Genomic DNA, 49,237 nt, shown 5'->3' with positions numbered 1-49,237 from the left:
CTAAAATCTTCTGAACCGGAGAGATATATTGTAAGGAAAACCCAGAAGGAATTTTAACATGAAACTGGTTAGGAGATTGAGATAACTGAATAGAAGGTTCAGAGGATGTTTTTGAGAGAAATTTAGGTTTATAATTTAAAGCATATAAAGCAACTTTAGCCGAAGAAAATCGAGCATCTACGGCAGGTTCAATTAAAGTTTCTAACCAGGTTTTAAAGGCTGGTTCTAGGATATCTCCATTAAATTTAATCTTAAAATTTTGTTGAGGTAATTCGGCGGGAGGAATTCCGGTTAAAAGATGAATTAATGTGGCTCCTAACGCATATAAATCTGAAGCGGGAACGGCTAAACCTCCAAATTGTTCAATGGGGGTATAACCAAAGGTTCCAACAACAGTAAAGGTAGATCCGGGGGTTCGCGGTTGAAGTTGAACTGCACCTAAATCAATTAAATAAATATGATGATCTTCTCCCCAAATTAAATTACTGGGTTTCAAATCTCGATGTAAAACTGGGGGATGAAGTTGATGTAAATAATTAAGAATTTCTAAGACTTCAAAAGCAATTTCATAAAGTTGTTTTTGACTAAAACGATGATGTTCGTCTAATTTTTGTTTTAAGGAAGACCCTGGAATATATTCTGTCGCTAAAGCAAACCAGACATTTTGATCATCAAGGGAAAAATAATCTCGATATTTAACTAAACGGGGATGATTTAATTGCTTTAAAATTTGAGCTTCCCGTTCTAATAATTTTAAATCTTCCCATTGCATTGAACCTCCCAACGCCAATAATTTTACAACCGCTTTATCCTTCAGGATTAAATCATCCGCTAACCAAGTTTGGCGAATGGGGTTTTCATTGAGTTGGCGTTTAAGTCGAAACCGATGGTTTAGAAGGGTTCCCGCAGTTAGCATTATCCTTAAAATAGATCATAAAGGTTAATTTGATATTGTATACCAGGGAATAGGAAACATAGATTAAATATTTCAGCAACGATGAATCTATGATTTAAGTTTTTCTCCTGTGGTGGTGACAGACTTGATCGCTGAGTCAACGTAAAGTTTCGTTACAACTCTTATTAAAATGTTTAAAATTTTTCCAAAATCGAATCAACCCTTTAACCTAGAAGTTTAAAGCAATATTACAAGAGAGAGCCAATGCAAGATCTGAAAAAGTATCGTATTCGATGCACACTCACCTATGGTGATATCTACAGCCAAATTATCGTTTGGCTCATTGTCATCTTTATCGCCTTAGCGACTTCATTAGCACTGTGGAGTACAGCCCGACAAATTTATGCTTTAGCAACGGTGGGCTTAATTGTTGTGCTGTCTTTACCTTTTTTACTCTTCGCATTTGTCACGACTTTATTTAACCATATCGAAATTTTATCCGTAGACCCATCCATTGAAGACGCACCCAACCGCGCGGAAATGCCAACTTCCCAAGCGGCGAAAGTTGCGAGTTAGAAATTAAAACTATCTAATGTTAAAACTTCCCTTGTTTTTGACGAGGGGGTTTTTTTATATTGCACTATGGAAGGATATACAGAATAATTAGAACTGTGCACGATGCTAGAACATGATGTGATTATTGTTGGGGGCGGGTTAGCTGGATGTCGGGCGGCGGTAGAAATTGCTCGCACGAACCCCAGCTTAAATATAGCCGTTGTCGCCAAAACTCACCCTATTCGTTCCCATTCCGTCGCCGCCCAGGGGGGTATCGCTGCTACATTAAAAAATATTGATGAAAGTGATAGTTGGGAAGCTCATGCTTTTGATACGGTTAAGGGTTCAGACTATCTGGCTGATCAAGATGCCGTTGAAATTTTAGCTCAAGAAGCCCCGGATGTAATTATTGATTTAGAACATTTAGGGGTATTATTTTCTCGTCTTCCTGATGGACGCATCGCCCAACGCGCCTTCGGAGGACATTCTCACAACCGCACCTGCTACGCCGCCGATAAGACAGGTCATGCGATTTTACACGAACTCGTCAATAACCTCAGACGTTATGGCGTTCAGATCTATGATGAATGGTACGTGATGCGGTTGATATTGGAAGACGGACAAGCCAAGGGTGTTGTCATGTTCCGTATTCATGACGGAGAGTTAACGGTTGTTCGCGCGAAGGCGGTGATGTTTGCAACGGGAGGCTATGGTCGGGCGTTTAATACCACGTCCAACGACTACGCCTCCACGGGGGACGGGTTGGCGATGTCGGCGATGGCGGGAGTGCCCCTGGAAGATATGGAGTTTGTGCAGTTTCATCCTACAGGTTTATATCCGGTGGGGGTGTTAATTTCGGAAGCGGTACGAGGGGAAGGCGCTTATTTAATTAATAGTAATGGGGAACGATTTATGGCGACTTATGCCCCAAGTCGCATGGAATTAGCACCCAGAGATATTACGTCTCGCGCGATTACTTTAGAAATTCGCGCAGGGCGAGGAATTAACCCGGATGGGAGTGCTGGGGGGCCTTATATTTATTTGGATTTACGACATTTAGGACGGGAAAAAATAATGAGTCGGATTCCTTTTTGTTGGGAAGAAGCTCATCGTTTATTAGGCATTGATGCGGTGGTTCAACCGATGCCTGTCCGTCCAACGGTTCACTATTCAATGGGGGGAATTCCGACTAATATTAATGGACAAGTTTTAAGCGGTATCGATAGTTTAGTGGATGGATTATTTGCGGCGGGAGAAGCGGCTTGTGTCTCGGTTCATGGAGCTAATCGTTTAGGGAGTAATTCGTTATTAGAATGTGTGGTTTATGGGAAAAGAACCGGGGCTGCGATCGCTGAATTTATCCAAAATCGGAAGTTACCGACGATTGATGAACAACGTTATTTAAAAGAAGCCCAAGAGCAATTACAAGCGTTATTAGATCAATCAGGAGATTACCGAATTGGGAAACTTCGTCAAGAATTCCAAGATGCAATGACGGAGCATTGTGGTGTGTTTAGAACGGATAGCGTTATGCGAGAAGGGTTAAGTAAAATTCAAGAATTACAGAATCGTTATCAACGGATTTATTTAGATGATAAAGGCAAATGTTGGAATACAGAATTAATTGAAGCCTTGGAATTAAGAAGTTTAATGATTGTGGGAAATATGATTTTAACTTCAGCGTTAAATCGTCAAGAAAGCCGAGGAGCTCACAGTCGAGAAGATTATCCTCAGCGCAATGATGAACAGTTCCTGAAACATACCTTAGCTTATTATTCACCTGCGGGTATTGATTTAGCATATCGTCCGGTTAAAATTACGATGTTTGAACCCCAGGAACGAAAATATTAAAAAAGTAGTGAGGCGTTCACGCCTCCTAGCCCTAAAGCGCTTACTACAATTGACATATAATAGAGAGCAAGCAAAAACTCTTAAAACCAAGTCTATGTTTACTTATATAGCAATCCTATTTGATTTAGGGTAGGGGCAATTCATGAATTGCCCCTACGGTAAGGGTTTTAGTCATAGAGGTTATTACAACCTATTTAGACTTGCTATAGCAAGGTACTGAATCAAGTTAAAAGCCTCACGCTTGTGGATCAATTGCGGTTATTAGAAGACTTGAAAAAGATGATTGAGTTACAAGAAGAAGTTGGAGAAGATGATGAATTAATTTCAGCAGAAGAAATAGCCCAGAGCGAAGTTGCTTGGCAAGATTACCGGGCTGGTCACGATCAGGGGATATCTTCCAAAGAACTTAAATTAAAGTTATTTGGAGAAAAAAAGGAAAACCAAGTATATGTTGTGACAGCAATTAATTCTAGGGGGGATGTTTACAAATAAGGGCGATCGCATTTTTGGGAAGAAAGGAGCGATCGCACTTTGGGAAGAAATGGGCGATCGCTTTCGATGAAAACAGTAGTTTAGAAATTTTAGAATTAGCAGAAAATGTTTTAGATGATTCAGTGGATCAAGAAGAAAACTCTGACCAAGAAAACAGTAGTTCAAAAATTTTAGAAGTTGCCGAAAAGCAACATATTAATACTACTCACCAGTCAGAGGAAGAAGAAATATCAAAGATATCACTAGAGGCAATTCTTAAAGAGGCATTACCAGTATTTTTGTCTTTGTTGGTAATATATATCTTGTATAAATATTTTTCCGCCTAGCCTCTAACTGATTTTTAGCCCTAAAGGGCTTACTACAATTGAGATATAATAGTAACAATATGGTAACTTAATATGACCACAGTTCAAAAAACAGTAGATATTAGTGTAACACAAATGAGCGTGCAAGAATTATTACATCTGGTTGATGAAGGGACAGAGATTTTACTGACAGATGGTAATAACCCTTTGGCTCGTCTAGTTCCTATTTCTCAACAAAATGTACCTCGAATAGCCGGACTACACGAGGGAGAAATATGGACAAGTAATGATTTTGATGCACCATTACCTGAAGAATTTTGGACAGCAGGTGGATGAAATTATTATTTGATACTCATACTTTTATTTGGTGGGATAGTCAGCCCAATCAACTATCACAAACAGCGTTGGCACTGTTGCAAGACAGATCAAGTATTTTGCTACTTAGTGTAGTCAGTATTTGGGAGATGCAAATTAAGTTACAGGTAGGTAAACTAACACTAAATCGAGCTTTAGTAGAAATTATTGAAAGTCAGAAAAAAATTAATCAAATAGAAGTGCTACCTGTGAAACAGGATCATGTTTTAGCATTGGATAGTTTGCCACTTATTCATAAAGATCCTTTTGATCGTTTGTTGGTTGCACAAGCGAATGTAGAAAATGCTGCCTTAGTTAGCGGCGATCCAATTGTTGCCCAATATTCAGTCAATATTATTTGGTAAGTAACTTAACCTGATCGCTTTTCCCTCCATCTTAAATTGCTATAATAACAATCAACCCAAAAATCTCAATATCAAGCAGAATGTCTACTTATAGCGAGGTACTGAGTCAGGTTCAAAATCTCACTCCTGACGAGCAACAACAACTTTTAAAAGTATTGTCAGTATTGATAAGCGATTGGATAATATAGAGTTGCATCCTGAATGTTGCTTCGCGTTTGGTGAGAACACGGTGAGATTCTTCGCTGTGCTCAGAATGACAATTAAGGGTCAACGCTTCGATTAATTTTTTAATTCTTCGGTAAAATCGACTCCTGCACCTCGACTATTTTCGCCATCAGAAACACCATCTCCATTGACATCAACTAAGCTAACTCCGGCTTGAAAATAACATTGTAGGGTAACACTGCCATTTTCTGAAACTAAAATATTAATATTACCTCCTTGAGTCGCGCATTCAAAACTCATGTTTTCGACGGTTTTAATGTTTCGGTTTAAAATCGCCTGAATTTCAGGATTATCACTGGAAATTTCGACCCCAAATTGTTGTTCATAACCCGGAAAGGGCAAAACCCCTAACGGTTTTCCAGTGCGTTCTCCATTCTCTATTGTGGGTTCCCAACAACTTAAATAAACGACTTTTGATTGATCAGAATGAGAATAAACAGATAATCCTAAAATTTCAGGAGGTAAACACTCCTGTTGATAATTTTGGGTTTTTTCGGGAAAATTAGATCCTAGGGTTTGCCATAAAGTTTCGCAGGATTCTGTTTCACAATTTCCGATAATTTTGATTGTTCGTTCTGCTAAGGTAGGTAAACTGAAGGTTAAGCTCATTCCGAAACTCAGTATTGATAAAGATAAAATGTTTAATCGGTTCAATCTTTTCATGATTAATAAAATATTAAAAAAAATAATAGGGAAGTTGATACTAACCCTATTTTATCAGATTTTTAATTTTATTTAGCAATGATTTAGATTAATTTCAGGATTCGCATTTGGGATAATAACCAATTTGCCATGGTTGCTCGTCGGGTCAGTCTTGGCTTGAGTTCTCCAATTTTATATCCTTTAAAACCCAAGGTTTCTTTTAACATTTGTTTATTTTCATCAGGAATAGAACGAGTTAATTTCATCGTTGCTGGACGACTTTCTATAAAATTCGGAGGTTGTGGATAGTCTTCTTTCCAGTAGGGGTCAACATGAGTTGTATCCCATTGTTGAGTGTCAGGATAATAGTGATATCCTAAATAATGCCAAACCAATTGGTTAACAAGATCATCCTCAATTTCTTCATTAATAATTGCCCAAATGGTATCAGTGGTTAAGGGTGGAAGTTCTAGGGAATCAGTCATTATGAAATGGTTTGATTTTGCAGGACAATAATGGTTGAAAGTCCCCACACTCAGCTTATAGCTTCTGGTGGGGACTTTCTGCTTCTGTGATCAATTATAGAGATGAAAGGGTTTAAGCAATACTTCCTGAACGTTTCCGTTTGAGGAATAATCCAGCTAAAACACCGGAAGTTAATAATCCCATAATAGTTCCCGGTTCAGGAACAGCCGCACTAATGGTTGTGGTGCCGCTGACTTCATTCGCTGTAACCACTAAAGGTTGTCCGGTGGGGCTATCTTTGGCTGAAATAAATAAGACACCTTCTGTACCGAGATCTCCCACAGCTAATAATTGTTCAGGAGTTGGAACAGGATTACCATCTTCATCCACACCTAACCAATCATCTTCCGTGAAGGGAACATTGAAATTCCGATTATTAGAATAGTTAACAAAGGAAGGATTTAAGGGGTTGGTAATATCATAAATCATGACTCCACTGATACGTTCTAAACCAATAAACGCATAGGTGCGACCATTAATTTTTCCAATAGTTACCCCTTCAGGTTCCGGCCCTTTGGCATCACTACGGCTATCAAAATTATTTTCTGTATTATCAGAGTTGAAATATTCTGGATATAAATCGGCGGTAATTTGTTCAAAATCATCACCACTATCAAAAACTAAGTTTCCGTTCTCATCCCAAATGGAAAAACTTCGACCCCCAAAGGTATAAAGCTTGTCAAAGTCTCCATCTCCGTCGGTATCTCCCATTTGATTGGTGACGATTAAACGACCTAGATTTTCATTTTTTTGCAGTTCTTTTGCATTGGGAAAGGCGGTTGGGTCAAGCACTAAATCTTTAACCCGGACTTCTTCACTAAATCCATCTTCATCAATACTTGAACCTTCATTGGCTGTGACTAAATAGGTTTTACCACCTACGGTATAGCTTTTCATTTCATCCGGCTGATACATTCCGTAGAGGTTGGAATAGTTGGTGATATTAATAGCATTATCTCTATCACTCGCATCTAAACCATTTCCTTTTAAGCTATAATCCTTAAATCCTAAGCCAACAATCTGGGTAAATTCTTCTTTTTCCAAATCTAATAAACCCATAGCATTATTTTCTTGGAACGTGACCCAAGCTTTTTTTCCATTCTTAGAAACGGTAATATATTCAGGTTCTAGGGACTGAGCAACTGTGATGCCTTCTGGCCCAAAAATTCGGACATTTTCGCCCAATTGATCATGTTTTGAACCTCCAACATTAAAGTCGCTTAAACCAATAAATTTCTGAGTTGGACTTTCGCCTAAAAATAGTTTTTCTAAGTCGATTAAACTAACTGAACCTTCCGGGTTAACCCCGGTTATATAGTTGGCTTCTCCTTCATTAGCGACTAATATTTTTGAACCATCTGGAGTAAAGGTTAAAGTATCGGGCAAAGCACCAACCTGTACCGAAGAGTTTTGTAAATTATTGTTAAATAAATTGCCATTAGCATCTAAAAAAACAATACTTCCAGGGCTTTGAGTATCTACATTTTTAACAGCTACAGCAAATAAGCTGTGATTTTTATATTGAGTCTGACTGACACTTAAAACTGTTCCAAAAGACGGATCAAACTGGGTAATATCAATACTGGTCTTGAGCAAAGGATTGGTTGGATCTTGGATATTGAGAATATCTATTGAATTGGTGCTTTGATTCGTAACAAACAAATTAGCTGATTTCGGATCAAAAGCCGAGATTAATGATGCTCCATCATCAAAAATTCCTGTTGAATAGGTTCCCAAGGGTTTTAATCCAATTGCCATGGCGGGAGTTGCCATTAAACCCAACAAAAAAGTTGAGGGAATGACTAAATTTATCAAGTGCTGTGTCTTGATGAAATTGATACTTTTACCCTGATTGTTTAACATAAAGCTACTATCTCCTAATATTTTTTTATGAATAACATTCATAAAACCCTACTTTTATGAGCGTTAAACTCTAAGATTGACCCCTAAAAAATGCTTATAAATCTGGATTTGAAAACAAAAAGAAGAAATCAAAGACCAAAATTTATAAGCTGTTTTGGCGATAATTCTGCGGACTTTACTGACTTAATTACATTTAGGTGAACACCTATTTTTGGCAACTAGGATGTATCCTAAACCTTGAGTCATAAGCATTGATGAGGGCTTTCTGAACATTCATTTTTTCCTAATATCGAGCATTCTTACATGGCTATCACAAAAATACAAGTTTTGAATCGAGAAAATACGGATATTTTTACCAAATCTTTAAAAAACTGTTCAAAAATTTGGATTATCTACCGTAAATTTTCGGAATGATGACTTTCTACTGATACAGACAATAGGTTCAGAGTTTGTTAAAATCACGAGTAAGCTGCAATCTTAGGGCAGATTTATACTCAAAGGACTCGTGATCACACCCAAAATTCATCAGCCTAGATTGTATTGATACAGGATTCAGCATCAAATCGGTGGCTTTTGGCATCTACCCCAGGGTCAAGTTTGATTGATTGAACTCCGGTACAATTGTCAGGTACTCAAACAATACAGATCACTTTTCTTTCTCAGGGATCTCCTTTGGAGAGTAATCGATCATGTTGAATAAAATGTTGGGAAACGTCTTGTTTCTGGGTTTTGTAACCTTAATGGTAGGTTGTACTCAGACTCCACCTACTCCCTCGGTGACAACAACCACACCGACCCCCACAAGCACAAAAGCCCTTGTGATTGGGGATGTCACAAACCAACCCGCAAAAAAAATTACACGCTATCAGCCTTTAGCGGACTATTTAGCAGCACGTTTATCTCAATTTGGCATTGGTGTGGGGGAAGTCAAGGTTGCACCCGATGTAGGAACGATGGCAGAATTTCTCAAGTCCGGTCAAGTGGATATCTATTTTGATAGTCCTTATCCAGCCATGATTGCAGTTAATCAATCCGGGGCTCAACCGATTTTACGACGTTGGAAAGGAGGCGATGCAATTTATCGCACCATTATTTTTACCCTAAAAGATAAAGGCATTGAACGCCTAGAAGACTTGCAGGGAAAAATGATTGCCTTTGATGATGTCAGTTCAACTTCTGGATTTGTTTTACCCTTTGTTTATCTTAAGGAAGCGGGGTTAAAACTCACAGAAAAAGATTCCACAACGGATGAGGTGGCGAGTGATGAAGTCGGATATGTTTTTAGTAAAGATGATCAGAATAATATTCAATGGGTGATTAGCGATAAAGTGGATGCCGCCGCCGTTGATCATCGAAGTTATTTAGATATTCCTGAAGAAAGCCGTCAGGCTATGGTGATTTTAGGGGAAACCGAAGAAGTGGCGCGGCACGTCGTTTTAGTTCGTTCAAGTTTGCCTCCTCAAGAGGTAGAAGCGCTCAAACAAATTATGGTCGATATGGATAAAACCCCCGAAGGAAAGGCTGTTTTAGAACAGTTTGAGGAAACGGCTAAGTTTGATACCTTCCCGACCCAAAACGACATTGCCAGAATGCAAAAGTTATATGAACAAGTTCAAAACAGGTGAGTTGGATGCTCCAATTCCGACACAAACGATTATCGCTCGCTACGAAGCTTTCGTTAGCAATGACCAGTTTAGTCATTCTGACGGTGGCGGGTGTCACTTGGCTTTCTCTTCATCGTCAGCAACAAACCTTTCGTCAAGAACTGGAGCAACAAGCGGAGCTTTTACTCAATACTTTAGCTGTGACTACCTCCGATCCCCTTTACAATTTAGATGCGGATTTTTTAGAAGAAATTATGCAGCAGTTAGGACGTAATAAAGTCTTAGTTGCAGGTCGAGTTTATGAACAAGAAGGACGGGTGGTGGCGGATGCTTATAGTAATTCAGTTCTGACTTATGGGATTAAACCTGATCCGTTAGGCAAAGAATTGATTAAGAGTGATCAACCGATTTTTTTGTGGGAAGCTGATCAATTATTAGCAGGTCGTGCGGTGGTTGTGGGTCATCAACGTTTGGGGGCTGTTAGTGTTGGGTTATCTACGGCCCCAGTTTATCAAAAAATGGAGGAAGTTCGCAGCCAAGGGATTATTGTTGCGTTGATTGCAGCAGGGGCAGGAACGGCTTTAGCATTGTTAATGAGTCGTTCAATTACGGAGCCTCTGGAACAAATGACTGCCGCCACCCAAGAATTAGCGGCTGGAGATTTGAATCGAAAAATTGAGATTAATAGTCAGGATGAATTAAAGGTTTTGGCGGATTCGTTTAATAGTATGACGGAGCAATTACAAGATTTAATTCAAAGTAAAGAACATTTAATTAGAAGTTTGGAATTAAGGGCTGAAGATTTACGCCTAAGTGAAGCGAAAAATCGGGCTTTATTGAATGCGATTCCTGATTTGATGTTTCGGTTTAATCGAGAGGGTGTGTTTTTAGATTTTAAAGCACCTAGAGGGGATCATTTTTTGCGTTCACTTGGTAAATTTATGAATCGAACGGTTTATGATTTACTACCAGATTATATTGCCCAGATTTATGTTCACTATGTGACGACTGCTTTAGAAACCCAAAACATACAGATTTTTGAGTATGAATGGTTTGTTCAGGGGAAACGCCGTCATTTTGAAGCTCGAATTGTGGTTAGTGGTCAAGAAGAAGTCTTAGCGATTGTCCGAGATATTACTGAGAATAAATTAGCCCAAATAGAATTACAGCACGCGATGGAAGTTGCAGAAGCTGCTAACCAAGCTAAAAGTGAATTTCTAGCACAAATGAGTCATGAATTACGAACGCCTTTAAATGCTATTATCGGTTACAGTGATTTATTGCAAGAAGATGTAAAAGATTTAGGATATGTAGATTTAATTCCCGATTTACAACAAATTAAAACATCAGGACTACACTTATTAACAATTATTCAGGATATTTTAGATATTTCTAAATTAGAATCCGGTGAAATGACAATCCATTTAGAAAGTTTTGATCTTTCTACGTTAATTAATGAAATTCAAGCAACAATTCAGCATTTGGTTCAGACCAATAATAATACTTTCATTGTGAAGGGTGCTAATTATCTAGGAACAATGGTTTGTGATCGAACTAAAGTCAAACAAATTTTATTAAACTTATTGAGTAATGCCTGTAAATTTACAGAGGCGGGAATGATTACCCTGACGATCTCTAATTCTTCTGTTCGGTATGTTTCTAGTCAACGTCATGTACTCTCTAATTCTGTTCACCAAGCTGTTGCAATTAAAGGGGAAGATTGGATTACATTTAGTGTTGCAGATACTGGAATTGGGATGACTTCTGAACAACTTGAAAAAGTATTTCAACCGTTTATGCAGGCTGATAATTCTACCACTCGTAAGTATGGGGGTACAGGATTAGGATTATCTATTACTCAACGTTTTTGTGAATTAATGGGAGGATATATTACGGCTTCCAGCGAAATCAACGTGGGTTCAACTTTTAGCTTTTGTTTACCTAGAGTTCTTGAAGAAGTTCCCCATAAACAGCAGATACAAGAACAAAAGCAGGAAACCCGATATCCCTAATCAAATATAAAGTAAGTTATAATAATTTCTATAAACTTTAATATTGATACAGCCAAAAGATGAAGGAAAAAAATTATATTTACTTACATGGTTTTGCCTCTAGTCCAGCTTCTAAAAAAGCTCAATATTTGCGCGATCGCTTTGCATCTGTGGGTATTAATTTAAACATCCCTGATTTGAATCAAGGAGATTTTTCACATTTAACGTTAACGCGACAATTAAAACAAATTGAATCAGAATTTGCAACTGTTTCCAAACCTATTATTGGGATTGGATCAAGTTTTGGAGGATTAACAGCAGCTTGGTTAGCCGAACAAAATTTATGCGTTGAACAATTAATTTTACTCGCTCCTGCTTTTAATTTTTTATCAGAATGGTTTCTCAAATTAGGAACAGAAACATTAAACCAATGGAAAGACCAAGGGAATTTATCTGTTTATCATTATGCAGAAAACCGAAATTTACCCTTGCATTATCAATTTTTTGAGGATTTATCCCAATATTCGGATCAACAGTTACAGCGTGAAATTCCAACCTTAATCATACATGGAATTGAGGATGAAATAATCCCGATTCAAGCCAGTAGAAATTATGCTGAACAAAGACCTTGGGTTAAACTGATTGAACTTGATAGTGATCATACGTTAGATAATGTTTTAGATGAAATTTGGCAGGAAATTCAGAGAGTTTTAAAAGAATGATTTAAATTGATTTTTAAGTTTTCGGATGTTTTTTTGAAAAGGGTTTTGACTCGGTTTAGATTGAGGCAAAGTATCAGGCTTAGGTTCGTGTAAATAGCGATAATGTTCCCAAATCTCCCAATAGGGGCATCCGGGTTCAATCCGAATTCCTGCCCAATGAAGGTATTGCAGGGGTTGATTGACTTTGGTATCAATTAATCGATAGCCATCCTGTTGAAAATGTTGGCTTCCCGCCCAATTTCCGGGGCCTTTATTTTCTCCTAAGACCAAATTAAATCGCCGTTTAACCCGCTTTAAAATCATATAATTAATGATGGGTTGGTCTGAGGTTTTTTGAGAAAAATCAAAATATTCTGGGTGGGCTGCACATTCAGCAAAGGTGTCATATAAATCCTGTTCTGAAAGTAGGTTTTTCTTAGAAGCCCACCACCCTCCATTAAACATACCTTTTAATTCTTCTGGACTAAATACCGTGTAAATTTTGGGTGTAAAAACATTGGTTAATCCGCCTGCGTGTTGATAATCGCAACAGAGAAAATCATACTCTGATAGAGAATCTAGCCTATCAATAATTTTCTCAAAAACTACAATATCTGTATCGATATATAAGAATTCATCAAACGGCCCAAACCAGCAGGCTTGCTTCCGAAATTGATTTGGACGGGCAAAGAATTTTTCTCCAAAAATCTGTTGAAGTTGAATTGAGAGTCGTTCAATAAAGTTTAAATCGTCATAAACTTGTACGCCATAATCTTGTTGTAAACGTTCAGCAACTTGATGATAATTGTTATCATAGGGAATCAAAACAACAGGGGTTTGGTTATCGTAAGTGCGGATACTATTGAGTAAGGCGATCGCTTGATCGGTAAATTTATCGTTAGCCGTAATATAAATCCCACGAGTCATAAAAATCTCCTCAATTTCATGAACAGGAAGCAGAAAAACAAGAAGCAACGATGCTGGAGGTAGGAAGCAAAAAAAGAGAAGGAAAATCGAGGGTTTTTACCTAATAATTTCCAGCACTGTTAATTTCTTCAGGTATCGTTTCTGCTTAACGACTTAAGTTGAATTTTCGCAAAATGCGCTTAACAAGACTGGGTTTAGAACTTACATTATAGGGAACACCTGGGGTGGTAAAGACGGGGCGTTTTTCAGGTTCATGTAGATAGCGATAATATAAAAACACATCTCGGTAGGGAAATTCAACGTTTTTACCTTTACAGACCGCTTCCATCACACTTGGCATAATTCCAATGTAATGAAAGTACGTTAAGCGATTACCTTTATCATAAAGAATATGATCTTTTTCTTTAAAATGACTAGAGGTAACGCTGTTCCCCGTTCTAATGCTGTTCGGTAAGTAATAGGCAAAGTTATAAATGGGGATTCCTGAACGCATGAACATATAATTCAAAACCGGTTGATCTCCTTTGGGATACAGAATTTCTAATTCTCCTCCCTCTTGCAAATTGGATAGTAACCATTGACATTTTTCTTGATCAAATAATCCTCTTTTCGTTGCATAGAACCCAGAACAAAAGATTTGAGAATCAATTAACTCTTGCGGAAAAACCTGGGTTAATTTAGAAGATTTAAGATTATAAATTCTCTCCGGTTCAAAATGCTGAAAATCATAAACAACACAATCATATTCATCTAATTTATTAAAAATAAAATCAAGCGGACTCATTAATAAAGTATCAGCATCCATGTAAACAAACCGTTCAAAAGGGCCATTAAAGCCACAAAAGCGACGATGAGCTCCATAAAGCCTATATTTTTTATTGGTACTGGCGGGACTGGCTCCAGCCATAAATTGATCCCAGTGATTAATAATTTCTTGATTATTATATAAACTGACATTTGGACGCCGGGCAATTTCCTCGCTTAATCGTTCTAACCGCTCATCAAAGGGAAACACACAAACGGGTGTGTCTGAGCCTGAATTTGCATCAATACTATTAAGTAATGCTACGATTTGATCGTAAACTACATCATTACCAAGGGTATAAATTCCCTGCATACTGATTCCTCTCTTTTTATCAATCTTTGAGATAATGCCCGTTGAGCCTTAAAAATTAATCAAATTAGAGGTTAAACGCTTCAGAAAACTCAGATAACCAATTCAATAAATTTAGTTTGTGTAAAATAATCTGTCGAGCTTCTGTGATCGCAGCTTTCGCTTCAAACCAAGCATCAGGGCTGCTAATAACCTCTTGAATATAGGATACTCCTTTTTCATCTAAACTGGGTAATCTTAAGAAACTGCCTGGAGGCAGTAAGTGATCGGCTGCTGGCCCGCCATAATAAATGGGAAGACACCAAGCCAGTAAAGAATCCCACAGTTTTTCCGTCACATACCAATTATTATCAGCATAATTCTCAATTGCTAAGTTGTAATAATAAGGAGCCATTCCGTACCATTTATTTTTTAATTCTCCCGATGCTGTGACCCAAGTGGGTAATCCCCGACCATAAAAATCAATTTCCCGATTTTGAGCTTGTAACGCTTTCAAAAAATCTAATCGTTTCCGATGATTAGCAGTGCGATTAACTCCCGATGTAATCCAACTACAAGCCTTGACTTTTTCAGGAGGATTCATTTCATTTAATTCGCGAAAGGCGTTGGAATGATACCAAATAGCCGGCATATAATTAGGTGTTGGGGCGAAGTCATCAGGGCCAGAAATATAACCGCAATATTGTTGGGCTGTTTCATAATTGCTTTTATTGATTTCCACGACTTCTTCTAAGGGAGGTTCGCGCAATAAATAAATTATCTGGTCTTTGGGAACGCCTCTAAACTTTTCTCGAATATCGGGTTCGGGGGGTTGAGGTTTAAGGGTTTGTTTTAAGCGTTCTTTCCACGTTAATTGTTTAACGGGTTTCCCAAAATCAAATTGATAAAGTAACAGAAAATCTGGCTGAGGATGATTGGCTTGAATCCTAATATTACCCCACTTGCCAAAACTATAAGGCGTTTGTTGCCAAAGCCAATCACCTTGGTTTAAGCCGGGATAGCTGGTCATCATGCCAACAATTTTTTCAGTCATAGTTTATTCTAATTGAATGATTGATACAGTAACAAGAGGGATACGCATCGGTTCTAAAATGTGAGCTAAAATTTTAGCAATCCGGTTTTCCCAAGACAACTGATGAGAAAATTCCAGATTTTCTGCATATCCCTTTGAACCGATAAAAATTTAGCAGGAGCATAACATAAATTCCTTCAGGATCAGTTGAATTTAATTTGAAAGTTTGCTATTTAAGCGAATTTTTACACTGTGTTCAATAAATTCTAGGCTATCTAGGATAAACGTTGCTGAACGATAGGACTCGTTCAGTAGTTCTTGCCGTTCTTCTGGATCATCGATTAACTCATCGGCTAATAATTGCAGGAAACCGATCATCGGGTTAAGGCGGCTGCGAACCTCATAGGAACTGCGAATAATGGCGCGATCGCGACTGGCTTCATCAGCAAATTGCAGGGTGTAAAGTTGAGTATATTTTCCACCTTTTGCCAGCAGTTGATCATGGGTTCCTACCTCCGCTAAACATCCTTGCTCTAAAACAGCAATTTGATCAGCTTTTTGAATGGTGGATAAACGGTGAGCGACAACAACCGTTGTGCGCTCATGACTGAGTTTATCAATGGCTTCTTGGACTAAACGTTCTGAAACCGTATCTAAGGCGCTGGTGGCTTCATCTAAAATCAGGATATCGGGATTTTGTAGGATAGCCCTAGCAATGGAAATGCGTTGACGTTGACCGCCTGAGAGTAAAACACCGCGATCGCCAATGGGGGTGAGAAACCCTTGGGGTAACTTAGTAATAAATTCTTCTGCATTGGCTTGTTGAGCCGCAAAAATAATTTCTTCATCGGTGGCATCAGGTTTAGCGTAGGCGATATTATCTCGAACAGAAGCGTTAAATAGAAACGTATCTTGGCTGACGATTCCCATTGATTGTCTTAGAGTTCTTATGTCAAAATCTCGCAAATCTTGACCATCAATTGCTATAGAACCTTGAGTTGGATCATAAAATCGGGGAAGAAGATCTGCCAAGGTGGATTTTCCCGCACCAGAACCCCCAACTAAAGCTAAAGTTTGGCCTCGTGGAATATACAGGTCAATATTCTGAAGGGCGATTTTGTCATGACCGGGATAGATAAAAGAAATATTATTAAAATGAATCCCTTCTTGAATTCCTGTAAAAGGAATAGAACCGGATTTCATAATCGGTTTATTATCCCGTTTTAAAAACCCGCCAATAATGTTAATTGCTGCCACCCGTTGCGCTAAGTTACTCCGAGCATTATTGAGTTGAGAAATCAGAGGTAAGGTACGGAATAGGATAAACAAATAGGTGAGTAAAATCGTTGATAAGGCAGTAATTTGATCTTGAGATAAAAAGAATTTTCCGATCACAATTAGCACTAACAGAACGAGCATATTCACCACTTCATTGATTGGGGCAATGGCGGCTGAAGCCATTTGAGCTTTATAATCTGCCTTTTCTCGTTCTCGAATTAACTTTTTAAGCTGTTCATATTCAGGGTTTTCATTAGCAGTGGCTTTGACTAAGCGAATTCCATTCAGAACTTCCATCTGCTTAATTGAATAATTTCGGGAGGCTTCTGACAGAAGATTACCTGATTGTTTAGCTTTCCCAATAATATATTGATTTAAAATAGTAACAACAAATAGCAATAAACCTGTTGCTAAGGTGAGTTGCCAAGAAATGGAGAGGAGAATGATCACAAACACAAAAATCGTGATCGAGGTGGTAAACATTCCAATATAAATCCCAATGGCACTGGAAGCCCTGGCAATTTCTCCCCCTAATTGGTTAATTAAATCCCCTACTTTTGTTTTTGCATAGAAATCTAAATCCACATCTAACATTAACTTTAATCCGGCTTCGCGCATATCGCAGGTTAAGGCACGACTTAGGGAACTGGAAACTATGCTACTCCAATAGGTTGTTAAGTTCTTTAAAACTAATGCTAATAAAATTGCTAAAGCCATTAATCCTAATCGATAGGATTCGGGAACATCCACAAAAGGAAGTAACATTTTTTGGATTAAAGGAGGAGCGCCTTTCATTTCCATTTCTTGACCTAGAAAATTTAAGACAACCGGAACAATTAAGGTGGTACTAACGCCACTAAAAATAGCTCCAGAAAATCCTAATAAGATTGTCAAGATAATCCTAGTCGGATATTGTCGTGCATATTGAACTAAATAGTTTTGATTAGGCATACTAAATTTTTATAATTAATCCCATCGTAGCTTGAACCTTTATTGTACATTCTTACATTTATCTCTGGGCTTGAATTCTAATGCAGTTTATCAATAATCTCCTGTAAAATAACAGCCATTGCATCAAGACTGTAGTTCTCAATACATCGCTGGCGGGCTTTCCAACCTTTCGCCTGCGCTTCTTCAAAATCATCAAAAATCCTCCCTAGGGTTTGAGCAATTTGTTCGGGTGAACTTGGCTCTACTAAATATCCAGTTTCGCCCAAAATTTGAGGAATATCTCCAACTTGAGTTGCTAGAATCGGTTTTGCCATTGCCATGCCATCAGTTAGCTTTAATGGAAATTGAGCTTGCGCTGCGGGAACATCTCGTTGAGGAACCACAACAACATGGGCTGCGGCAACCACTTCAGGCATCATTATAGCCGGAGTTTTTGGTAACTTAATGATCCACTCTCCCCATCTTTCCATTAGTTGTTGGTCATATTCATCATAGGGGCTTCCTCCCACAATTACTAATTTAATATCCTTTTGATTGAGTTGTTCTAAGGCAATCAAAACATCTTCTAATCCTTTATAGGGTCTAGGTGCTCCCGGAAACATTAAAACTCGATAGTCCTTCAATCCATACTGAAAACGACTGGCTTCTGAATCATAACGTTGGGGATCAAATAAGTAGGTATCTTTTCCATTGGGTAAATAAATCCCGCCAAAGCGTTGCTTTAAAAATTGGGTGTGAAGGGTGATACAATCGGCTTGAGAAACCAACCGTTCGATCCATTTTAAATAAAGGGGATAATCGGGTTGTCTTAAAGAGCCATCAGGTTTAAGCAGATCTCTTCCCAGTTGTTTGAGGGAAGGTTTATATTGGTACTGTTCTCCCCCATGCCAGCTTAATTCCCAATCATCAATATCTAAAATCACAGGACGATGGGTTTGCCATCTTTTGAATAAAGATAAAGCAAAGCTGGTGGGTTTGAGTTTATAAGCATAGATGATGTCCCCGGTAATCTGCTTCAACAGTTGTTGAGCCGATTTAAAAAATTGAGGATAATAGGTTTCTTTGATGATAGAAACAATCGGAATATCATCACTCAGGGTTAAGGTTTCATCTGCGGCTTGAGTGAAGCCGACTATTTCGATTTCACAGTTGATTTTTTTTAGGGCTTGAGCCAGTAAAAAGGGGCGAACAGCACCTCCCCACCTTCCGGCTCCGCTACTCGATAAATCACCAACAACGATTGAAACTTTCATAGTAAAACAGGCTATCCTTTTTTCATTGTGGAATTTAACAATTTCTACTCAAAAATTTTGCAAGAGAAAAAGTTAAGGGTTGCGTTGGGTATAAGCAGGAATTAAAAGTTGTGGTTTCTATCAATTTAGTCTTGATCCATTACTTAGGTTGATTTTTTATGAAAAAAGGTAAGAAATTAGTGTTTTTTGCAAAATCTTTATCCCTAGAAACTTTACTAATTGCAGCAATCTTCATTAGCATTTCTATTAGAGTGATTAACTTAGGGAGTCGCGAGTTTTGGTACGACGAAGTATTATCCCTGCTCTTATCGACCGGACAAAAAAGTGCTTATGTTACTCCGAAGGATGTCCCTGTTGTTTTAGCTAATTATACTCTACTCCTGAATTTACCACCGGAGTCTAGTTTTAGTGATCTTTTAAGAACTCTAGTCAGTTTGCTCAAAGGAATTGTTGCAGAACCTCATCCCTTCTTATTTTATCTGAGTCAGCATTTCTGGTTACGGTTATTTGGCAATAGCGAAATTGCCCAACGCAGTCTTAATCTGTTAGTTAGTTTATTCAGTATCGGGTGTGGTTATGGTTTAGGACGAACTTTATTAGGATATCGAGGCGGTTTATTATTTGCAGCCGCTTTAGCAACGAATCCTTTCTTTTTATTCCACTCTCTCAATGTCCGAATGTATGCTCCATTAGTGTTATGGACAATTTTAAGTGCTTGGGCTTTAATTCAGTTAATCGGTGTTGATAAAATTAAACCTCAAAACACTCCAATTGAACATAAAACGCCCCTAAAATTGAAACAACAACTGTTTTGGACAGGGGTATTAATTGTTGCTGTGGCGGCAGGATGTTTAACGTTTTATTTATTTGCTTATTGGGTGATCACTTTAGCCACTTTAGTCTTATATTTAGATCGACGTCACTGGTGGCAACACGCTTTACGTTTAGGAACTGGGGTATTAATTACGGTTCCTTGGGTGTTATGGGGAACTCGTCAACAATTGCGGAATGCTGACTTAGGACGGTTTAGCACTCCTGATGGTTTTTTTGCCACAATGATACAGCATTTACAAGATGTTGCTTATCTTTTAGGGGTGCAATTAGGGGTAGGAGATTGGATTACCAGTATTCCGGTTTGGGTTGCAGTAACTACGGGTATTTTCTGGATTATTGTTTTTACAATTGGCAGTATTCGTCTGTGGAAATTGGGAGAAAATCGACGCTTAGGAGTCGTGTTAATTTTAGGAATTTTCCCTCTGTTTTTAGCCTTAATAGCGGATATTGTTGGTAAAAAATTTACAATCGGCTTTGGTTGGGGAAGAAGTTTAATGATGATTCTTCCCGGTTGCTTATTATTGATAACGCTCTTGATTCAAGAAATCAAAAAAGAACCGTTATATCGTCTGACAGCAACGGGTTTAATTCTCATCTATTTAAGTATTAGTATAGGCGATTATAGTTTAAGACCTCGGCAAATGTTTCATCAAATTTCTGATATCATTGCCACTGAACCCACCACCCCTACCTTAATTGTTATGAATTCTCAAGCGTGGGGTCATGTGAACCGTTTAGCTTATTATATTTCTCCTCAATATCCTGTGTCTTTATTGGCTCAAGAATCTGCTAAACTTGCTCCGGCTTTGGAAAAATTGTTAACCTCTCAAACCTTACCCTATGGAAGAATTATTGAGTTAGAAGTTGCTGAACCTGTTTGGTCTGAACAAATGACTGATAATCAAAGACAAGAAATTCAAGCTTTGATGAATCAGAATTTTAGATTAAAAAAACAGGAGCCTCTATCAGGAACAATGGACATTGACCAATTTACAGTTAATTTATTTGTCAAAAACCAATGATCAACATGAATAAAAATAAAATTAATCAAATAACTTTTATTTTAACCGCTTTTTTATTAACCTATTTTTGTATTAAAACCATACAATTAGGATTAATGTTGTTTTAATTCCTATTACCTTTGTAATTTTTTCATTTGCAAGGTCACGCAAGGGTAGCATCAATTAATCAACTACAATAGGTGAATTAATTTTTATCAGATATATTAATTTATGGCAACATCTGCTCTTGCTAAACCCTATACTCGTCTGAGTGAACTGTTACCCACTCTAAAAGCCATCGCTATTTTCTGGATTGTACTTTATCACATTTGGGCTTATACCAAAGGATATCTTAAATTTTCAGAAATCACGGAGATTTTAACTGAAAATGGTGTGAAAGGACTGATAGAAGGATGCCTTAATTTCTTTTGTTTAATGGGAGAACAGGGGGTACATATTTTCCTAATTGCAAGTGGGTTTGGACTGGCGACTTCTTGGTGGAAAAATTACCAAAAAAATCAAAATAATCCTAATATTATAGCATTAATTCCCTTTTGGAAACGGCGATTATTCAGAATTTTTCCCCTGTATTGGATGGCTCATGGTTTAGCTTTATTGATCTATTGGATAAATCCTGAAAGGGTTCCCTTTGGTCAAGAAGTTTGGACTCAAGGAGGATTAACCATTACCTCAGCAATTTTTGCCAGTTTAACGACTTTGAGAAATTTTATCATGCCCTTTTATACCTTCTTAAATGGGGCTTGGTGGTATGTAGGATTAATCGTTCAACTTTATTTTGTTTTTCCATTTTTAATTCGCTGGGGGAAACGTTGGGGATGGCAAAATCTGTTAATCAGTTCAATCATTATTTCTTTACTTTATCGCGGATTAATTGTTTTTCTTCCCCTGAGTGATAGCGTCACAGATCGATTATTACGGGGAGCATTTTTTCCGTCTCGGTTATTTGAATTTATCTTAGGAATCGTTTTAGCGATCGCTTTATTAGAACAAAATTCTGTATCTAAGCATTTATTGAACTGGAGTCTAAATCTACTGTTTCAACGCCGATGGTTGGGAATTTTGATCATGATTTGGGGGTTAGGATTAGCTGGTGATTGGGTATCGGAGGAAACCTTAATAGTGTGGAGAATTCCCGCCGATTTTTTAATAGGAATAGGAGAATTTTTTGCGTTATTTCAAATCATTAATTATTTACCAAGCCTGAAACGATGGTTGAATCCCATTGGCGATACATCCTATGGAATTTACTTAATCCACATGAACTTAGAAATCTTTTTATGGGTTGCAATGGGTTTTATCTCGTTTTATTGGTTACGTTTATTGCTAGTAGTTGCGATCGCTTGTTTATTAGGAGGATTATTTGATCTAGCTGGAAATTGGATGATTAAACAGGGGTTAAAAAATACCCCTTTCTCTTCTTAAACAGAATCGCAAAACTCGCCATCATTTAACTTCCGTTACCCGCCAACTTAATTTTAAATTCAGCCAGAAATTCCAAAACGTGACAATTGCGATCGCAATAATTTTAGAGACATAAGCATTCATCCCAAATATATTAAACAGGAGATTGACAATTAAGACGTTTAAAATCAACCCCGATAAACAAATTAAGTTAAACTTCAAAAAGCGTTTAACTCGTTTTCCCATGCCTTTCTGATGGCTAGAAATATCTCCAAATGTCCATAGATCATTCCAGAGAAAATTATTGAAAATTGCCACTTCTGCGGATAAAATTGCACTGCGGGTTAAGGCTAAACCGAGAACAGTATAAAGGAGATAAAACACTCCCATATCGACAAAAACACCACTAAATCCTACAATTCCAAATCGTAAAAACCGCATTAATGGCCATCGAGCCAACCGTAATTTCACTAAATGTTGTAAATATTCAATATATTGTTTCCAAGTGACTTTACTTTCTCCTTCTAAGCGTTCTTGGAAAACATAACCGACTTCTCCTACCCAACGAATTTGACCTCGACCTAACACTTCAATCAGAATTTTATAACCCACCGGATCAAGGGTTTTCCCAGCAATTGCATCTCGTCTGACCATAAAATATCCACTCATCGGATCAGACACTCGACCGATGACACCGGGTAATATAATTAATCCTAAAACCTGCGCTCCTCTCGATAAAAACCGCCGAACAATACTCCAATCACTAACGCCTCCTCCTTCAACATGGCGACTCGCAACCGCTAAATCTGCACCCCGTTTTATTTCTCCTAAAAGTTGTAATAAACTTTCTGGAGGATGTTGTAAATCTGCATCAATAACCCCTAAAATTTCTCCTCTGGCGACTTGCCAACCTCGGATCACGGCTGTTGATAATCCCCGTTCTTCTTGACGTCGCATGACTCGCAGTTGAGGAAATTCTGGCATTAACTCCGCCGCCACCTTCCACGTTAAATCCGGGCTATCATCATCAACAATAATTAACTCATATTGATTGGGAATTGTTGCTTCTAATAACTGAGTTAACTGATGAACAATTTCCTTAACATTTTCGCTTTCCTTATAGGTGGGAATTACCAAAGATAATCGAATTGCAAACTCCCCTATTTCTGTCGGGATAGCAGCTTGTGAAGGAATCTGTAATGACCCTGTGGGAACTGGAAGAAGGCTACTGATTTCAGGCAAATTCATAGGGGGTTTGACCTCATTAATGATTAGTTTGATAGCATTGATGATGAATTAGCTTTCACAGGAAGACTTGATCATCACTCAGCTAATTCCTTGATGCTAATTATTCAGCTTGGGGTCTGTTTTCGCGGTTTCCTTAAACAAAAATTAAATATCATTAAATTTGAGCCGACCTGTTTGGACATAATCAAAAACTCGATTAATCTGTTGGCGTTCAAACTCATTAATCTCTTTATCGGATAAAATAGCAGAAGTTAATCTCAAATAGTCAACATGACTAAGTTGACCGGAATTAATAATCCGATCTGTCATTTGCAGAATTGAGATTTTAGACCGAGTTTGAATTGTCCAGAGCATTTGAATGATCACCTTTGTGATTGAAATATGGACTTAATTTTACGATAAGATTTGCTAAACGACTGACGTAAACCCGGAAAATATTAACGATTCTAACGTTTGATCAAATTGTCCTAGGAGATGTTTGTTTTATGCAAATTGAACGAATTCCAGCCCTCTCTGATAATTATATTTTTTTACTGCATGATCCCCATCGGAAAATAGCAGCCGTTGTTGACCCCGCAGAAGCTGATCCTGTTTTACACCATTTACAGACCTTAGATGCTGAATTAGTTGCAATTTTTAACACCCATCATCACGGAGATCATGTAGGAGGAAATACTAAATTAATCCAACACTATCCTAATCTTACGGTTTATGGTGGTGCAGAAGATCAAGGCAGAATTCCGGGTCAAACGGTATTTTTAAACGCGGGAGATCAGGTTCAATTTAGTGATCGAATTGGGGATGTCTTGTTTGTTCCGGGTCATACAAAAGCCCATATTGCCTATTATTTCCCGCCTCAAAATAGCGATGAACCGGGTGATTTATTTTGTGGGGATACTTTATTTGCTGGGGGATGTGGTCGTTTATTTGAAGGAACTCCTCAACAAATGGTGACTTCCCTAAATCAGTTCCGTAATTTACCTGAAACAACTAGAGTATGGTGTGCCCACGAATACACCCTGAATAATTTAAAATTTGCCTTAACGGTAGATGCTGACAACTTAGAATTACACAATCGTTTTCAAGATGTCAAGTTAGCTCGCAGTCAAAATCAACCGACCATTCCCTCAACAATTGGTTTAGAAAAACGCACTAACCCGTTTTTACGTTGGGATATTCCGAGTTTACAAACCGCAGTCAAAAGTCATGATCCGATCCAAACCTTTGCTCGTTTGCGAGGAATGAAAGACCAATTTTAAAGAACAGATTTTGTCGGGTGCGATAGGTCGAGTTAAGTCATCGGTTAATGCAAAAACGGATCATGGACTTGCGATCGCACCCGGATTTCGTTAATATAGAGTGTTTGGGTTAAAAAAAATATAGGAACTGATCATGGCGAAGCGTGTTCAAGTGGTTCTGACCAAAGATGTCAGTAAACTCGGAAAAAATGGGGATCTCGTAGAAGTGGCCCCTGGTTATGCTCGTAACTATTTACTACCTCAGAGTATCGCAGTTCGGGCAACCCCCGGCATTCTCAGACAGGTAGAACGTCGTCGGGAAGAAGAACGTCAACGGCAACTGGAACTTAAACAACAAGCGGAAGCTCAGAAAAAAGCCCTGGAAGCGGTGGGTGTGTTCAAAATTGCCAAACAAGTTGGGGAAGAAAACGCAATTTTTGGAACTGTTACAGAGAAGGAATTAGCAGAATTGATTCAACAAACCATCGGTCAAGAAGTTGATCGTAGAGAAATTACTCTCCCCAGTATCAGCAAATTAGGAACCTACAAAGCTCATATTAAGTTACATTCAGAAGTAACGGCTGATGTGGATGTTGAAGTGGTTTCCCTCTAAATTTTTATTGGATTCAATTTAACCAATCCTAACAGCTTTTCCCCTTAAGCCCGGACTTGAGTTCAGGGCTTATTTTTATTTTTGTCATTTTAAAGAATAATAGAGATTAGCAACCGTTAAATCTGGAACTTTAGATTGTTTTCGAGATCCAGAAACTTTTTCTCTTTGAAAGAATAATAGAGATTAGCAACGGTTAAATCAGGAACTTCTTTCCAGTTGGTTAAGGCTAATCCTTTAAAATTCAAAGCGATCGCTTTTTGGATAATATAAGATTCATACTCCGAGCGTAATTCGGGTTTAAGGATAAATTTAAGTTGATCTTTCAAAGCCACAAAATGGGATTGAGCTTTTAATTCTTGATACAGTTCAAAGGGGGAAGGTTTTTGTAAAGCATTAGATTTTTGGGCTTTATTTAAACTAACAATATCTGTTACATTAAAACTAGCTAATTTTTCCTGATCCTCAATCGATAAATTTTGTATGACTTTTAAATTGTTTTTCCAGAAATCAATTAAAATTATATCATGATTAATAATATAATTAATTCTAGGAAATATAAAATCAATCTCTTCTTCTGATTGGCAGGACTCTGTTAATTCCATGCAATCTTTGATAATCTTATCTTTTAGGTGATTTAGTTGAAAAATACAAGCATCAAAATCATTTTTTAAAATATCAACTAACGCTAAAGTTTGTTCAATCGCCCAAGCAGATTGTAATCGCTTCCATTTTTCTGAAATTAAAGGCGAAGAAATAAGCTCTTTATTGTTATAAATAGCCAAACAAATTTGTAAATTATTCCAAATAAAGTTTAATTTATCATTTCTATCTTTAGAATTTTGTGTGATTAAAGCCGATGGAAGCTGATTATGATGAACAGACTGAAAGATTCCATAAGCCTTAACAAACTCAACCCGGTGCATTTCTAGTTTAATTTCTTGACCGACTTGATTAATCGCTTTTAAAATTTCATCTCCTTGATGATTAATAATGGATTTTAACTCTGTAAAACCTGTTTGAAGCTCTAACAAAACTTGATCTAATTTTAAATTTGATTTACCAGTTTGCTGTAAATTTAGTGCTGAAAGTATTCCCTGTAAAGCCACACCGACTCCTAACGTTGCTGTTGCTGATTCTAATATACTTGCCTTTTCCTGTAAGCTCTCCATGCCTTTTTTAAGCTCGTCTAATTCTTGAGTCAGATGGTCAGATGCGACCTTACTTTGATAGTTTAGGGCGAATTTCACCCCCACTTTTGCAATAATTAATACAGTGCCCGCATAAGGAACAGCGGCGACAAAGGGAGATGCCACATCTAAAGCAAAACCGATAGACTTTAACAAAGTTGCTAAATCTTGAGATTCCATAACTAAGTTAACCTGAGTGCCAAAAGTGAGTATAATTAATTATATCAGTGATATCTGTTAAACCTTATCTCTGATCTGGCAAAAATTTTAGTTCAATCGCAGCTTAACGATAATGAATGAATCTCTTAATGCTTTTCTGGCCATTAATCAAGCTATTCAATTCATCCAAAACAATAAAGATGAATCTTCAGAATTAAAACAATCAGTAACAGATTTAAGTCAATCTGTTCAATCTTGTACTGAGGAAATGAGAAACTTTGCTCAGAAATTAGATAAATTATTAAAAAATTGTTATCAAGATTTAGATCAAGCTGAAGAAGTTTGGAATAGTAAAGCCAGAATTGTATCTATCCCCAAGGATGAAATTTGGGCACAGATCGCACAAATTAGCAATGTAGAGGTACGCATTCGTAATTTAAGGAAAAAATGTCAAACAGAAGTTGTTCAAGAAATGGAACAAGCATGGTCTAATCGAGTTATAGAACTAAAAAGACAGTGGTTTACTGAAAAGAATACCGGAAAATTAAAATCCGAATTAGGCTTATCAGATAAAGACGGTTTCATTAAAATTGTAGAAAGGGAATTAATGGAGCAAAACCGTAAAATTATTCTAGCAATTAAACATAATATAGAATTACTATCTGAAGATTTTTCTATTTTTAATATTCATAAATTAGACTCTCATGTTAGTTGTTTAGAAAGTAAATACAAGAATAAGTTGATGTCTAAAATAAATGATGAGATTGTTAGGATAAATTTATTTTTTAATGTAAAACATACCTTTCCTAATCCTTTAATTGATTTAATAAAACCTTCTTGGGAAGCCTTTCGCAAAGACTGTTTTTTAGTTGTTAAAATAGAAAAATTTGATGATTTTTCAAATACAGTTCTATTATTTACAGAAAGTAGCCTATTACCAAGGTTAAACAAGTGTTTCAATTTAGCTATATCTATTGTCAGATTTTATTTAACCTTTTATGATGATTTATTAGAGAAACAACATAGATATGAACAAGAAATCCCTGAAAAATGGCAATCGGAAAAACAATCGTTAGATCAACTTCGTTCACAATTAGATAAAGTTCAGACGGAAATCAATCATATTTTGAATTATATTTCCTAATCTTAAAATCCTACAAATAACCGAAAATCAATCCAATCGTAGGGGCAAAGTCTCCTCGCCCAAAATTGAATTTGTTACCAATAAAATTTGTTTTTTCCGTAAATCTTCATTAAGATTACTGAATATTAGGTTAGGGGTGATTTTATCCGTAAACCTTGGTTAAAATTATTCAATATTGGGTTAGGGGTGATTTTATCCGTAAACCTTGGTTAAAATTATTCAATATTGAGTTAGGGGTGATTTTATCCGTAAACCTTGGTTAAAATTATTCAATATTGAGTTAGGGCGAGGCGACCTCGCCCCTACGCAGATAGGTGATTATTGTTGTGTTATAAGTGCGTAGGGTGCTCCATCAACGCGCACGCACCAGATAGGATAGAATAGAAGGGAAAATTTTTTTTATTGAAATCCTTTTATTATTATAATGAATGAACCTCAATTTTCCAATATTAGCGATCGCATTCCCCCGCAAAATATAGAAGCAGAAGAAGCTATTTTAGGGGGAATTCTCCTCGATCCAGAAGCCATTAGTCGGGTAGCAGAATTATTACAACCAGAATCCTTTGCCCTGAAATCCCATCAAATTATTTATCGGGCAACTTTAACCCTTCATTTTCAAGGAAAACCCACCGATTTAATGACCGTTACCACTTGGTTAGCGGATCAAAAATTACTTGAACAAGTGGGGGGACAATTAAAATTAACTCAACTCGTAGATCGGACTGTTTCGGCTGTTAATATTGATCAATATGGTTTATTAGTCTTAGATAAAAAAATCCGTCGCAGTCTGATTAATGGGGCATATAATATTATAGAATTAGCTTATGATACCAGCCAAGATTTAGAAACGGTTCTCGATAAATCTGAACAACAAATCTTTAATATTTCTCAAGTTCGACCCCAACAGGATTTAGTATCAATTGGTGAAACCTTAATTGATACCTTCCAAGAAATAGAAGACCGTAATGAAGGGATTTCTTTACCGGGTATTCCCTGCGGATTTTATGATTTAGATGCGATGACAGGAGGTTTCCAACGGTCTGATTTAATTATTATTGCGGGTAGACCGTCAATGGGGAAATGTTTAAGTTTTGATAGTAAAATTGTTCTATCCGATGGCAGTGTTGTCACCATTCAAGAGATTTATAACCGTCAAAAAGCTCAAATTTTGACTTTAAAATCTGATTGGAAACTTAAAATTACTGAACCTTCAGATTTTATTGATGATGGAATTAAACCTGTCTTTAGAGTAACAACAAAATTAGGACGTTTTGTGGAATCAACCTTGACTCATCCGTTTTTAATGATTCAAGGATGGCGACCTTTAGCAGAACTTAAACCTGGAGATAAAATTGCTATTCCTCGTCAATTAAATTGTTTTGGAAATGAAAATTTACCAGAATATCAAGTTAAAATTTTAGGTTATTTATTAGGAGATGGTGGTTTAACGAATAGTAATGCTGTTTTAACTAATAATAATCCCAAAATTCAACAAGATTTTATTGAATCTGTTCTCAATTTCAATCTTAAAGTTAGAATTGATAACTCAAACCGAAGCCGTGCAGATTCTTTAAATGCTGTCAAAGACTTAAAATTGATCATTGAGAGCAGACAAATTTTTTCTGAAACGTTACAAAAAATTGCTCAATCTAAAGGAATATCAAGACTTGCAATTGCTCAAAGGCTAGGGGTTACTACATCTGCTGTAGATGCTTGGATGAATGGTAAGTCTGTTCCTAAATTAGAATTCTTTGAACAGTTATGCAATTTATTAAACGTTGATGCTGAGATTCTTGCTCCTGATGGGATAGAAACTATTCAAAAAAACAGTAAAAATTCATTAGTAATTTGGTTGCAAAAAATGGGTTTATGGGGAAAAAACTCCCATCAAAAAACGATTCCTGAAATTATTTTTAGATTAGAGCGATCGCAAATAGCTTTATTTCTTAATCGTCTGTTTGCAACAGATGGTTGGGCAACTCTTTTAGCTAGTGGTCAATGTCAACTCGGTTATGCCAGTGTTAGTGAAGAATTAGCCCGACAAGTTCAACATTTATTATTACGATTTGGTATTATTGCAACCTTGAAAAAGCGTTCTATTAAATATAAAGAAACGAGACGAACGGCTTGGCAACTGGATATTACCGATGCTTTATCTATCAAAACATTCATTTCAGAAATTGGGATTTTTAGTAAAGAAAAAACGTTATTAAAAATAGAACAAGCGTTAATGAATAAGCACTATCAAACCAATCGAGATTTAATCCCTGTAGAAATTTGGCAAGAAATTGCAACAGTTAAAGGCGATGAATCTTGGCAAAGTTTAGCAAAACGAGCAGGGATTTTAGGATATAGTAATATTCATGTAGGAAAACGACAATTATCCCGAGAAAGACTTTGGACTTTAGCAACTGTTTTAGAGGATTTACCTTTACAACAGTTAGCAACTAGCGAGATTTATTGGGATGAAATTGTTTCAATTGAATTCGTCGGGGAAAAACAGGTTTATGACTTAACGATTCCTGAAACCCATAACTTTGTTGCCAATGATATCTGTGTTCATAATACCAGTTTTGCCGTCGGTTTAGGACATAATATTGCCAAGGGTCATAAGTTACCGATTGCCATTTTTAGTTTAGAAATGTCCAAAGGACAATTAGTGCAAAGATTATTATCGAGTGAAGCCAAAATTGAAAGTAACCGTATTCGTTCAGGACGCATTAGTCAATCGGAATGGGAACCGTTAACAATGGCGATTAGTTCCTTAGCGGAATTGCCTATTTTTATTGATGATACCCCGAATATTACTGTTACCGAAATGCGTTCTAAAACTCGAAGATTACAAGCGGAAAATGGAGGTGCGTTAGGGTTAGTTTTAATTGATTATTTACAATTAATGGAAGGAGGAAGTGATAATCGAGTACAGGAATTATCAAGAATTACTCGGTCATTAAAAGGATTAGCGAGAGAATTAAGTGTACCTGTTATTGCTTTATCCCAGTTAAGTCGAAGCGTTGAATCTCGAACGAATAAACGCCCGATGTTATCGGATTTAAGGGAATCAGGATGTTTAACAGGTGATAGCTTAATCACATTAGCAGATACCGGATTACAAGTACCCATTAAAGAATTAGTAGGTCAATCTGGTTTTTCTGTTTGGGCTTTAAATGCAAAAACAATGAAGCTAGAAACAGCAATGGTTAGTCATGCTTTTTCTACAGGTATTAAACCTGTATTTACCTTAAAAACTCGACTAGGAAGAAAAATTAGGGCAACTGCTAATCACAAATTCCTAACAATTCAGGGTTGGAAAAGACTAGATGAATTAAGTTCTAAACAACATATATGTTTACCAAGACATCTATCTATTTCGGGTAAACAAACCATGACTTATTCTGAGGTGGCATTATTAGGACATTTAATAGGTGATGGTTGTACACTGCCACGTCATGCCATACAGTACACCACAAGGGAGATCGATTTAGCTGAGAATGTTGCATTTCTAACAAAAGAATTGTTTGGAGATGCCATTGTTCCTAGAATTTCCCCTGAACGGGGTTGGTATCAGGTTTATTTACCAGCAACACAAGGCTTAACTCATAGTGTTAGAAATCCAATAGCTAAATGGCTAGATTCTCTCGGAGTTTTTGGTTTAAGGTCTTACGAAAAGTTTTTGCCTCAAGACTTATTTTCACAGCCCCAAGAGTTAATAGCTTGCTTTCTGCGGCATCTTTGGTGTACAGATGGATGTATAAAATTGCTTGCAGGGAAAAAACCAAAACCTATTGCATATTATTCAAGCAGTAGTCAAAGACTAGCATTTGATGTTCAGACACTTTTATTAAGATTAGGTATTAATGCAAAACTTAAAATGATTTCTCAAACTGGTAAGGGCAGAAATCAGTATCATGTCACAATTACTGGTAAGCCTGACCTTGAGTTATTTATTCAAAAGATTGGAGCAGCAGGAGAATACAAATTAGGTTCATTACAAGAAATCTCTGAACATCTGGGAAATTGCATTCATAACCCTAACAGAGATGTAATCCCCAAAGAGGTTTGGAAAACTTATGTTGTACCTGCAATGCAAATTATTGGTATGACAACACGAGAAATACAATCTCGTCTAGGACAATCCTACTGTGGTTCTACACTGTACAAAGCAAATTTGAGTCGAGAAAGAGCCTTAAAAGTTGCCAATATTGTTCAATCAAATGAGCTACTTGCCCTTGCTAACAGTGATGTATATTGGGATGAAATTGTGGCAATCATACCCGATGGAGAAGAAGAAGTATTTGACTTAACAGTTCCAGGTCTGCATAATTTTGTCGCCAATAATATCATTGTTCACAATTCCATTGAACAAGATGCGGATTTAGTCATGATGATTTATCGAGATGACTATTATAATCCTGATACGCCAGACCGAGGAATTACAGAAATTATTATTGCTAAACATCGGAATGGCCCCACAGGAACCATTAAACTTTTATTTGACCCACAATTTACCAAATTCAGAAATTTAGCCAATCCTCGGTCTAGTTAATTTAACGTTAATTCTCCAAGTCTCAACCTCAATTTTAAGTATAATAATTGGAGTATCAAAAAAGACGTGCTGACTAATCAAGATGGAATTTATAAGCGGAATTTACCTGATTTTAGGAGTTGTGTTTGAAGTCATGGGGACAACCTCTATGAAGTTATCCCAAGGCTTTACTCGAATTTGGCCATCTATAGGAATCTTTATTTTCTATGGGCTTAGTTTTACTTGCTTAACAATAGCCCTCAAAAAAATTGAAGTTAGTCTGGCTTACTCAGTCTGGGCTGGATTAGGAACTGCTTTAATTGCTATGATTGGAATCGCGTTTTTTCGGGAGTCAATTACTTCGATTAAATTTATATCAATTGCATTAATTATCATCGGTGTAATCGGCTTAAATTCAGGAAAATAGATCAAAAACCGGGTTTCTGAATAAAACCTGGATTAACCCAGAAATCATCCTTAGAAACCCAGTGTATTTGTAACTTTTGAAGCTAAACGAATTACTTCACGCCCAACAATTCCACATCAAACACTAACGTTGCATTCGGAGGAATCACACCGCCAGCACCGCGAGCACCATAACCTAATTCCGGTGGAATAATTAACTTACGACGTCCGCCTACTTTCATACTCATAACGCCTTCATCCCAACCTTTAATCACCTGACCTACACCAATTTTAAATTGAAAAGGTTGTCCGCGATCGCGAGAACTATCAAACTTTTTACCATTTGTTAAAGTTCCCGTATAATGAACGCTAACCGTGTCTCCTTTCTTAGGAGATTCACCTGTTCCGACGGTCAAATCTTCATACTGTAAACCCGAGTCAGTTGTAATTACTTTTTCTTCTGAATTTGTCATGTTTTGAGCAATAATAATTTGATCATTGGACGCAATCTCTTGTACAAACAAAGGATTGCTAGAAGGTTTCATCGTTGAAGTCGAAGAAACTGTTTGTTGTACCGAAACCGGAGTGTTTTGATTAGCGGCTTTCGCCTGTTGGACGGCTGTTGTAATTTGAGCAACAACTAACACAACCGTACAAACAATAATCACCCCTAAGCTCATTAGAATTTCTCGCAAAATTCATCCTCCCGCGTATACCGATGTACCTTTAGGATTGTTTTCCTATAGAAAACCCAATCTTTAAGTTTGACATTATTTGGGAACTCTTTAGCGCCAAAGACGATTTTCTAAATCTCTAACCTGACGTTCGAGACGGTCGATGCGTCCCCGTAACTCATCAAGTTCCGACTGACGGGGAACTCCCACATCCTGCATTAAATTTCGGAATTGTCGCTGCATCAGGTCTTCTAAACTGGTATGATCTAACCTTAAACCTTGCATCATATCGTCTACAAAGCGTTTAGCTTGCTCTGTATTCATCGTCCCGTCTTTGACCCATTGATCCGTTGCTTCCTGCAATTTCTCAGCGACTAATGATGTTGTTCCGATCCCAATCATCAGTAGTTGTCGCAGCAAGTTATTTTGATTATCCATAGTTAAATGGCCTTATAAGGCTGCTAAAGTGCAAATATAAAGCTAGGCTTTATTTTCAAACTGACTCACATTTTCTATTTTGTGGCATTTTCCCCAAATTCGCAGATTCCATTTGTGCAGCTTTGAATCCTTACCATGTCTCACTGTCCCCGTTGTCACCAACTCGTTGACCCTCAAGCGGTTAACTGTCCCCATTGTCAATATCAGCTTAAAGCATTTGGACATCCGGGTATTCCTCTCTATCGTTCAACTGGGGAGGAATCTCTGTGTGAAACTTGTCTCTATCACGAAGATGATACTTGTAATTTCCCTCAACGTCCTTTTGCAAAAGAATGTACTCTCTATCACAATCGTTCTGAACCTTTAATTCTGAGTCCCATTAGACCCCAGCAAACCATATCGGTCATCATCAGAACTTGGGTTCAACAAAATATGGTTTGGGTTATTTTTTTGGGTTTAATAATTATTAGTGTGCTTTTGACTGTTTTATAATGAATCCTGATTCAGTGACTTTTTCTGACTAGAAGTGAGCTTGGATAACAGATGTAAATAATTTGTAAAGCTTTAAAAAAATTAAAAATGTATGATACAATCAATTAATAAAGGATTTCAAAGGTATCCAGTTTAAAAAGCATATGTTTAACTTTCGCTGGCAAGGAAAATCGCAAACTAAGTTTCTATACTTATTAATTGCTAGTATTGTTTTTCCTGTACTTGCCGTTAGTTCATTTAATATTATTAATTCTCGACAATATTTAATGGATTCCGTTATTCGTTCCATGAAAAATGAGGAGCATAATAGTGGGGAAACCCTCAATCTTTTTATGGAAAATTTTAAATCCGATATTTTATATTTAAGTGAAACTCCACCCATTCAAGGCATTGTTCGTGCCAGGGACAACAAAGGGATTGATCCTCAAGATAAATCAACCTATGCCAATTGGATAGATCGATTAACCATTATTTTTAAGTCTTTCCTGAGAAATCGACCCTATTATGATCAATTGAGATATTTGGATGAAGATGGCAATGAATTGTTGAGGGTTAATGTCGTCAATGGTCAAGTCAATGTTGTTCCTGCCCAAAATTTACGAAACCGAGTTTCTTTAGAATACTTTCAGAAAACTACCGCTTTAAAGTCCGGTCAAGTTTATGTATCTCCCATTAATTTGAATCGAGAAAACAATCAAATTGAAGTTCCTTATAAACCGATTATTCGCTATGCAACGCCGATTTATAATCAAGCGGGTGAAAACCGAGGCATTGTGATTGCTAATATTTTAATTGAACGCTTGTTTGAGCTTGCTGATAATGATAATTTAAACTCAGAATTAAAACAGCAATTTTTTGTTGTCAATGAAAATGGATATTATTTAAGACACCCAATTTCTGAAAAAGAATGGGGTTTTGAATTGAATCAAGATAATAATCTTAAAAATGATTATCCAGAAGTTGTTGTTCAGCAACTGTTATCAGGAGAAAATGGTTTAATTAGAGATGTTGCGAATTCAGTAATCAGTTATAATACCCTCTACCCGGATGCCACCAATCGTCAAAATCCCTTTGTTTTAATCTATGAAACGCCAAAATCTGTGGTTTTACAACCCATCAACCAGTTTATTACCATTGCAGTCATCGTGACCTTAGTGGTTGGCTCGGTTTTTATTGTGATTGGAATTGTTTTGTTAAAAAAATTAGTCAATTCGATTCTGGAAGTGGTGGGGGTCGTGACTTCCTTCTCAACCCAAATTTCGTCTACAATTAATGAACAAGAACGGCTGACCAATCAACAATTATCTTCCGTTCAAGAAACAACAGTAACGATGGATGAATTAAGTGCTTCTTCTCAACAATCGGCGCAACAAGCTGAAGGTGCTGTCTTTGGTGCAAAACAAGCCTTAATTCGTGTAGAACAAGGTACAACAGCCATTCAAAAAGCTTTACAAGAAATGGAAACTTTAAAAATTAAAGTAGAATCCATTGCTGAAAAAATTGTGCAGTTAAGCGAACAAACGCATCAAATTGGCAGTGTTTCAGATGTGGTCAGTGATTTATCCAATCAAACTAATATGTTAGCCTTAAATGCTGCGGTGGAAGCGGTACGTGCTGGAGAACATGGTAAAGGGTTTGCTGTGGTGGCGTCTGAAATTAGAAAACTCTCCGATGCCAGCCAAAAATCCAGCCAAAAAATTAATACTTTAGTTAATGATATTCAACGGATGATTCAAACAACCGTTGTGGTGACAGAAGAAGGAACCAAAAATGTTGAAGCAGGAGTTCATGTCGCACACCAAACGGCTCAAGTTTTCTCGGATGTTTCAAAATCAATGGAACAAATTGTTGAAAGCAGTCAACAAATTGCCTTAACTTCTAAACAACAAGCCGTCGCCATTCAACAAGTTAATGAAGCCATGAATAATCTCACACGGAGTGCCAATGAAACGGCTCTCGGTGTTAATCAAATTAAAAGTGGAAGTGCTAAACTCAGTGAAGCAACCCATAATTTAAAAGAAGTGTTATGACCTTTTTTCAAAGAGTGCTAACTCAAAACGGTTAAGCCTAATTGTTCCTGACAACGTTGAATATATAAGCAAGTCACGGTATCGTTAGGGTTATGCTGTAAAACCGTTTGGAAATATCCTAAAGCGGCTGCATAATCTTGGTTTTTCCAAGCTTCAATTCCTTGGTCAAATTGAGATAACACTAAAATTTCTGAGGTAGAAATCCGGGAAGAAAGAGTTCCTAAAAGTTCATAAATTTCAATCGCCTTTTGTTTTCCTCTCGGAATCACGCAATCAATCCAACGCCAATAAAATCCATCTGAACTTAAAGGATATTGAGTCATTAAGGAATCAGAAACCGTTTCTACCCAAGTTGTCGTTTGGTTCAAATGTTTTAAGGTAGATTGACTCACAATAATGGTACAACCATAAACTTTTGTCAGTCCTTCTAATCGAGAAGCCGTATTAACAACATCTCCAATGACGGTTGAATCCATGCGCTCTTCTGAACCTAATGTTCCAATCATTCCTAGTCCAGTATGAATTCCAATTCCAACTTTTATGGGATGTTGCTGACGATTAAACTCCTGTAAACTTTGCTTCATCATTAATGCCGCCTTGAGTGCATCTTGGCTTTGAAATTGCGGTCGGTCAAAAACAGCCATAATAGCATCCCCTAAATATTTATCAATAAAACCATAATTTGAGGTAATACAAACACTCATTTGATTAAAAAAAGCATTTAACCATTCAAAGGTTTCTTTAGGATTTTGGGATTCTGTAATCGCTGTAAAATCTCGAATATCACAAAACAAAATGGTGACTTCTTCTTCGGTCACATTTCCCAAGCGAATCGATTCAACTCCTTGAGGCGCAATGCGATTTAGAAATTGTTCAGGAACAAATAAACGAAATTTTTCCGATAAATATTCATTAATTTTCCAAGCCACCGAAAGTTGACGTTTTGTGGCTTCTTGAATCGTGCGTTTCATCAAAGTTTGGTTTGAGGTTTGGCGAATTTCCTGTAATTGCAGTAAATTATTGACTTTCGCTAATAATAATCGACTTTTAAAGGGTTTTGTAATATAATCATCCCCCATCGTTTCCATGCCTTTGAGTTTTGATTCTTCATCATTTAAAGCGGTTAAAAAAATGATGGGAATGGTTTTTAATGATTCCTGCTGTCGAAAATAATGGCACACCTCAAAACCATTCATTTCAGGCATCATCACATCTAACAAAACCAAATCAGGAACACAGTTTTGAGCAAACTGGATGGCTTCTATTCCCGATGTTGCGGAAAAGGTTTGATAACCGGCTGATTCCAGTAAGCTTTCCAACAACCGAAGATTCATCGGTTCGTCATCAACAAGAAGAATACAGGGTGAGACATTAGACATAAGATTAGTTTTGATCACAATTTAATAAGAACTCAAAAATTTAACCGATTGAACGGTTTTTTCTAATTTTAAAAATCGTTTTGAAAAACCCATAAAATCATCCGTTGCTAGAAAGATGAGAACATTAACGGATACCATCAACCCAGACTGTAAAATCTCTGTGTTTCTGTTCCTTGTTTCCGGCTATCAGCAACATTTTGAAGAGCACCCTAACTCTATCATTAGAATTTCATCCCTCATTGTATAGATTTTAACCTTCAACTTTCTGACGATTTGAGCAAAGATTTCACCACAGAAAGCATTAAGTCTAAATCCAAAGGTTTACTTAAATAAGCAGATGCACCCGCTTGTAAACACCGTTCTCGGTCGCCTGACATTGCCATTGCAGTTAAGGCAATAATCGGAACTGATTTCCACAGAGGATGGTCTTTGAGTTGACGCATCAGTTTGAACCCATCCACCTCTGGTAACTGCACATCCATTAAAATCAAATTGGGTAATGATTTTTCGGTAACGAGAGGAGAGTGAATAGCTTCTAACATGGTTTGACCATCACTCATTAATTCTATTCTATATCCTTCTAACTCTAAAAGTTCTGAAACTAATAATTGGTTAAAAGGTTGATCTTCTACCACTAAAATTCTAGGAATCAAGTTAGAATGAACTGTAGAAGGGTCAGAAGTATTAGAAGGTTCAGGTGAAGATAAAACCGACGATTGTCGATTCAGGCTTAATTCTTGACGCATTTCGGTTAAAGGCAACCAAACCCGAAATACACTGCCTAGATTGACGGTTGAACTCATGGAAACGGTGCCTCCATGTAATTCTGCCAGTCGTTTAACCAAGGCTAATCCTAATCCGGTTCCTTCATGACGTCGAGTTAAAGAAGCATCAACTTGTTGAAACGGACGAAATAGAAGATGCCAACGATGTTCAGGAATGCCAATTCCTGAGTCTTTCACTTCTAAACAAAGATAGGGTGTACTGGAATTTACCGGAGAACAATCCGGTCGATAATCTTGAGTAATTTGGCTACCATAAGCTAAAAATCCACTGAGTTTAATGCTGCCTGCTTCGGGGGTAAATTTAACGGCATTTGACAATAAGTTAATAATAATTTGTCGCACCCGTCGCTCATCTAAAAAGGCTTGATTAAATCGATAATCTAATTCTAAAGACATCGCTAAACGTTTTTTTTCAGCACGAGGCTGCATCATTTTTAAACATTCACTACAAAGGCGATGAACATCAACAATTGTTAAATCTAGTTCGGTTTTTCCCGCTTCAATTTTAGATAAATCCAGAATATCGTTAATCAGTTGTAAAAGATGTTGACCACTTTTTTCAATAAGTTGAATATGATCAAGTTGTCGTTCATTTAAAGTTCCTCCGATTTGACGTTTAAGTAAGTCAGAAAAGCCTAAAATACTATTGAGGGGGGTTCGCAGTTCATGGGACATCGAAGCTAAAAACTCCGATTTGAGTTGAGACGCTCGTTCTAAATCTTCGTTAATTTGACGTAGGCGAGCTTGAGCCTGGGCTCGTTCAATGGCGGCTCCCAAGGTTCGACAAGCCGCATCTAACATATCCCGTTGAGGATATTGTTGTAATCGCTCTAAATCACGGGATTCTAAGGTTAAAATCCCAATAATATTGCCATTGGTTGCTGGGATGGGGAAAATGCCTAACTGACCCACCCCTGGATGACGAAAGCTGGGAACGGATTGAGGATGTTGAGCATAGTTTTCGACAAACACAGGTTGACCCGTTTCTACCACATCCCATAATAACCCTTGACCATAGGGAATTCCCTGATCTAAAAGTTCCTGCATTGAGGCAATTACAGGTTCTCCATAGGTGGCAATAAATTGACCAGAAATCTGGTTCATAATTGTTCCGGCTTGGCGATTTTTCCCTTCTCCAGAAATCACTTTCACATCGCCAAAAGCTGCATTCATAATTGAAACTAAATAATTCAAGGCAAACTGAGCGACTTCTTGTAAATTATCGGAATCTTGTAATCGTTCATTTAACCCTAATAAAAATCTTAATCGCTTAACTTCTGTATTTAAGTCCTTTTGTGAGTGGCGATAGGAGGTAACATCTCGGAAGGTGAATAATCTGCATCCTTGGGGAGTTAATAAACTTTCAACTTCTAAATAGATTCCGTTACTTTGTTCAATACAAAAGGATAAATTAGGGATCTCGATTTGCTGCACACAGTCATGGAGTAACTGACATTGTTGTTGATTCCAATAGCCTTGAGTTGCTAGTTTTGAACAAAGGGTTTCTAAGGAAGGATTTTGACTCAGAAAATCCGCCGATAATCCCCAAATTGTCGCTAACTTTTGGTTGAATAACACTAAATGATGAGAAGCATTAAATAAAGCGATCGCATTATCAATCTGGTTCAGAATTAATTGTTGCTCTTCCCGCAATGGGTGGACATCCATTGCCAATGGGGGACAGTCGCTATTACTGATCTCTTCAATCATGGTGTTTCTCAGGAAAAGCCGGACTCAATTAGGGTTGATAACAATAATGTAACAAATCTTAACAATATTAGAGCCGAGGAGAGCCAAAGCAGATTTCAGTGGTGGCTTAACCATTCACTGTCAACGGCTAATAGTCAACGATCAAATCTATTTTCTCAGAAAATCCAAGGCACAATCGCAAAATTTTGTATTTTTTGATATAAAATCAAAACAATGTAAAGATTTGTTTAGAGTTACTGAAACCTACTTAGAGAGGATAGAACACAATGGCTTTTGAACTTCCGCCTTTACCCTATGCTCCCGATGCTTTAGAAGGAAGCAAAATGTCGGCGCAGACCTTTTCCTACCATCATGGTAAGCACCATGCGGCTTACGTTACAAACCTAAACAATCTGATCAAAGACACTGACCTGGCGGATAAATCCTTAGAAGAAATTATCAAAGCCACCGCCAATGACCCCGCCAAAGTCGGAATCTTCAATAATGCCGCCCAGGTGTGGAACCATTCTTTCTTCTGGAATTGTATGAAACCCGGTGGGGGTGGTGAACCCACAGGAGACTTAGCCAACAAAATTAATCAAGATTTTGGCGGCTTCGACAAATTTGTAGCTGAATTCAAAAACGCTGCTGCGACTCAATTTGGTAGTGGTTGGGCTTGGTTAGTGCTGGACAATGGCACACTGAAAGTCACAAAAACAGCTAATGCGGCTAACCCCATGGTGGATGGCGCGACTCCGTTATTAACCTTAGATGTTTGGGAACACGCGTATTATCTGGATTTCCAAAACGCTAGACCCGGTTATATTGACAACTTCCTGAGTAGCTTGGTGAATTGGGACTTTGTTGCTCAAAATTTAGCTTCTGCTCAATAGAAGTTAACCCGGAAATTAGGGAACCGGGAGAAATAATTTCCTCCCGGTTTCCTGTTTCCGATTCACAATTTTACATTGAAGTTATGAATAGCCAAGAACTCGCCCAATATATTGAAACCACAAATAGTATTTCTAAACCTTGGTTATTAGTACAATTACGGTTAAAAAAGCTCCAAGACCGTCGAGCCGAAATCTCCCACGAAGATTATATTCAAGAGTTAGCTGAACTTCATCAAGAGTTAATGAATTTGGGAGAATGGTGGTTAGGAATTGAAGATGAAGTGTTTGGGTGAACGTTAAAAAGAAATCAAAACCCCCTAAATCCTATTGTTTAGGGGGACTTTAAGCCAAACTTTCCCCTGGGTTATTTCCTAACAATATTTAGAAATATCTTCATGACATTCATCGGCTAAATAACACAACGCCCGGAAACGTAAACCTACAAATTGTTCATATAAAGGATTTAATTTACACATAGGGGGAATATGAACAATCTTACGCCCAAAAATGGCCAGATCTCGTTCAAAAGGACACTGGGGCGGAATCAATTTACAAACCGCATGGGCGACTTTAGAATCATGAATTTCTAACTCATCTAACCAATGTTTAACCGGAGAAAGAACATCCAGATGATGTCCAGAATGGGGGTGTTGCTCAAGACAAATTTCTGGTAATTGACCCGATTGAATTTTAGATAAATCTTGTAACGTTTTTCGTAAAGTATCTAACGCTTCAACTTTCAGATTTAACGCTTGACAGAATTGATGGAGTAAATCATCTTCACAAATCGAGTAAATTCCATCGGCTAACGCCACCATTACCGCCGTTCTCAGGAAGTTTTCCGCTAGTTTAGGATGGGTTCCTAAAACCGCCCCTAATTCTTCGGGTGAAATCGGTTCTAAACTATCAACATTCGTAACAGCGACTAATTCATTATGAATTAATGAATCAATTAATTCATGTTCTTCTTGGCCAAAACTTCCATCCGCCCAAGCTAAGGTTAATAGTCCCCGCATCCACGCCAGACTTTGTTCTGTGGTGTATGGAGTTTGAGATGTTCTAGTCATCAGTCTTCCTCTTCGCAAAATCTCCTAGATTTCAGTCCCTGTTATTTTCCGTTGGGTTCCTCGGAAACACAAGACTAAGCTTTTCTGCTTATTCCTATGTTAACTGCAACTCAAAGAAAACCAACTGATTCTAACCATGCAAAACCAACGCCCAGCAGTCGCTATGGCGTTGGTGGCTTCACACGATCACAAATTAGAGGAACGTGAAGGAGATCAGCTACTCCCTGTAAAGATAACTTCAGGAAATTTGGATTGGGCTTCGCTCATGGGGCGATTTCTGCCTTCTTCTTGCCAATAGTTGATCACTTCGGTGGCTTTATTGAGCAGACCAATTTGATCCTCTTGCGAAATCCAATGCTTGGATTCCATTTCCGTTTTCAATTGTTCCCAAGCATCGTTGCGAGGCCAGAAAAAGTAAGAGGTTAAAGGACTTGTACCTTTACCCACCACTTGATCCACTGCCAATGCAACATTTTCATCGAGCCAGAGAACTTTTAATACAAACCTTGACGACAATTACACCTCCAGGTCTACCCCAGGCTGAAGTAAAAATATTACAATCCTCTATAATACCTGATCTTGCCTCGAATCGTCTAATTTAATCTTGACATTTGCCTAGGTGTCGGGTTCGGGTGTAGCCTTGAGCTTGACAGAAGCTTAACGAATTCATGAAAACTGCTATTGTTGTTTTTGATATTGATGGAGTGATTCGGGATGTCGGGGGTTCCTATCGACGGGCGATCGCCGATACCGTCGAACACTTTACCGGGGGTGCTTACCGTCCTACCCTCATCGATATTGACCATCTCAAGTCTGAGGGAATTTGGAATAACGATTGGGAAGCGTCTCAAGAATTAGTTTATCGTTATTGGGAAGACCAAGGACAAACCCGAACGGAAGTTTCTCTCAATTATCAAGATCTAATTGATTTTTTTCAGTCCCGTTATCGAGGGTTAGATCCCAATCAATGGACAGGTTATATTACTTCAGAACCCTTACTGTGCACCCCTAACTATTTTAAAAATTTGACTAAAAATCAAATTCTTTGGGGTTTTTTTAGTGGAGCAATGCGAGATGAAGCCCTCTATGTTTTGCAGGGTAAACTAAATTTAGGTTCCCTGGTTCTAAGGGCGATGGAAGATGTTCCTGGGAAACCTGATCCTACAGGATTATTTGAAGTGATTGCAGAATTAGAAACGGAAGAAAATCAACCCATCCCTGTTTTATATGTTGGAGATACGGTGGCTGATTTGTACACTGTCACTAAAGCACAACAACTACAATCTGATCGTCTTTGGGTCGGTGTCGGAGTGCTTCCTCCCCATATTCAACAAGCGGATTTAGAACGTCGTCAAGCTTATCAGCAAAACTTAAAAAATGCAGGAGCAACAATTGTCTTAAATCAGTTAGAAGAATTAACGCCTCAAAAAATTAAGGAATTAATTTCTTAATCTGATGATTTCTAAAATTTAGCTTAACGTGCGGTGAAATTTAGTCTTAAAAATTGGTTTAATTTTTTCTCAAACAATCAACGCTCTAACCTTGTTTCTCAGGTGAATACTGAGACTCAATCTCAAGCTGAAAATCTGATTGACCCCGTAACGGGAAGACACGGTTTAGATGGTCTATATGAACAATTTGCTAAACCTCAAATTAAAGGACTTTTTGAACCGGATGCTCCTTCAATTTATATTAATCACCAAGCTGGACAAAAGGTTTTAGGAGATTATGTCATTGAGCAAGTTTTTGAAGACTCAAAAACTGGATTTTATGCTGAAGGTCGTGTTCCTTTTAACTCAAATCATCCTCCGGTGTTAGTGATTCGGGGTTATGGTTCTTGGTATCCATTTTATCGCGTTTTAGAAGATACACCTGATGTATTTATTGCCAGTTGGGAAGGACAGTTCAAATCAGCAGAAAAAACAGGTGCGATCGCTTGGTTAAAATACCATACCCAACAGGGACAAAAACCCGATGTGATTGGGGAAAGTTTAGGCGGAAAAGTTGCTCAACAAATTGTGATTAAATATTCAGATTATATTCGTTCAACGGTCACGTATAATTCATTAGGAATTTCACCGGAATTAGCAAAAAATAGTCAAATTAATCATATTTTTCACTATTTTACGTTAGGTGAACGTTATGCGTTTTGGGCTAATCGAGGCAGTTATCTACCGGGTTATTGTTTTCAAATTTCTAAACAAGGCATAAATTGGGTTTATAAACTCGAAAATAAAATGATTGCAAAAGCCAAACTTTCAGAAATCAAAACTCATGTTAAATCGCTCAATTTATTACAACTGTTTTGGGTATTTTTAGCCCAAATTATTTTACTTAAAAGACACAATGATATAATATTAAATTGTCGTTCTCCGGTTGTTAATCCAATAAATTGTAATCAATTACACAGCATTTAAGAGAGTCATGAGGCTGGCTGGTATATCTAAATTCCTTGAGTACCCCCTTTCTCTATCAACTTCCTGATGTTAAAATCCAATCAAGAAACTTAAATTGATTACAGTTAAACTTTACACCAAATAAGGTAAGGGTCATGGGTATCAGAACTGCTATTATTGCTGGCCTGTTTTCTTTGGTTCTGCCTGCCTTTGCTCCTGTGGCGTTAGCGACGGGTTCAGGACTAACAGAATCATGGCAGGAGGGCAACAATTCCGAGTTCACGTCCAGTGTAACTGACACTGAAAACGCAAGACAAGAACTTTTTTCTGAACCATTTTACCAAGTTGAAACTCAATCACCGCGCCGACGGGAACGGGTGCTATCCCCGGGAACGGAGGGCTCCCAGGTGACAGGATTACAACAACGGTTAAAAGCGCACGGGTTTAGTCCAGGGAAAATTGATAGTGTGTTTGGCCCTCGGACAACGGCTTCTGTACGCGAGTTTCAGGCATCTAAAGGATTAGATGTAACCGGGGTGGTAGACCGAAATACCTGGAAAGCGTTATCGGAAGACCCTCAACTGGCGAGTCCGGTTGAAGAGAATACCCTGCTGACCAAGGGTTCACGGGGAACCGATGTTCGCCTCCTGCAAGAACGGTTAGAGGCGAAAGGCTATAATCCTGGCCCGGTTGATGGGATTTTGGGTTCTCGTACCTTGGCGGCGTTACATGAATTTCAAACGGCTCAAGGGTTAGAAACGAGTAATCAAGTCAATGAAGCGACTTGGACAGCTTTAAATGGGAATTCATTCAGTCCAGAAACTTCCGCTAATTTGACAGAACAAAAAGCCATTTCTCCTGAAGAAAATTTGACTTCAGTTCAAGAAGAAAATCCAAATTCAGGTGATATTTCTGAAGAAGAAGTCTTCAATTTAGAAGGGTTCACCAATTAGAATCAAACTGAATAGTTATTCCATCATAGAGACGTACTCAGATCAACTGATCTTTCGGTGATATAAGATTGATTGGTACGTCTCTCTATTTTTTGATATGTGCTGATTATAACGTCCGAATTACACGACAAGGATTTCCGACCGCAACCACTCGTTCAGGGATATTATTAACCACGACACTCCCGGCACCAATGGTGGTATTATTGCCAATTTCTACCCCAGGACAAATAATAGCACCCCCTCCAATCCAAACATTATGACCGATTTTAATCGGTGCAGCTAATTCGTTTCCTGTTAAGCGAATTTCAGGCTCAACGGGATGATAAGCGGTGTAAATTTGAACATTAGGAGCGAATAAAACATTGTCGCCAATTTCTACCCAATTACAATCTAAAATCATACAATTATAATTCATATAAACATTATTTCCTAGTTTAATATAACATCCATAATCACAATAAAATGGGGGATTAATTTGTACATTATTTCCCATCTTACCGAATAATTCTAATAGAATTTCTTGACGATTTTCTAATTGTTCTTCTGTTGTATTATTATATAAACGAGTTTGTTTAGAAGCTCGTTGGCGTGCTAACATTAAATCAGGGTCATTGGCAAAATATAATTCACCCGCCAACATTTTTTCCCGTTCAGTTTGAGAGGTATTATTCATATTAATCTGCATTAATCCAACGTAAAACAGAGGTAATCGCGCGATTCATAAAACTATGGGGTTTCTCTTCCAGAATTTTGCATTGAGCTTGATCTTGTTCTAATTCTAACTTAGCAATTAATCGTTCTGTTTTTTGTTGACGAATAAAGTTTACTCAATCATCATGGGTGAGTTGATATCGATTTTTAGCAGAATCAGGGTATCCTTGCTAATCCTAGAGGATACCCTTTTAAATGTTCAACCTTTAGAAAGGCAGAACTCGACATTTTATTGAATTATAATAGGCATTTATTATGAGCCGATTCTAAGGTTTTTACATACTCTGAATCTTTGCCATAAAGTCCCGTTAAAATATTAACGGTTTCTTCGACTAAGATTAAAGAATTTACTGTATTAATCCAAGAAATATCTCCTTCGGGAAGAATCATACCATAAAATTCACAAGTTAGAGGTTCCTGGGGAACTAAAGCATAATCTTGAGTTGAAATCGAGGGATTTCTTAGCACTTCTCCTACTAATAATAATCCATCACTAGCAAAGGCATTCAGACGACCTTGCACCACATCTTCTACGGCATTTTTACGACCATCAACCCCAGGATATTCAACAACTTTTGCTAAAGAATAACGACTGCTAATAAACTGTTGAGTTAAAGAGTCAGGTAAAACCCCGATGGAAATATTTTCTAACGCTCCTGATGGTTTAATAAAGGGTTGATTATCCGGTCGAACTAATAAATGAACCCCTGTGGCTAAAAACCGATCCGAATAAGTAATACCCGGTTGAGGATTTCGCATAATTGTATTTGGCCCACATTCTAAATGCGCTTTTCCCTCTTTGACTAATTGTTCTCGATTTTCCAAAGTTGAGGGGATAAATTGTACCTCAATTGGTTGACTCAGTTGTAACTGATCTTGTAATCGTTTCCCTAATAATTCCATTAATTCAATACAATAGCCTTCCCATTTTCCATCGGCAGAAACGAATCCTAATGGCGGTGCATCTTGCCGAATTCCTGCTTTTAAAACTCCGGTTCTTTTAATATCTTCTAACACCGTTCCTGCTAAACTGGGTAACGGCAAAATTACCGATAAAATTAAACTCAATGCAATCGTGGCTAGTTTGGTTTTCATGTTACAATAGAAACCTAAAAACAAAGTCATCGAATCTAGCTTACCGCAAAAAGGATCAGTTAGCCGGAAGGGATCTAGCTGTTGTAAACCTTATTGAGTTGGCAAGGGACAAGGAACACGGTAATATTTTTTAATCCCAACAGAGTAGTAACAGAATATGGATTACGATTTAGTGATTATTGGTGCAGGAGTTGGTGGACATGGGGCTGCTATCCATGCCGTCGGTTGTGGCTTAAAAACCGCAATTGTTGAAGCGGCTGAAATGGGGGGAACCTGTGTAAACCGGGGCTGTATTCCCTCCAAAGCGTTATTAGCAGCATCAGGACGAGTTAGAGAATTACACGACACCCATCACTTAAAAAACTTAGGCATTCAGTTAGGACAAGTCAGTTTTGATCGTCAACAAATTGCCAGCCATGCCAACAATATTGTCACTAAAATTCGCGGTGACATGACTAATAGTTTAAAGCGCTTAGGCATTGATGTGATTCAAGGTTGGGGAAAGGTTTCAGGGGCGAATAAAGTCACCGTTGAAACCAGTAATGGCGAAAAAACAATTACCGCTAAAGATATTATTTTAGCCCCAGGTTCTGTACCCTTTGTTCCCCCTGGAATTACTGTTGATCACAAAACGGTTTTTACCAGCGATGAAGCGATTAAATTAGAATCCCTTCCTCAATGGATTGCCATTATTGGAAGCGGTTATATCGGATTAGAATTTTCTGATGTTTATACCGCTTTAGGTTGTGAAGTTACGATGATTGAAGCTTTGGATCAATTAATGCCAACCTTCGATCCTGATATCGCTAAATTAGCCCAACGAGTTTTAATTACGCCTCGTGATATTGAAACGAAAGTTGGTAAATTAGCTTTAAAAGTTACTCCGGGTTCTCCTGTGATTATTGAGTTAGCAGATACCAAAACTAAAGAAGTTGAAGAAGTCCTAGAAGTGGATGCTTGTTTAGTCGCAACCGGACGCATTCCTGTTAGTAAAAATTTAGGGTTAGAATCGGTTAATGTTGAACCCATTCGGGGCGGTTTTATTCCCACCAATGATCACTTAGAAGTCTTATCCGGTGGTGAACCTGTTCCCCATTTATGGGCGATTGGAGATGTCACAGGTAAAATGATGTTAGCCCATACTGCATCCGCCCAAGGAATTGCCGTTGTGGAAACGATTTGTGGGCGTTCTCGTCAAGTCGATTATCGCAGTATTCCCGCCGCCGCGTTTACCCATCCTGAAATTAGTTATGTCGGTTTAACCGAACCCGCCGCTAAAGAATTAGGAGAAAAAGAAGGGTTTGAAATTGCTTCAGTGAAAACCTATTTTAAAGGAAATTCTAAAGCGATTGCGGAAGGAGAAACGGAAGGAATGGCTAAAGTTATTTACCGTAAAGATACAGGTGAATTGTTAGGAGTTCATATCTTTGGTCTCCATGCTTCTGATTTAATTCAAGAAGCCGCAAATGCCATGTATCAACGTCAATCTGTTCACGATTTAGTCTTCTCCGTTCATACCCATCCTACCCTTTCAGAAGTGTTAGATGAAGCCTACAAACGGGCTGTTGTTGGAGTTGGCGGTCATTAATTAATTTATCCGATTAAACGCCCAATAAACCGCGTACGGGCAGGGAGACCCTGCCCAAATTTAAACCTCGTAAGAACAGGGTTTCCCTACCCAAATTTAAACAGGTGAAAAGAAGGTTGGGAGGGACTCCACCCCTACAGGTTTTGAGAACAAATTATTTTTACCTTATGTCTATCTTTGTTAAACATTTAAAACAATCGGGTTATTTAGATCAGATTGACCTAACGTTATGTATTGTAGGTTCCCGTCAGGTTCAAGAATTTATTGATGCTGATTATTCCCATCAAGGATGGGAAATTTTTGCCCCTAGTTTAACTATTTATGGTTTTGATGCGGATGAAAAAGCTTGTCAAGACCGCAATCAACAA

Annotated in this window: 44 protein-coding genes and 1 pseudogene; 25 read left to right on the top strand and 20 right to left on the bottom strand. The window is 37.7% G+C overall.

The annotated features are described in order from the left end of the window. The coding region (locus ACKPEB_RS08175; RefSeq protein ID WP_408964384.1) for a serine/threonine protein kinase at nucleotides 1-916 on the bottom strand (916 nt) is incomplete at its 3' end. A 243-nt stretch (nucleotides 917-1,159) separates the two neighbouring features. On the opposite strand from ACKPEB_RS08175, the gene ACKPEB_RS08170 reads away from it, so the two are divergent. The 6 genes from ACKPEB_RS08170 to ACKPEB_RS08145 all read left to right on the top strand — a co-directional run bounded on the left by ACKPEB_RS08170 (nucleotide 1,160) and on the right by ACKPEB_RS08145 (nucleotide 4,817). After that, complete coding sequence (locus ACKPEB_RS08170; protein ID WP_408964383.1) at nucleotides 1,160-1,471, top strand: hypothetical protein; 312 nt, start codon at nucleotides 1,160-1,162, stop codon at nucleotides 1,469-1,471. 102 nt (nucleotides 1,472-1,573) lie between these two features. Next, entirely contained in the window at nucleotides 1,574-3,301 is a 1,728-nt protein-coding gene (locus tag ACKPEB_RS08165) for a succinate dehydrogenase/fumarate reductase flavoprotein subunit (protein WP_408964382.1), read from the top strand. 252 nt (nucleotides 3,302-3,553) lie between these two features. Beyond that, nucleotides 3,554-3,793 carry a hypothetical protein gene (locus ACKPEB_RS08160; RefSeq protein WP_408964381.1) on the top strand — a complete coding sequence of 80 codons (240 nt, stop codon included), beginning with the start codon at nucleotides 3,554-3,556 and terminating at the stop codon, nucleotides 3,791-3,793. Nucleotides 3,794-3,807: 14 nt separating this feature from the next. Then, nucleotides 3,808-4,119, top strand: a complete 312-nt coding sequence (locus ACKPEB_RS08155; RefSeq protein ID WP_408964379.1) for a hypothetical protein — start codon at nucleotides 3,808-3,810, stop codon at nucleotides 4,117-4,119. Nucleotides 4,120-4,191: 72 nt separating this feature from the next. Further along, nucleotides 4,192-4,434, top strand: coding sequence for a type II toxin-antitoxin system Phd/YefM family antitoxin (locus tag ACKPEB_RS08150; RefSeq protein ID WP_408964378.1), 243 nt, complete (start codon nucleotides 4,192-4,194; stop codon nucleotides 4,432-4,434). Further along, nucleotides 4,431-4,817, top strand: coding sequence for a type II toxin-antitoxin system VapC family toxin (locus ACKPEB_RS08145; protein ID WP_408964377.1), 387 nt, complete (start codon nucleotides 4,431-4,433; stop codon nucleotides 4,815-4,817). The genes ACKPEB_RS08150 and ACKPEB_RS08145 overlap by 4 nt, the downstream gene beginning before the upstream one ends. Before the next feature lie 279 nt (nucleotides 4,818-5,096). Here the strand turns inward: ACKPEB_RS08145 and ACKPEB_RS08140 are convergent, their stop codons facing one another. The 3 genes from ACKPEB_RS08140 to ACKPEB_RS08130 form a co-directional block, all read right to left on the bottom strand. Further along, nucleotides 5,097-5,651, bottom strand: coding sequence for a hypothetical protein (locus tag ACKPEB_RS08140; protein WP_408964376.1), 555 nt, complete (start codon nucleotides 5,649-5,651; stop codon nucleotides 5,097-5,099). A 137-nt stretch (nucleotides 5,652-5,788) separates the two neighbouring features. Beyond that, nucleotides 5,789-6,169 (bottom strand): DUF1823 family protein, encoded by a 381-nt coding sequence (locus tag ACKPEB_RS08135; RefSeq protein ID WP_408964375.1) that lies wholly within the window; start codon nucleotides 6,167-6,169, stop codon nucleotides 5,789-5,791. Nucleotides 6,170-6,281: 112 nt separating this feature from the next. Further along, a complete protein-coding gene (locus tag ACKPEB_RS08130; RefSeq protein ID WP_408964374.1) occupies nucleotides 6,282-7,982 on the bottom strand; it encodes a choice-of-anchor I family protein in 1,701 nt (566 codons plus the stop codon). Nucleotides 7,983-8,761: 779 nt separating this feature from the next. Here ACKPEB_RS08130 and ACKPEB_RS08125 point away from each other — a divergent pair. Genes ACKPEB_RS08125 through ACKPEB_RS08115 form a run of 3 tightly spaced genes read left to right on the top strand, consistent with a single transcriptional unit; the run spans nucleotide 8,762 to nucleotide 12,389 of the window. Next, on the top strand, nucleotides 8,762-9,697 hold the full coding sequence (locus ACKPEB_RS08125) for a phosphate/phosphite/phosphonate ABC transporter substrate-binding protein (protein ID WP_408964372.1): 936 nt from the start codon (nucleotides 8,762-8,764) through the stop codon (nucleotides 9,695-9,697). 59 nt (nucleotides 9,698-9,756) lie between these two features. Further along, complete coding sequence (locus ACKPEB_RS08120) at nucleotides 9,757-11,688, top strand: ATP-binding protein (RefSeq protein WP_408964371.1); 1,932 nt, start codon at nucleotides 9,757-9,759, stop codon at nucleotides 11,686-11,688. A 59-nt stretch (nucleotides 11,689-11,747) separates the two neighbouring features. After that, nucleotides 11,748-12,389, top strand: coding sequence for a YqiA/YcfP family alpha/beta fold hydrolase (locus ACKPEB_RS08115; RefSeq protein WP_408964370.1), 642 nt, complete (start codon nucleotides 11,748-11,750; stop codon nucleotides 12,387-12,389). On the opposite strand, the gene ACKPEB_RS08110 is transcribed toward ACKPEB_RS08115, so the two are convergent. The 5 genes from ACKPEB_RS08110 to ACKPEB_RS08090 form a co-directional block, all read right to left on the bottom strand. Beyond that, nucleotides 12,378-13,295, bottom strand: coding sequence for an Npun_R2821/Npun_R2822 family protein (locus tag ACKPEB_RS08110; RefSeq protein ID WP_408964369.1), 918 nt, complete (start codon nucleotides 13,293-13,295; stop codon nucleotides 12,378-12,380). The two genes, ACKPEB_RS08115 and ACKPEB_RS08110, sit on opposite strands and share 12 nt — an antisense overlap. Nucleotides 13,296-13,440: 145 nt before the next feature. Continuing rightward, the gene (locus tag ACKPEB_RS08105; protein ID WP_408964368.1) at nucleotides 13,441-14,412 is read right to left on the bottom strand and encodes an Npun_R2821/Npun_R2822 family protein; all 972 of its coding nucleotides are present in this window, start codon (nucleotides 14,410-14,412) and stop codon (nucleotides 13,441-13,443) included. A 64-nt stretch (nucleotides 14,413-14,476) separates the two neighbouring features. Next, nucleotides 14,477-15,442 (bottom strand): glycosyltransferase family 10 domain-containing protein, encoded by a 966-nt coding sequence (locus ACKPEB_RS08100; protein WP_408964367.1) that lies wholly within the window; start codon nucleotides 15,440-15,442, stop codon nucleotides 14,477-14,479. Nucleotides 15,443-15,634: 192 nt separating this feature from the next. Then, nucleotides 15,635-17,650, bottom strand: coding sequence for an ABC transporter ATP-binding protein (locus ACKPEB_RS08095; protein WP_408964366.1), 2,016 nt, complete (start codon nucleotides 17,648-17,650; stop codon nucleotides 15,635-15,637). A 77-nt stretch (nucleotides 17,651-17,727) separates the two neighbouring features. Beyond that, on the bottom strand, nucleotides 17,728-18,903 hold the full coding sequence (locus ACKPEB_RS08090) for a glycosyltransferase family 4 protein (RefSeq protein WP_408964365.1): 1,176 nt from the start codon (nucleotides 18,901-18,903) through the stop codon (nucleotides 17,728-17,730). 158 nt (nucleotides 18,904-19,061) lie between these two features. On the opposite strand from ACKPEB_RS08090, the gene ACKPEB_RS08085 reads away from it, so the two are divergent. Both ACKPEB_RS08085 and ACKPEB_RS08080 read left to right on the top strand, forming a co-directional pair. Further along, nucleotides 19,062-20,759, top strand: a complete 1,698-nt coding sequence (locus ACKPEB_RS08085; RefSeq protein ID WP_408964364.1) for a glycosyltransferase family 39 protein — start codon at nucleotides 19,062-19,064, stop codon at nucleotides 20,757-20,759. Nucleotides 20,760-20,969: 210 nt separating this feature from the next. Then, on the top strand, nucleotides 20,970-22,181 hold the full coding sequence (locus ACKPEB_RS08080; protein ID WP_408964363.1) for an acyltransferase family protein: 1,212 nt from the start codon (nucleotides 20,970-20,972) through the stop codon (nucleotides 22,179-22,181). A 21-nt stretch (nucleotides 22,182-22,202) separates the two neighbouring features. On the opposite strand, the gene ACKPEB_RS08075 is transcribed toward ACKPEB_RS08080, so the two are convergent. After that, on the bottom strand, nucleotides 22,203-23,408 hold the full coding sequence (locus ACKPEB_RS08075; protein WP_408964362.1) for a glycosyltransferase: 1,206 nt from the start codon (nucleotides 23,406-23,408) through the stop codon (nucleotides 22,203-22,205). A 144-nt stretch (nucleotides 23,409-23,552) separates the two neighbouring features. Beyond that, nucleotides 23,553-23,762 (bottom strand): hypothetical protein, encoded by a 210-nt coding sequence (locus ACKPEB_RS08070; RefSeq protein ID WP_408964361.1) that lies wholly within the window; start codon nucleotides 23,760-23,762, stop codon nucleotides 23,553-23,555. 131 nt (nucleotides 23,763-23,893) lie between these two features. Here ACKPEB_RS08070 and gloB point away from each other — a divergent pair, with 131 nt between their 5' ends. Beyond that, nucleotides 23,894-24,667 (top strand): hydroxyacylglutathione hydrolase, encoded by a 774-nt coding sequence (gene gloB / locus ACKPEB_RS08065; RefSeq protein ID WP_408964360.1) that lies wholly within the window; start codon nucleotides 23,894-23,896, stop codon nucleotides 24,665-24,667. A gap of 133 nt (nucleotides 24,668-24,800) precedes the next feature. Further along, complete coding sequence (rplI, locus tag ACKPEB_RS08060; RefSeq protein ID WP_408964358.1) at nucleotides 24,801-25,259, top strand: 50S ribosomal protein L9; 459 nt, start codon at nucleotides 24,801-24,803, stop codon at nucleotides 25,257-25,259. 116 nt (nucleotides 25,260-25,375) lie between these two features. Here the strand turns inward: rplI and ACKPEB_RS08055 are convergent, their stop codons facing one another. Further along, entirely contained in the window at nucleotides 25,376-26,626 is a 1,251-nt protein-coding gene (locus tag ACKPEB_RS08055) for a hypothetical protein (RefSeq protein ID WP_408964357.1), read from the bottom strand. A gap of 112 nt (nucleotides 26,627-26,738) precedes the next feature. Here ACKPEB_RS08055 and ACKPEB_RS08050 point away from each other — a divergent pair, with 112 nt between their 5' ends. From ACKPEB_RS08050 to ACKPEB_RS08040, 3 genes are all read left to right on the top strand, one after another. Then, the gene (locus ACKPEB_RS08050; RefSeq protein WP_408964356.1) at nucleotides 26,739-27,749 is read left to right on the top strand and encodes a hypothetical protein; all 1,011 of its coding nucleotides are present in this window, start codon (nucleotides 26,739-26,741) and stop codon (nucleotides 27,747-27,749) included. Nucleotides 27,750-28,173: 424 nt separating this feature from the next. After that, nucleotides 28,174-32,295 carry a replicative DNA helicase gene (locus tag ACKPEB_RS08045; RefSeq protein ID WP_408964355.1) on the top strand — a complete coding sequence of 1,374 codons (4,122 nt, stop codon included), beginning with the start codon at nucleotides 28,174-28,176 and terminating at the stop codon, nucleotides 32,293-32,295. Nucleotides 32,296-32,377: 82 nt separating this feature from the next. Beyond that, entirely contained in the window at nucleotides 32,378-32,701 is a 324-nt protein-coding gene (locus ACKPEB_RS08040; protein WP_408964354.1) for a DMT family transporter, read from the top strand. 91 nt (nucleotides 32,702-32,792) lie between these two features. On the opposite strand, the gene ACKPEB_RS08035 is transcribed toward ACKPEB_RS08040, so the two are convergent. Both ACKPEB_RS08035 and ACKPEB_RS08030 read right to left on the bottom strand, forming a co-directional pair. Further along, nucleotides 32,793-33,374 carry an FKBP-type peptidyl-prolyl cis-trans isomerase gene (locus ACKPEB_RS08035; protein ID WP_408964353.1) on the bottom strand — a complete coding sequence of 194 codons (582 nt, stop codon included), beginning with the start codon at nucleotides 33,372-33,374 and terminating at the stop codon, nucleotides 32,793-32,795. Between the two features lie 90 nt (nucleotides 33,375-33,464). Continuing rightward, nucleotides 33,465-33,791, bottom strand: a complete 327-nt coding sequence (locus ACKPEB_RS08030; RefSeq protein ID WP_408964352.1) for a phasin family protein — start codon at nucleotides 33,789-33,791, stop codon at nucleotides 33,465-33,467. Between the two features lie 135 nt (nucleotides 33,792-33,926). On the opposite strand from ACKPEB_RS08030, the gene ACKPEB_RS08025 reads away from it, so the two are divergent. Both ACKPEB_RS08025 and ACKPEB_RS08020 read left to right on the top strand, forming a co-directional pair. Then, complete coding sequence (locus ACKPEB_RS08025) at nucleotides 33,927-34,283, top strand: zinc ribbon domain-containing protein (RefSeq protein WP_408964351.1); 357 nt, start codon at nucleotides 33,927-33,929, stop codon at nucleotides 34,281-34,283. A 143-nt stretch (nucleotides 34,284-34,426) separates the two neighbouring features. Further along, a complete protein-coding gene (locus ACKPEB_RS08020) occupies nucleotides 34,427-36,313 on the top strand; it encodes a methyl-accepting chemotaxis protein (RefSeq protein ID WP_408964350.1) in 1,887 nt (628 codons plus the stop codon). 17 nt (nucleotides 36,314-36,330) lie between these two features. Here ACKPEB_RS08020 and ACKPEB_RS08015 read toward each other — a convergent pair whose 3' ends face one another. Next, a complete protein-coding gene (locus ACKPEB_RS08015) occupies nucleotides 36,331-37,692 on the bottom strand; it encodes a response regulator (protein ID WP_408964349.1) in 1,362 nt (453 codons plus the stop codon). 257 nt (nucleotides 37,693-37,949) lie between these two features. After that, nucleotides 37,950-40,145, bottom strand: coding sequence for an ATP-binding protein (locus tag ACKPEB_RS08010; protein ID WP_408964385.1), 2,196 nt, complete (start codon nucleotides 40,143-40,145; stop codon nucleotides 37,950-37,952). Nucleotides 40,146-40,453: 308 nt separating this feature from the next. Here ACKPEB_RS08010 and ACKPEB_RS08005 point away from each other — a divergent pair, with 308 nt between their 5' ends. Both ACKPEB_RS08005 and ACKPEB_RS08000 read left to right on the top strand, forming a co-directional pair. Continuing rightward, a complete protein-coding gene (locus ACKPEB_RS08005; RefSeq protein WP_408964348.1) occupies nucleotides 40,454-41,059 on the top strand; it encodes a superoxide dismutase in 606 nt (201 codons plus the stop codon). A gap of 83 nt (nucleotides 41,060-41,142) precedes the next feature. Further along, a complete protein-coding gene (locus tag ACKPEB_RS08000) occupies nucleotides 41,143-41,352 on the top strand; it encodes a hypothetical protein (RefSeq protein WP_408964347.1) in 210 nt (69 codons plus the stop codon). A gap of 78 nt (nucleotides 41,353-41,430) precedes the next feature. On the opposite strand, the gene ACKPEB_RS07995 is transcribed toward ACKPEB_RS08000, so the two are convergent. Next, nucleotides 41,431-42,126 (bottom strand): Mo-dependent nitrogenase C-terminal domain-containing protein, encoded by a 696-nt coding sequence (locus ACKPEB_RS07995; RefSeq protein WP_408964346.1) that lies wholly within the window; start codon nucleotides 42,124-42,126, stop codon nucleotides 41,431-41,433. Between the two features lie 213 nt (nucleotides 42,127-42,339). Continuing rightward, on the bottom strand, nucleotides 42,340-42,642 hold the full coding sequence (locus ACKPEB_RS07990) for a 30S ribosomal protein PSRP-3 (protein ID WP_408964345.1): 303 nt from the start codon (nucleotides 42,640-42,642) through the stop codon (nucleotides 42,340-42,342). A 152-nt stretch (nucleotides 42,643-42,794) separates the two neighbouring features. On the opposite strand from ACKPEB_RS07990, the gene ACKPEB_RS07985 reads away from it, so the two are divergent. The 3 genes from ACKPEB_RS07985 to ACKPEB_RS07975 all read left to right on the top strand — a co-directional run bounded on the left by ACKPEB_RS07985 (nucleotide 42,795) and on the right by ACKPEB_RS07975 (nucleotide 45,475). Then, nucleotides 42,795-43,577 carry a TIGR01548 family HAD-type hydrolase gene (locus ACKPEB_RS07985; protein ID WP_408964344.1) on the top strand — a complete coding sequence of 261 codons (783 nt, stop codon included), beginning with the start codon at nucleotides 42,795-42,797 and terminating at the stop codon, nucleotides 43,575-43,577. 102 nt (nucleotides 43,578-43,679) lie between these two features. Further along, the gene (locus tag ACKPEB_RS07980) at nucleotides 43,680-44,543 is read left to right on the top strand and encodes a hypothetical protein (protein WP_408964343.1); all 864 of its coding nucleotides are present in this window, start codon (nucleotides 43,680-43,682) and stop codon (nucleotides 44,541-44,543) included. 134 nt (nucleotides 44,544-44,677) lie between these two features. Further along, the gene (locus tag ACKPEB_RS07975; protein ID WP_408964342.1) at nucleotides 44,678-45,475 is read left to right on the top strand and encodes a peptidoglycan-binding domain-containing protein; all 798 of its coding nucleotides are present in this window, start codon (nucleotides 44,678-44,680) and stop codon (nucleotides 45,473-45,475) included. A 106-nt stretch (nucleotides 45,476-45,581) separates the two neighbouring features. Here the strand turns inward: ACKPEB_RS07975 and ACKPEB_RS07970 are convergent, their stop codons facing one another. Both ACKPEB_RS07970 and ACKPEB_RS07965 read right to left on the bottom strand, forming a co-directional pair. Further along, nucleotides 45,582-46,148, bottom strand: coding sequence for a sugar O-acetyltransferase (locus ACKPEB_RS07970; RefSeq protein ID WP_408964341.1), 567 nt, complete (start codon nucleotides 46,146-46,148; stop codon nucleotides 45,582-45,584). 275 nt (nucleotides 46,149-46,423) lie between these two features. Further along, complete coding sequence (locus ACKPEB_RS07965; RefSeq protein WP_408964340.1) at nucleotides 46,424-47,281, bottom strand: amino acid ABC transporter substrate-binding protein; 858 nt, start codon at nucleotides 47,279-47,281, stop codon at nucleotides 46,424-46,426. Nucleotides 47,282-47,438: 157 nt separating this feature from the next. Here ACKPEB_RS07965 and lpdA point away from each other — a divergent pair, with 157 nt between their 5' ends. Beyond that, nucleotides 47,439-48,869 (top strand): dihydrolipoyl dehydrogenase, encoded by a 1,431-nt coding sequence (gene lpdA, locus ACKPEB_RS07960; protein ID WP_408964339.1) that lies wholly within the window; start codon nucleotides 47,439-47,441, stop codon nucleotides 48,867-48,869. Nucleotides 48,870-49,036: 167 nt separating this feature from the next. Further along, nucleotides 49,037-49,237, top strand: a pseudogene (locus tag ACKPEB_RS07955) (FkbM family methyltransferase); the annotation flags it as partial.

The sequence above is a fragment of the Planktothrix sp. genome (genome assembly GCF_046067725.1).
Taxonomy (GTDB): domain Bacteria; phylum Cyanobacteriota; class Cyanobacteriia; order Cyanobacteriales; family Microcoleaceae; genus Planktothrix.
This window is presented reverse-complemented; position numbering and strand designations above follow the sequence as displayed.

Excerpts from the sequence above, each read along its gene's own strand:
- ACKPEB_RS08150 (WP_408964378.1), top strand. The coding sequence starts at position 4,192 with ATGACCACAGTTCAAAAAACAGTAGATATTAGTGTAACACAAATGAGC.
- ACKPEB_RS08120 (WP_408964371.1), top strand. The coding sequence starts at position 9,757 with ATGACCAGTTTAGTCATTCTGACGGTGGCGGGTGTCACTTGGCTTTCT.
- ACKPEB_RS08145 (WP_408964377.1), top strand. The coding sequence starts at position 4,431 with ATGAAATTATTATTTGATACTCATACTTTTATTTGGTGGGATAGTCAG.
- ACKPEB_RS07970 (WP_408964341.1), bottom strand. The coding sequence starts at position 46,148 with ATGAATAATACCTCTCAAACTGAACGGGAAAAAATGTTGGCGGGTGAA.
- ACKPEB_RS08140 (WP_408964376.1), bottom strand. The coding sequence starts at position 5,651 with ATGAGCTTAACCTTCAGTTTACCTACCTTAGCAGAACGAACAATCAAA.
- rplI (WP_408964358.1), top strand. The coding sequence starts at position 24,801 with ATGGCGAAGCGTGTTCAAGTGGTTCTGACCAAAGATGTCAGTAAACTC.
- ACKPEB_RS07975 (WP_408964342.1), top strand. The coding sequence starts at position 44,678 with ATGGGTATCAGAACTGCTATTATTGCTGGCCTGTTTTCTTTGGTTCTG.
- ACKPEB_RS08130 (WP_408964374.1), bottom strand. The coding sequence starts at position 7,982 with ATGGCAACTCCCGCCATGGCAATTGGATTAAAACCCTTGGGAACCTAT.
- ACKPEB_RS08165 (WP_408964382.1), top strand. The coding sequence starts at position 1,574 with ATGCTAGAACATGATGTGATTATTGTTGGGGGCGGGTTAGCTGGATGT.
- ACKPEB_RS07965 (WP_408964340.1), bottom strand. The coding sequence starts at position 47,281 with ATGAAAACCAAACTAGCCACGATTGCATTGAGTTTAATTTTATCGGTA.
- ACKPEB_RS08135 (WP_408964375.1), bottom strand. The coding sequence starts at position 6,169 with ATGACTGATTCCCTAGAACTTCCACCCTTAACCACTGATACCATTTGG.
- lpdA (WP_408964339.1), top strand. The coding sequence starts at position 47,439 with ATGGATTACGATTTAGTGATTATTGGTGCAGGAGTTGGTGGACATGGG.
- ACKPEB_RS08170 (WP_408964383.1), top strand. The coding sequence starts at position 1,160 with ATGCAAGATCTGAAAAAGTATCGTATTCGATGCACACTCACCTATGGT.
- ACKPEB_RS08110 (WP_408964369.1), bottom strand. The coding sequence starts at position 13,295 with ATGACTCGTGGGATTTATATTACGGCTAACGATAAATTTACCGATCAA.
- gloB (WP_408964360.1), top strand. The coding sequence starts at position 23,894 with ATGCAAATTGAACGAATTCCAGCCCTCTCTGATAATTATATTTTTTTA.
- ACKPEB_RS08040 (WP_408964354.1), top strand. The coding sequence starts at position 32,378 with ATGGAATTTATAAGCGGAATTTACCTGATTTTAGGAGTTGTGTTTGAA.
- ACKPEB_RS08115 (WP_408964370.1), top strand. The coding sequence starts at position 11,748 with ATGAAGGAAAAAAATTATATTTACTTACATGGTTTTGCCTCTAGTCCA.
- ACKPEB_RS08050 (WP_408964356.1), top strand. The coding sequence starts at position 26,739 with ATGAATGAATCTCTTAATGCTTTTCTGGCCATTAATCAAGCTATTCAA.
- ACKPEB_RS08090 (WP_408964365.1), bottom strand. The coding sequence starts at position 18,903 with ATGAAAGTTTCAATCGTTGTTGGTGATTTATCGAGTAGCGGAGCCGGA.
- ACKPEB_RS08080 (WP_408964363.1), top strand. The coding sequence starts at position 20,970 with ATGGCAACATCTGCTCTTGCTAAACCCTATACTCGTCTGAGTGAACTG.
- ACKPEB_RS08015 (WP_408964349.1), bottom strand. The coding sequence starts at position 37,692 with ATGTCTAATGTCTCACCCTGTATTCTTCTTGTTGATGACGAACCGATG.
- ACKPEB_RS07985 (WP_408964344.1), top strand. The coding sequence starts at position 42,795 with ATGAAAACTGCTATTGTTGTTTTTGATATTGATGGAGTGATTCGGGAT.
- ACKPEB_RS07995 (WP_408964346.1), bottom strand. The coding sequence starts at position 42,126 with ATGACTAGAACATCTCAAACTCCATACACCACAGAACAAAGTCTGGCG.
- ACKPEB_RS08105 (WP_408964368.1), bottom strand. The coding sequence starts at position 14,412 with ATGCAGGGAATTTATACCCTTGGTAATGATGTAGTTTACGATCAAATC.
- ACKPEB_RS08100 (WP_408964367.1), bottom strand. The coding sequence starts at position 15,442 with ATGACTGAAAAAATTGTTGGCATGATGACCAGCTATCCCGGCTTAAAC.
- ACKPEB_RS08125 (WP_408964372.1), top strand. The coding sequence starts at position 8,762 with ATGTTGAATAAAATGTTGGGAAACGTCTTGTTTCTGGGTTTTGTAACC.
- ACKPEB_RS08010 (WP_408964385.1), bottom strand. The coding sequence starts at position 40,145 with ATGGATGTCCACCCATTGCGGGAAGAGCAACAATTAATTCTGAACCAG.
- ACKPEB_RS08085 (WP_408964364.1), top strand. The coding sequence starts at position 19,062 with ATGAAAAAAGGTAAGAAATTAGTGTTTTTTGCAAAATCTTTATCCCTA.
- ACKPEB_RS08025 (WP_408964351.1), top strand. The coding sequence starts at position 33,927 with ATGTCTCACTGTCCCCGTTGTCACCAACTCGTTGACCCTCAAGCGGTT.
- ACKPEB_RS08045 (WP_408964355.1), top strand. The coding sequence starts at position 28,174 with ATGAATGAACCTCAATTTTCCAATATTAGCGATCGCATTCCCCCGCAA.
- ACKPEB_RS08055 (WP_408964357.1), bottom strand. The coding sequence starts at position 26,626 with ATGGAATCTCAAGATTTAGCAACTTTGTTAAAGTCTATCGGTTTTGCT.
- ACKPEB_RS08075 (WP_408964362.1), bottom strand. The coding sequence starts at position 23,408 with ATGAATTTGCCTGAAATCAGTAGCCTTCTTCCAGTTCCCACAGGGTCA.
- ACKPEB_RS08095 (WP_408964366.1), bottom strand. The coding sequence starts at position 17,650 with ATGCCTAATCAAAACTATTTAGTTCAATATGCACGACAATATCCGACT.
- ACKPEB_RS08070 (WP_408964361.1), bottom strand. The coding sequence starts at position 23,762 with ATGCTCTGGACAATTCAAACTCGGTCTAAAATCTCAATTCTGCAAATG.
- ACKPEB_RS08020 (WP_408964350.1), top strand. The coding sequence starts at position 34,427 with ATGTTTAACTTTCGCTGGCAAGGAAAATCGCAAACTAAGTTTCTATAC.
- ACKPEB_RS08005 (WP_408964348.1), top strand. The coding sequence starts at position 40,454 with ATGGCTTTTGAACTTCCGCCTTTACCCTATGCTCCCGATGCTTTAGAA.
- ACKPEB_RS08030 (WP_408964352.1), bottom strand. The coding sequence starts at position 33,791 with ATGGATAATCAAAATAACTTGCTGCGACAACTACTGATGATTGGGATC.
- ACKPEB_RS08000 (WP_408964347.1), top strand. The coding sequence starts at position 41,143 with ATGAATAGCCAAGAACTCGCCCAATATATTGAAACCACAAATAGTATT.